Genomic DNA, 56693 nt, shown 5'->3' with positions numbered 1-56693 from the left:
GCGACTTCGACAGGTCGTTCTGCGTGTTGGACAGGTTGCGGTAGGCGTTGAGCGCGCCCACGTTGGTGTTGATCTGCATACCCATGAGGGTTTCCTCCGTGATGTGTTGTGCAGGAGACCATCCGTGGTCTCCTGCCCTCACCTATCGGCGGAGGATGCGGACGCGTTAGGCGGGGGCGGCGGCGCGGAAGACCTCACCGATCCGGACGCCGGCGGCCTCGGCGATGCGGCCGAAGTACGCATCCCGCGCGGCGGGCGAGACGCGGGTGGTGGTCGTGGTCTCTGTGCCGCCCTCGGCGAAGTAGCGGTCCAGGGCGTCGCGGAGCAGGCGCACCGCCTCCGCCCGCTGCTGCGAGACGGCCGAGTGGGTCACGCCCAGCTCCTCGGCGATCTCCTTGACGGGGCGCTCCTCGACGTAGACGGCCACGACGATGCGCCGCATGCGCTCGGGGAGAGCGGTGATGGCGTGCTCGAGCACCTCTCGTCGCTCGCCGACCAGCGCGGACTCCTCGGGGAGAGGGATGTCGGCGACGAGGTCCCGCGTGGCGGGGTCGTCGAGCGGGGCGACGGTGCGCGCGGCGTCGGCGAGGGCCTCCACCACCGCCTCCTTGGGTGAGCCCATGGCGGTGGCGATCTCGGTGGCGGTCGCCGTTCGACCGAGGGCGGCGGTGAGGGTGTCGCGGACGGCGACGGTCTCCTTGATGCGCTTGCGGATGCCGCGGGATGCCCAGTCCATGGCGCGCATCTCGTCGGCGAACGCGCCGAGGATGCGGCGGCGGGCGTACGCGCCGAACGGGACGCCGAGCGCGGGGTCGTAGGCGTCGGCGGCGGTCACGAGGGCGAGCGCGCCGACGGCGGCGAGCTCTTCGCGGGGGATATGGGTAGCCCGAGCATGGGTGTCTGCAGCGAGGTAGCCGACCAGGGGGAGGTTGGCCTCGACGAGGCGGTTGCGCTCAGCGCGCGACGACATGGGGGATGATCCACCTCTCTGGATGCACTCCGGAAGCTCCATGGCGAGGGGTAGATGGTCATATCACAAGGTCCGGGATATGTCCATGGGGAGCACTAACCGCCGCCAGTCCACATAGTAACCTTAGGGGCGCGGTGGCCGATAGAGATTTATGAACCGTTAACAGGCGGGCCGATCGCACCTGCGTGGGGCGGGGGATCGCTGGGGACAAGGGGATCATGGGAGCCAACGAACTATCGATGCAGCTCTGGCGCGAGCGCGAGCTGCTCGAGATGCTGCTTTTCAAGCTCGACGAGCAACAGCTGCTGCTCGCCGCCGGCCGGTCGCACTGGATCCAGTTCGCGGCCAGGGAGATCGATCAGGTGCTCGACCGCCTGCGCGCCGCGAGCCTGGCCAGGGCCGTCGAGGTCGCCGGCGTCGCCGAGGAGTGGGGGGCTCCTCAGGACGCGACGATCGGCCAGCTCATCGAGCACGCCCCGGACGGGGCCTGGGGCGACGTCTTCACCGACCACATGCGCGCGCTCGTGAAGCTGACGGCGGAGGTCGAGCAGATGCGCGACGCCGCCGCGGAGCAGCTCAGCGGAGTACTCCGCGCCACCCAGGAGACCATCGCCGCTCTCGGCCAGGAGAGCGGCGAATACACCACCCGCGGCGACCGCGCCCGCGAGGATGCCGCCCGCATCATCGACACCGAGATGTGACCGAGAGGGATTCATGTCGACTTTCAGTGGACTGACCACCGCCGCCAGCGGCCTCGCCGCCGCGCGGCGGGGCATGGATGTGGTGGGGCAGAACATCGCCAACCAGAAGACCGAGGGGTACACGCGGCAGCGCGTCGAGACCTCCTCCATCGCCGCCGTCGCGCAGACGGGGCGCTTCAGCATGGGCGCGCTCCCCGGACACGGCGTCTCCATCGACGGGGTGTCCCGCCTCGGCGACGCGCTGCTCGACGCCCGGGTCCGCGACACCCTCGGGGCCTCCGGCTACTGGGCCACCCGCGCGCTCGCCGCGACGACCGCCGAGTCGGCGCTCGCGGAACCGACGGACAAGGGCCTCGCGAACCGGCTGACGAACTTCTGGGCGGGGTGGCAGGATCTCGCCAACACCCCCGACTCGGGGGCCGCGGCCGCGAGCATCCTGGAGTCGGCGAAGGAGCTCGCCGCCCACATCTCCGGCGGCTATCGCACCGTCGCCGCGCAGTGGACGGCCGCACGGGGAACGGCCGAGCGCACCGTCAGCCAGGTCAACGCCGCGGCCGACCAGATCGCGGTGCTGAACACCGAGATCCGCGACGCTCTGGCCTCGGGCCGCTCGGCCAACGAGCTCACCGACCGCCGCAATCTGCTCGCCGAGGACGTGGCCCGGCTCGCCGGCGGCACCGCCACCGTGGAGGCGGACGGCACGCTCACGGTCCGCCTCGGCGGCAACGCCCTGGTCTCCGGGGGCGACGCGCGTCACCTCGCCCTGACCGGCGCGGCGACGATCGACGGCGCACCCCGCGTCGGCGTGGTCTGGGAGTCGGTCCCGGATCTTCCCCTCGTGGTCGACGGCGGAGAGCTCGGCGGCTCGCTCGCGGTGCTCGCCCCGGCCGCCGACGGCGGGATGCTGGCACAGCTCGCCGCCACCTACGACCGGGTGGCCACGGCGCTGGCGGAGTCGCTCAACGCGCAGCACCGCGCCGGTGTCACGGCGTCCGGACAGCCCGGGGGCGACTTCTTCACGCTGCCGGCGACCGGCTCCGCCGCGCTCGGGCTGCAGGTGGCCGTCACCTCGGCGGCCGACCTGGCCCTCGCCGCGCCCGGAGCGGGCTCCAAGGACGCGACCAACGCCGACCTCATCTCCCAGATCGGGCAGCGCGCGACCTCTCCGGATGCGCTGTGGACCGACCAGGTGACCCGCTTCGGCGTGTCCACCGCGGCCGATGTGCAGCGTGCGAAGGCGTCGGATGCGGCGGCGGTCGGCGCCGTCGGCGCCCAGCAGTCGGTCGCGGCCGTGGACGGCGACGAGGAGACGATCAGCCTCCTCACGTACCAGACCGCCTATCAGGCGGCGGCCCGCGTGCTCACCGCCGTCGACGAGGCCCTCGACGTCCTCATCAACCGCACGGGCGTCGTCGGACGCTGACCGGAGGAGCCCCATGATCTCTCGCGTGACCCAGACCACGATGACGCAGACGGCGATGCGCCAGCTGCAGTCCAACCTCTCCGAGCTCGCCCGTCTGCAGGAGCAGGCCACGTCGCAGAAGGCGTTCGCCGCGCCCTCGGACGATCCGGCCGCGGCCGCTGCCGCCCTCGCCCTGCACGCCGAGCAGCGCCGCACCGAGCAGTATGCGCGCAACATCGACGACGGCCTGGCGTGGGTGACCGCGGCCGACACGGCGATCACCTCCAGCACCTCGCTGCTCTCGCGGGTGCGGGACCTCACCGCGCAGGGAGCGAACGACGGGGCGCTGGACGCCGCGGCGAAGGAGGCCCTCGCGGTGGAGCTGGAGGGCATCCGCGATGAGCTGCTCTCGCAGGCGAACACCCGGCTGCTCGGGCGGTCCGTGTTCGCGGGTACCTCGGACACGGCGGCCTTCGCCGCCGACTACTCATACAGCGGCGTCGCCGGCTCCGAGGTCACGCGACGTGTGTCCGATGCGGCGGCCGTCCGCGTCGACACCGACGGGGCGGCGGTGTTCGGCACGGGCGACGACTCGGTGTTCGCCCTCGTCGACCGCATCGTCGCCGACCTCCGCTCCGGCACCAACGTCGGACCACGGCTCGCGGAGATCGACGACCGCCGCACGGCGATGCTGGGCGTGCAGGGCGCGGTCGGCACCAGGCAGGCTCAGATCGAACGCGCCAAGGAGGCGGCAGTGCAGAATTCCGTGTCCCTCGAGTCCCGCCGCGCCGCGGTCGAGGACGTCGACTCGGTCGAGGTGCTCATCCGCCTGCAGGCGCAGGAGCTCGTGTACCGCTCGGCGCTCGCGGTGAACGCGCGCGTGCTGCAGCCGTCGCTGATGGACTTCCTGCGATGACCGCCGCGCTCACCTTCACGGCCCCGCCGCCCGGACTGGCACCCCATGTGGACTTCGCCCTCGCACCGGTCGAGGGCGCCGACGGGCTCTTCGCGATGCGGGCGGTCGAGGACGAGGCCCTGCGGCTCTACCTGGTCGACCCGAACACCGTCCTCACGGAGTACGCGCCGACCCTCACGGACGCGCAGGTCGCCGACCTCGCTCTCTCCTCGGCGGACGACGCCTTCGTGCTCGTGGTCGCCCACCCCGCCGCCGAGGGCGTCAGCGTCAACCTGCTGGCACCGGTCGTCGTGAACCGGGCGACGGGAGCGGCGGCGCAGGTCATCCTCGAAGGCCAGGACTACCCCGTGCGGGCGCCGCTGGGCTGACCCGTGCGGGGTCGGATCGCCGGCCGTGACGGGCGGGGTGACGACTACCCTGGAGAGGTGATCCTCGCCGTCGACACCTCCCTTGGCACCGCCGTCGCCCTCATCGACCCGGACGGGACGCGTCGTGCCGAGGCCGGTACCGCCGACCCGCTGGGCCACGCCGAGGTGATCGGCGACCTGGTGCGCGACGTGCTCCGCGAGGGCGGGTCCGACGGCATCACGCACGTCGTGGCGGGAATGGGCCCCGGCCCGTTCACCGGGCTGCGCATCGGCATCGCGACCGCGCGGGCGTTCGCCCTCGGCCGCGGCGTCCCCGTCGTCCCGGTCCCCAGCCACACGGCGGCCGCGCTCACGATCCAGGCCACCGTGACCGGACCGTTCGCCGTCGTCACCGACGCCCGCCGCCGCGAGGTCGCCGTCACCGTGTTCGACGGGCAGGACGAGGACGGGATCCCGCGCACGATCGCCGACACCGTGCTCGTGCGCGCCGCCGACGCCGACGAGCATCTCGCGGGCCTCCGCCGGGTGGACGTGACGACGCTGTCCGCGGTCGACCTCGCCCGGGTGGGGGCGCGGGCGCTCGCCGCCGGCAGGGTCCTCGCCGGCGAGGAGCCGCTCTACCTGCGGCATCCGGACGTCACCCTGCCCGGTGCCCCGAAGAAGGTGGGCGCATGACGCTCCGGGACGCGCGGCCGGACGACCTCGACGCGATCATGGCCATCGAGGAGCGCTCGTTCCCGACCGACGCGTGGAGCCGGGAGACCATCGCGAGCGAGCTGGCGAGCCCGCACGGCCGCTACCTCGTCGACGAGCAGGGCGGGGCGATCGTCGGCTACGGCGGGGTCCGAGCCCTGCAGGGCGGCGCGGACGCCGACATCCAGACCATCGCCCTCCTCGCCGAGGTCCGGGGGCAGGGGCGCGGGCGCGCGCTGCTGCGTGCCCTGCTGCGGACGGCTGCCGCCCGGGGCGCGCACGAGGTGTTCCTCGAGGTGCGCGCCGACAACCCGGCGGCCGAGGGGCTGTATCGCACGGAGGGCTTCGAGGAGATCGGCAGGCGCCCCCGTTACTATCAGCCGGACGACGTCGACGCGATCGTGATGCGTCTGGACCTGCGCCGCCACCCGGCGCCCGCCGATACGCCGGAGGAGGCGACCGCATGAGTGAGCCCCTGGTGCTCGGCATCGAGACGAGCTGCGACGAGACCGGCATCGGCATCGTGCGGGGGCGCACGCTGCTGTCCAACACGATCGCCTCCAGCATGGACGAGCACGCCCGGTACGGCGGCGTCGTGCCGGAGGTCGCCGCCCGCGCGCACCTCGAGGCGCTGCAGCCGGCCATCGACGCCGCCCTGGCCGAGGCCGACGTCCGTCTCGCCGACCTCGATGCGGTGGCGGTGACGAGCGGCCCCGGCCTCGCCGGAGCGCTCATGGTCGGCGTGGGAGCGGCGAAGGGACTCGCCGTCGCCCTCGACAAGCCGCTGTATGCGGTCAACCACCTCGTGGGTCACATCGCGGCCGACATCCTCACCCCGGATGCGGCGCCGCTGGAGTACCCGACGATCGCGCTGCTGGTCTCCGGCGGCCACACCTCCCTGCTCCACGTGCGCGACCTCACGACCGATGTCGAGCTGCTCGGCGAGACCGTGGACGACGCCGCGGGCGAGGCGTTCGACAAGGTCGCCCGGCTGCTGTCCCTGCCGTATCCCGGCGGCCCCGAGATCGACCGGGCCGCGGTCGGCGGAGACCCGGACGCGATCCGCTTCCCGCGCGGGCTCTCGCGTGCCTCGGACCTCGCGAAGCATCGCTACGACTTCTCGTTCTCCGGGCTGAAGACCGCTGTCGCCCGCTGGGTCGAGCGCTTCGAGGCGGAGAACGCCGCCGCGGGCGCCGACGCGCGCGAGCTGCCGATCGCCGACGTCGCCGCGAGCTTCCGGGAGGCCGTCGTCGACGTCCTCGTCACCAAGGCGCTCAACGCCTGCGCCGACCTCGGGGTGCCGCGCCTGCTGCTCGGGGGCGGCGTGATCGCGAATCGCCGGCTCCGCGAGGTCGCGCTGTCGAGGGCCGCCGAGGCCGGGGTCACCGTGCGCATCCCGCCGCTGTCCCTCTGCACGGACAACGGCGCCATGATCGCCGCGCTCGCCGCCGAGCTCATCGCATCGGGGCGTCCCGCCTCGACCCTCGGCTTCGGCGCGGACTCGACGCTGCCGGTCACGGAGATCCAGGTCGCGGAGGCGGTGCCGGCGTGACCGGGCTCGCGCAGGAACCGGAACCGGACGGGGTCGCCCCCGCGCGCGGTCGAGCGCGCGAGCGGGCAGGTCGAGCGCCCGGCCGGGACCGCGCGCCTTCCCGGAGCTCCGCGGGAGGGCTACACGAAGCTCCCCACGGGCCCGGTGGGCATCGAGCCCGTGGTCGTGAGCGGGCCCGACCTCGACCACGGGGAGGAGGACGCCTGGGAGCCGGCGTCCGAGCCCGTGCCCGTGGACGACACGCGGCTGGCGCCGTGGGCGCTGCTTGCGGCGATCGTCGCGCTCGGCGCATCGTTCTTCGTGGGCTGGGGGATCCCGGTCGCGGTCGTCGCCGTGATCGCCGCCATCATGTCGCTGCGCCGCCCCGTCGAGAACCGCGCGATCGCGCGCTGGGCGCTCGTGCTGGGGCTGTGCGCGACCGTGTACAGCCTCGGCTGGCTGGTCTGGGCGGGGATGCAGTTCGAGAGACTCGGCTAGGCGGGATGGCCATGACGGACGACGACGATGTCGAGGAGCGCAGGGCCCTGCAGCGCAAGGCCTTCGGCCCGGGCGGAGGCCTCACGGACGCGGAGGCCGCGCGCCTGCGACAGCTCGACGATGCCCGGCGGCGTCCGTCTCCGGGACCGAGCACGTCGGATCCGATGGCCGGCTCTGTGCAGGAGACCCGGCAGCCCGGTCCTCCGCGGTCCCGGCACTCCCTCGCCACCGTGCCGGACGACGGCGAGACTCCGACAGGAGACGACGCTCCCGTGGTGCTGGACGACGAGAGGGTGGACGACGCCACCCGGACCGACCGCCCCGCCGTTACCGAGGCGCGGCACCGTTCGCGCGGGATGCTCGCGCTCGCCGCGGTCGTCATGGTCCTCCTGGGGCTCGGCATCGGGTGGCTCGCCTTCGGCCGGACCGGCGGTGCCGCGGTCGCGCTCAGCGCCGAGCAGCAGGGGTGGCAGTCCGAACTCATCGCATCCGGGAAGTACGACCCCGGATCGGTGCGCGCCGTCGCGACGGAGGAGGGCGCGGTCGTCTGGATGGCGACACAGAACGGCGGGGCGAGCGTCTGCCTGGTCCTCGGATCGGCGGAGAGCACGACGCCGAGCTGCAACCAGCGGGAAGCCGTCCAGAAGGAAGGACTGTGGGGCGAGGTGACGACGCAGCGGGACGACGAGTACACCCGACAGGTCATGGCGCAGTTGCTCCTCACGCCCGACGGCGAACCGGCGGTGGCCGTCGGCGTCTCGGAGTACGGCTCCGGTGAGGGCAGCGGCATCACCTATGCGAACGAGGAAGAGACCCGCACGGCCGCGCGTCTGGTCGAGGACGGCTTCGACCCCCACTCGATCTGGGTCGTGGGGTACGACCGCGACGTCCCGATCTGGACGGCCTCCGAGGCCGAGACGGGGCGGCAGTGCCTCGTCTACGACGGGGCGACACCGGACGCGCCGAAAGCCTGCGAGACGACGGAGACGCTGCAGGAGCACGACGGTCGGCTGAGGTTGCAGCTGACCGACGCGGAGACCGGCGGCCTGACGACCTACGAGCTGCCGGGCGGTGGCTCCCCGTCCTTCGTGATCATCCGAGAAGGGAGCGACGTCGGTGCGGGAGGAGACTGACCGACCCCAGTCCGGAGACGACGACGCGGAGCGCCGGGCGCTGGAGCGTGCGGCATACGGCCGTGACGGCGGGCTCGACGCTGCCGCAGCCCTCCGGCTGGAGGAGCTCCAGGCGGAGCGCCGCCGCACGGCTCTATCCGCGTCCGAGGAGCCGGCGACGTCCGCACCCCCGGACCCCGGCGGTGCGAAGGAGGTCGCGGACGCTCTCCCGGAGCCGGAGAAAGGGCCGGTCGCGGAAGACGCCGCGCCCGAGGACACGGAGGACATCTCCGCGTCCGAGGCGCCGGCCGCGAACCGCCGCGTTCTCGTGCCGGTGCTCGTGGCGTCGGCGGCTCTCCTCGCGATCGGCGTGGGGGCCGGGTGGGCGCTGTTCGCCCCGCGACCGGACGCGTTCCCCCTGACGGAGGCGCAGGAGGACCGGCGGATCGAACTCGCCGGGGAGGACTACGATCCCGGCTCCGTCCGCCCGGTGGGAGAGGCGGAGGGGGCGCTCGCCTGGTTCGCCACACAGGACGACGGGGCCACCCGGTGCCTGATCCTCGACGTGGGCGCCGACTCCCAGTCGACCTGCCTGGCCGGGGAGGAGGTGGGGACGGGCCTGTACGCCTCGCTCCCCGTGCCGGTCTCCTCCGCGGACGACGAGGAGAGCTCCTTCTCCTTCGACAGCGTGACGGCGGTCATGCTCTTCTCCACCACGGACGAGCCGATGGTGAGCATCCAGCGCTGGGGAGGCAGCTCCACGCTCGTCGCCCAGTTCGGCGAGGCGGAGCGCGCGAGGGCGGAAGAGCTCGTCGGCGACGGCTATGACCTCAACCTCTCCGTCCTCGGGTCGTTCCGCGAGCAGCCGGTCTGGCTCGGCGACCGCAGCACGGAGAGCGGGCCCTCCCAGCGCTGCCTGATCGTCGACGCCGACGGCTCGCGCCAGTGCGCCACGATCGACGAAGCCGTCCAGTCCGGGCTCCGCGTGCAGTTGCTCGACGTCGACCAGGAGACCGGGGAGCTGCTGTCGGCATCCGTCATCGAGGTGGACTTCACGCGCTGGCAGACGCCCTATCTCACCGTGACCTCGGGCCCCGCCGTCGTCGACGCGGCGACGGGCGAGTCCTACCTCGTGACCACCGGCCCGCCCGGGGATCCGATCCGCGTCGACATCCCGGGCCGCGACCCGGAGGGCTGACACGCTCTCAGTCCGCGGCGGGCACCCGGTCGGCGAGGATCGCGCGGCGCTGATCGCCGAACCGGGCGAGGATCAGGGTCGCCTCGGCGTCGCCGCGCAGGGTCAGCTTGCGCCGGAAGGCCGCCGGATCGACGTCCACCCCGCGCTTCTTGATCTCGATGCGGCCGATGCCGTGGGTCTTCAAGGCCGCGTTGATCGTCTTCGGCGTGATCGGCAGCGTCTCCCGGACGCGGAAGGACTGCACGAACGGGCTCGTCAGGGCGGCGTCCGAGGTCAGGTAGGCGATGCGCGGATCGAGCATCCCCGCATCGAGGCTGCGGGCGACGTCGCCGATGAGCCGGGCCCGGATGACGGCCCCGTCCGGCTCGTGGAGGAAGGCCCCGAGCGCACGGACCGGAGCATCCTCGGCATCCGCGGATCCGGTGAGCTCGTGCGAGCGCTCGCCGCGGATGACGAGAGCGGAGCGCCGCACCCCTTCCCTCGCGAGCTCGCGCGACCACACCACGAGCTCGACCACGCTCCCGTCGGCGCTGACCCACTGCGTCTCCGCGTCCGTGGGCAGGCGGTCGCGGTCGTGGGCGGGGCCGAGCTTGATCCCGGTGGGGCGCTGCGCGGCGACGGCGAACGCCCAGTCGAGCGACGGCGAGTAGTCGTCGGCGGAGACGCGCCGGGTCTCGCTGTGCCCGGAGGTGCGGCGGGCGGGGTCCATCCAGATCGCCTGGCCGGGGACCGGTTCTCCGAGGGCCTCCTCCGCGGTCGCGTGGCGTACTGTGGCGTCCTCCCCGAACGGGGCGAGGTTGTAGGCGGCGAAGGCCGCGGTCACCTCGTCGGCGTCCACGGCGTGCACCGCCAGTCCGGCGCCGGCGAACGCGAGGGCGTCGCCGCCGATCCCGCAGCCGAGGTCGGCGACGCTCGTGAGGCCGGCCCGGCGGATCCGCTGGCGTGGCGGGCGGCCACTCCGAGGCGTGTGGCCTGCTCGAGGCCCGCGCGGGTGAAGAGCATGCGGGCGGCGAACGGGCCGAACTTCGCCGTGGCCTTGGCGCGCAGGTGCGCCTGGCCGACGACGGCGGAGACGAGGTCGGGGGAGTGGCCGGCGGCGCGCAGCCGGGAGACGGCTGCGGCCGCCTCGGCGGTGGAGGTGACCGGCCCGAGCGCATCGAGCAGCTCGAGGCCGGCGGGGGTCAGCAGGGCGCGCAGCTCGGACATCTCCACCCTCCCACCCTAGGACCCGGTCGCCGCCGGATCGGGGTTGGCACTCGCATTGCATGAGTGCCAGCCGACCGCCTACACTGGCATTAGCACTCTCGGGTTGAGAGTGCGAACGAGTCTTTCGTGTCAGCGTCAAGAAAGAAGAGGTAGACCGTGTCGGTTTCCATCAAGCCGCTCGAGGACCGCATCGTCATCAAGCAGGTCGAGGCCGAGCAGACCACCGCGAGTGGCCTGGTCATCCCCGACACCGCCAAGGAGAAGCCCCAGGAGGGCGAGGTCGTGGCGGTCGGCCCCGGCCGTATCGACGACAACGGCAACCGCGTTCCGCTCGACGTCGCCGTCGGCGACCGCGTGCTCTACAGCAAGTACGGCGGCACCGAGGTGAAGTTCGGCGCGGACGAGTTCCTCGTCCTGTCGGCTCGCGACGTCCTGGCGGTCGTCGTCCGCTGATCGCACACCCGGTTCCCTCCGCTCGCCGGACGGGAACCCGGTCCGCAGAAGAGGGCCCGGATGCATCGGCATCCGGGCCCTCTTCTGCGTCCCGAACGGCGCGTCGCCCGGCGGCGCAGGCATAGGGTTGTGCGGTGACCGTTGAGACGACCCGCGCCACCCGGACGGCGGGCGTCGCCTACGCCGGGAGCGCCTACCTGCTGTGGGGCGTCCTGCCCCTCTACTTCCTCCTGCTGCAGCCCACCGGTCCGTGGGAGGTCGTCGCCTGGCGGGTGCTGCTCTCCTTCGTCTTCTGTCTCCTGCTGCTCACGGTCACGAGGGGATGGGCCGCCTTCCTCGCGATCGTCCGGAGTCCGCGGCTGCTGGGGTGGACGGCCCTGGCCGGCCTCCTCATCTACGTCAACTGGCAGGTCTTCGTCCTCGGCACGCTGAGCGGGAACGTGGTGGAGACGGCGCTCGGCTATTTCATCAACCCGATCACGACGGTGCTGCTCGGCGTCTTCGTGCTCAAGGAGCGCATCCGCCGGCTGCAGTGGGTGGCCGTCGGTATCGCGGCCATCGCGGTCGTGGTCATCGTCGTGGCGTACGGCCACGTCCCCTGGATCGCCTTGACGCTCACGGCCTCCTTCGGCCTGTACGGGCTCATCAAGAAGAAGATCGGCCCCGCCGTCGACGCGGTCAGCGGGCTGACGCTCGAGTCGTTCTGGCTGATCCCCATCGCGGTGGTGCAGCTCGTGATCGTGGCGACGACGCCGGCCGGCCTCACCATGGGGACCGCGGGCTGGCCGCATGCCGTGCTGCTCGCGTTCGCGGGAGTGGCGACGGCCGTCCCTCTGCTGCTGTTCGCGGCCGGCACGCGTCGTGTCGATCTCGCCGTCATCGGCATGCTGCAGTTCCTCACCCCGATCCTCCAGTTCCTGATCGGGGTCGTCGTGCTGCACGAGCCGATGCCGCCGGAGCGCTGGATCGGGTTCGTCCTGGTGTGGATCGCGATCGCGGTCTTCGTCGTCGATCTGCTCCTCGCCGCACGGCGCGGCCGTCGGGACACCCCCGCCGCGGGGCTCTGATCCCGCCCGCCCACCGGCGGAAACAGCGGTCCTGGATCGTTAACGCACCGAGATACTTGCCCCTCCTGCGCGCGGGGCGCACGCCCTAGTGTTAGAGCACCCGACTGTGGTCACCATCCACGTTCGTTTACGCAAGGGAGCATCATGAACGCACTGAAGGGCTCGCGCAGCGCGAGGATCTTCGCCGGGATCGCGCTGGTCAGCGCCTCCGCCCTCATCATCGCGGGCTGCAGCAGCACGCCGAACGCGGAGCCGTCGGACGGGGGTGGCGACAAGCCCGCCGCCGACCTGACGCTCAAGCTCGGTTCGCTGCTGCCCGCCACCGGTACGCTCGCGTTCCTGGGCGCGCCGATGGAGGCCGGCGTCCAGCTCGCCGTGGACCAGATCAACGAGGCCGACGCCGGCATCACGATCGACCTCAGCACGGCCGACGAGGGCGACCTCGACAACAAGGCCTACGAGACCTCCATCACCAACCTGCGCAACGACGGCATCACCGCCATGATCGGCGCGGCGTCCTCGAGCGTCACCAAGCTCATCCTCGACGGCAACGCGGGTGCCGACATCCTGACGGTGTCCCCGTCCAACACCTCGCCGGACTTCACGGGCATCAACCCGCTGTACTTCCGCACCGCGCCGAGCGACAACCTGCAGGGCGAGGTGCTCGGCAACGAGATCGCCGAGGACGGTCACAAGACGCTGGGCATCATCTACCAGAACGACCCGTACGGCACGGGGCTGTTCGAGGCGATCAAGGCCACCTTCGAGAGCACCGGCGGCGAGGTCGTCGCCGACGCCTCGTACAACCAGGGCGACGGACAGTTCAACGCCCAGGTCTCGGAGATCGCCGCGGCCAAGCCGGATGCGGTCGCCGTCGTCTCCTACGACCAGTTCGCCACGATCGCGCCGCTGCTCGGCAACGCCGGGGTCGACACGGGGTCGCTGTACCTCGTCGACGGCAACCTCAAGGACTGGGGTGCGGACGTGTCGGTCAGCCTCGAGGGCTCGAAGGGCACCCGCGCCGGCGCCGAGCTGCCGCAGGACTTCCTCGACCAGCTGAACGCGGTCTGGACGGCCGAGGGCAACGACCCGATCGACGCCGTGACGTACTCGGCCGAGGCGTACGACGCCGTGGTGCTGATCGCTCTGGCCGCGCTGAAGGCCGGCTCGGTCGAGGGCCCGGACATCGCCGCGGAGATGATCACCGTCTCCGGTGGTGACGGCGACGGCGAGAAGTGCGACAACTACGCCGACTGCGCCGCGATCATCAACGACGGCGGCACGCCGGACTACGACGGCCTCTCCGGTGAGATCACGTTCGACGAGAACAACGACCCGAAGGGCGCTGCCATCGGCGTCTACGAATTCGACTCCGAGAACGTCACCTCGCGCATCAAGTAACGCAGCGACGACGAAGGCCCCGGATGCTTCGGCATCCGGGGCCTTCGTCGTTCCTGGGCCGCGTCTCAGGCCGCGTCGGTCCCGAGGGTGCCGAGGTAGAGGCCGATGACCTTCGGGTCGTTCAGCAGCTCCCGGCCGGTGCCCTCGTAGGCGTCCTTGCCCTGGTCGAGCACATAGCCGCGGTCGCAGATCTGCAGGCACCGGCGGGCGTTCTGCTCGACCATGATCGTCGTGACGCCCGCCTTGTTGATGTCGGAGACGCGGATGAAGGCGTCGTCCTGTCGCACGGGGGAGAGGCCGGCGGACGGCTCGTCCAGCAGCAGCACCGAGGGGTCCATCATGAGCGCGCGCGACATGGCCACCATCTGCCGCTCACCGCCGGAGAGCGAGCCGGCCCGCTGCTTCAGGCGCTTGCCGATCTCGGCGAAGATGCTGCTGACGAACTCGAGCCGCTCCGCGAAGATCTTCGGGTTCTGGTAGAGGCCCATCTCCAGGTTCTCCTGGATGGTGAGCGACGGGAACACGTTGTTCGTCTGCGGCACGAAGGCCACACCGCGGCGCACGAGCTTGTCGGCCTTGAGACCGACGATGCTCTCGCCGTTGACCGTGATGTCGCCCTCGCGGACGTTCACCATGCCGAAGATCGCCTTGAGGAGCGTCGACTTCCCGGCGCCGTTCGGGCCGATGATGCCGATGAGCTCACCCTGGCGGGCGACGAGGTTGGCGCCGTTGAGGATGTTGACTCCCGGCAGGTAGCCGGCGTGCACGTCCTTCAGCTCGACGACCACGTCGTCGGCCCGGGCGGCGCCCTCGGCGGGGGTTGCGGTGCTCATGCCTTGCCCTCCTCGGCGGCGTCCTCGGCCTCGACCTCGGCCTCGACCTCTGTCTCGATCTGCTCGCGGATGCGCTCCGCGTCGGCGTCGGAGATCACCGGGAGACGGCCGGTGACGGCGCCGAGGTCCACGTCCTGGTGGGCGCCGAGGTAGGCGTCCACCACCGCGGGGTCCTCCATGACGGTCTCCGGCGGCCCCTCGGCCACCACGCGCCCCTCGGCCATCACGACCACCCAGTCGGCGATGTGACGGACCATGTGCATGTCGTGCTCCACGAACAGCACGGTCATCCCGAGGTCCTTGAGGTCGAGGATGTGATCGAGGAGCGACTGCGTGAGGGCGGGGTTCACCCCGGCCATCGGCTCGTCGAGCATCACCAGGCTCGGGTCGCTCATGAGGGCCCTGGCCATCTCCAGCAGCTTGCGCTGCCCGCCGGAGAGCGACGCCGCGAAGTCCTGCTCCTTGGCGTCGAGCTTGAAGCGCACGAGGAGCTCGTGGGCGCGCTGCTCGATCTCCTGCTCCTGCTTGCGCCAGAGGAAGGGGAACAGCCCTGCCCAGAAGCCCTCGCCGCGCTGGTCCTTCGCGCCGAGCTTCATGTTCTCCAGCACGGTCAGCAGCGACAGCGACTTGGTGAGCTGGAAGGTGCGCACCTGTCCCATCCGGGCGACCTTGAACGACGGGATGCCGGACAGGTTCTTGCCGTCGTAGGACCACGTGCCGCTGTTGGGCTTGTCGAAGCCGCACAGGAGATTGAACAGCGTGGTCTTGCCGGCGCCGTTGGGGCCGATGAGCGCCGTGATGGCGCCGCGCGGGATCTCAAGGTGGTCGACGTCGACCGCCGTGAGGCCGCCGAAGCGCCGCTGCACGGCGTCCACGACGAGGATCGGGTCGACCTTCTTGACTCCGGGGGCGACGGGACCCGCGGCGAGGCCGGTGGTCTTGGCGCGGGGAGCGCTCTTCGCGGGCGTGACGGCCGCGTCGTTCTCACTTGACAAAGGTCATCTCCCTCTTGTTCCCCAGGATGCCCTGCGGGCGGAACACGACGATGAGCATCAGCACGATGCCGATGAGGATGTAGCGCACCACGTCGGCCTGAGCGCTCGTCATGGGCAGGTAGCCGGCCGTGGCCATCGCGGGGAGGAGCGCGCCGAGGAAGGCGAACACCACCCAGAACAGGACGGCGCCGAGCGTCGGGCCGAACACCGTGGCCGCGCCGCCGAGGAGCAGGATCGTCCACAGGAAGAACGTCAGCGACGTCGAGTAGCTGCCGGGGATGACCGCCGACGGCAGGACGAAGACGATGCCGCCGAGCGCACCGATCACACCGCCCACCACGAGCGCCTGCATCTTGTAGGCGAAGACGTTCTTGCCGAGCGAGCGCACGGCGTCCTCGTCCTCGCGGATGCCCTTGAGCACCCGGCCCCACGGGCTGCGCATGAGCGCCCAGACCACGAGGATCGTCAGAGCGAGCGTGAGCAGACCGAACACCCGCACCCAGAGGTCGTTGGCGTTGTACGTCCACGGGCCGAAGCCATAGGTCCCCGGGGGGAACGGGTTGGCGTCGCGGAAGCTCTGGTGGTACCCGGACAGACCGCCCGCGGAGTTCGTCCAGTCCTTGAAGAGCTCGGTGACGAACATCAGGCGGACGACCTCGGCGGCCGCGATGGTCGCGATGGCGAGGTAGTCGGCGCGCAGCCGCAGGGTCGGGATGCCCAGCAGCAGGGCGAAGAGCGCGCCGCCGGTGATGCCGACGAGCACGCCCAGCCACCACGGGAATCCGAAGGTGAGGATCGAGATCGCGTAGCCGTAGCCGCCGATCGCCATGAACGCCGCCATGCCGAAGTTGAGCAGACCCGTGTACCCGAAGTGCACCGCGAGGCCGGTGGCCGCGAGCGCGTAGGCGATCGTCGTCGGGCTGAACAGGTAGGAGGCGGTGTTGCCGAAGATGCTTCCGAAGTCCATGCGTCAGCCCAACCTTTCCTTGCGTCCGAGGATGCCCTGCGGTCGCACGAGCAGGATGATGATCAGCGCGACGAGGGCGCTGGCGTACTTGAGGTCGGTCGGCACTCCGAGGAGCGTGGAGACCTCGACGGCGAGGCCGACGATGATCGAGCCGATCAGGGCGCCGATCGCGGAGCCGAGGCCGCCGAGCGTGATGGCGCAGAACATCAGCAGCAGCATCTGCATGCCCATGTCCCACTTCACGCCGGGGCGGAAGTACGCCCAGAGGATGCCGGAGATCGCGGCCAGGGTACCGGCGAGGATCCAGACGACGCGGATGACCTTGTCCACGTCGATGCCGGAGGCGGCGGCGAGCTGCGGGTTGTCCGAGATCGCCCTCGTCGCCTTCCCGGTGCGGGTGCGGGTGAGGAAGAACGCGACGCCGAGGATCACGATGATGCTCGTGGCCATGCCGATCATGTCGATGTACGACAGGGAGATCGGACCGAGGCGGATCGGCTCCGGACTCGCGCCGGGCAGCTGGTAGGTGTTGCCGCCGATGATGTACTGCAGGCCGTAGCGCAGGGCCAGGGAGAGGCCGATGCTGACGATCATGAGCTGGACGACGCCCAGACCACGGCGCCGCAGCGGCTTCCAGATGCCGGCGTCCAGCGCCCAGCCGAGCGCCGCGCCGCCGATGACCGCGGCGATGATGCCGGCCCACAGCGGGAGCTGCCAGAAGGAGGTGACGACGAGGGTGATCACCGCGCCCCACGTCACCATCTCGCCGTGCGCGAAGTTCGACAGCCGGGTCGTGCCGTAGATGAGTGCGGCGCCCATCGAGGCGAGCCCCAGCAGGAGCCCGAAGTTCAGACCGCCCACCAGGCGCGACAGGAGCTGATCGAGGAAGGAGACGGTCACCCGCTCGCCCTCGCCGAGGAAGAGGTTGACGATCTTCGTCCCGGTGAGACCGAACTCCAGCTCGAACGAGGCGGTGGTGCCGGCGACGGGCTGGATGCCCTCGGGAAGCTGCGTCGCGTCGACGATCACGCCGTCCGGAAGCGTGGACTCGTCCACCGTGAGGGTGTACGTCTCCTTCTCCGGCACGTAGAGGCGCCACTTGCCCTCGGCGTCCGTCTCGGTCTCGGCGTCGAAGCCGTTGCCCTCGATCGTCATGACGACGCCTTCGACGGGCTCGTCGCCGTTGGTGACGACGCCGGCGAAGTAGAAGTCGGTGACCTCCTGCCCGTCGTCCGTGGTCTCGGCGGAGGCCGCTGAGGGAGGGAGCAGGAGCGATGCCGCGAGCGCCATCAGGATTCCGAAGAAGGCGAAGGCCCAAGGGCGCTTTCGCGGTCCGGCGAGTGCTGTGGGTCCCACGCAACCTCCACTGTGAGTGCTGTCTCCGCGGGCTCGGGTCGAACCGCGGGGATGGACGACGCACTTGAGCGTAATGGGCGATCGGCGAATCACCTATCGTCCCGGCCAACGGTCCGGTAACGACAGGGCCCTGGGAATGTTCTCGGGCGTGTCTCGCTTAGAATCTCCATACGGGTCACGCCCGCGCACCGGCCGACGTCGACCCCCCATTCGCACCCGGATCCGCGCCACTCGCGCAGGAGGAGATTCCATGGACCAGCACGATCCCTTCGGCTTCGTCGGACTGACCTACGATGACGTGCTGCTGCTCCCCGGGCACACCGACGTCATCCCCAGTGAGGCCGACACGTCGTCCCGGATCACCCGACGGATCTCCGTCGCGACGCCGCTGCTCTCCAGCGCGATGGACACGGTGACCGAATCCCGCATGGCGATCGCCATGGCCCGGGAGGGCGGCATCGGCATCCTGCACCGCAACCTCTCGATCGCCGACCAGGCCGCGCACGTCGACCGCGTGAAGCGCAGCGAGTCCGGCATGATCACCGACCCGATCACCACGACGCAGGACGCGACGGTGGAGGAGGTCGACGCGCTGTGCGCCAAGTACCGGATCTCCGGCCTCCCGGTCGTGGACGACGAGGGTCGCCTGGTGGGCATCATCACGAACCGCGACATGCGCTTCGTCTCCGGCTTCGAGCGTCAGAGCACGTTCGTCAAGGACGTCATGACGAGGGAGAACCTCGTCACCGCCCCCGTCGGCGTCGCCGCGGGCGAGGTCATCGCGCTGTTCGCGAAGCACCGCGTCGAGAAGCTGCCCCTCATCGACGAGGACGGCAAGCTCGCCGGCCTCATCACCATCAAGGACTTCGACAAGAGCGAGAAGTACCCGCTCGCCACCAAGGACGACCAGGGCCGCCTGCGGGTGGGCGCGGCGATCGGCTTCTTCGGCGACGCGTGGGAGCGCGCCGAGGCCCTCCGCGACGCCGGGGTGGACGTGCTCGTCGTGGACACCGCCAACGGGCAGTCGCAGGGCGTGATCGACCTCGTCAAGCGCCTCAAGGCCGACGAGTCGTTCGCCCACATCGACGTGATCGGCGGCAACGTCGCCACCCGCGAGGGCGCGCAGGCGCTCGTGGACGCGGGCGTCGACGCGGTCAAGGTGGGCGTGGGCCCCGGCTCGATCTGCACCACCCGCGTGGTCGCCGGTGTCGGCGTGCCGCAGGTCACCGCCGTCTACGAGGCCTCGCTCGCGGCGCGCCCCGCCGGCGTCCCGGTGATCGCCGACGGCGGCCTGCAGTACTCGGGCGACATCGCGAAGGCGCTCGTCGCCGGTGCCGACGCCGTGATGCTCGGCTCGCTCCTGGCCGGCACGGACGAGTCGCCGGGCGAGATCGTCTTCCAGTCGGGCAAGCAGTTCAAGCAGTACCGCGGCATGGGCTCGCTCGGTGCCATGCAGACGCGCGGCAAGCAGACGTCCTACTCGAAGGACCGCTACTTCCAGGCCGACGTGCCCAGCGACGACAAGCTGATCCCGGAGGGCATCGAGGGCCAGGTCCCCTACCGCGGCCCGCTCTCGGCCGTCGCCTACCAGCTCGTCGGCGGCCTGCGGCAGTCGATGTTCTACGTCGGCGCCCGCACCATCGAGGAGCTCAAGCAGCGCGGCAAGTTCGTGCGCATCACCTCGGCCGGGCTCAAGGAGTCGCACCCGCACGACGTGCAGATCGTCGTCGAGGCGCCGAACTACAAGAAGTGACCGCGACCCCCGCAGGGGGACGCACGAGGGGCCGGATGCGCTGCATCCGGCCCCTCGCCGTTCGCGGTGCGGTCAGCCGCAGCGGTAGGTGACGCCGCCGACGTCCCAGACCCCGGGGCCCAGCTCGGCGCACGTCCCGATCACGCCGGCCAGCACGGTCGCCAGCAGGATGATGCCGATGATCGCGAAGATCGTCAGGACGGCGCCGACGATGATGCCGGCGATCGCGATGCCCTTGGGAGCCTTCGCTTTGCCGAGCTGCACGGCGGCGATGATGCTGAGGATGAGGCCGACCGGCGGCAGCAGGAACGCCAGCACGAGGCCGATGATCGACAGCACCCGCCCCGGGGGCGACGTCGGCACGTCCTGCGCGGAGGCGGTGCCGGGCGGGGGAGCGGAGGCGGCGGGATACGGCGAGGGCGTGCTGCTGGGCGGCGGCGGGTTGTAGGGCGGCGGGGCGTCGGGCGGCGGTGCGTCGGTCATGATCTCTCCTCGGTTCCGGTCGTAGCCCAGAGCGTAGCGACGGCGGGACGGGCATGCCATCCCCCTTTCGCGGCCCGTGAGCCGCGCGTACGGTGCCGGTATGTGCCGAAACATCGTGCCTCTGAACAACCTCGAGCCCGCGGCCACCGACGAGGAGTGCCGCGAGGCTGCGCTCCAGTTCGTCCGCAAGATCTCCGGGACGACGGCGCCGTCGCGGGCGAACCGTGAGGTCTTCGATCGCGCGGTGGCCGAGATCGCCGTGGCCACGCGGCGGCTGCTCGATGATCTCGTGACCTCGGCGCCGCCCAAGAACCGCGAGGAGCAGGCGGCGAAGAGGCGGGCGCGATCGGCGGAGCGGTACGAGGCGATCCGGCTCTACCAGGAGGAGAAGCGGGCGGCGCGCGCGGGCTGAAGCGCTGCGGGCCGGGGGTGGAGCCCTGTGCCAGAATCGACGTACCCCGCTCGACTTTCCCTGCGGCCCGGTGATGAAGGCACCGCGGTCGCACCGCCGAATCCCCTCGGCAGGGAATCTCCCCAAGGAGAGCTGTACATGGCTGAGGTCCCCCCTCGCATCCTCGTCGTCGACGACGACCACGACGTCGCCCTGCTCGTGAAGACCGTCCTGGAAAGGCGTGCGGGCTGCGTCGTCGATCTCGCGGACGACGGCCGGTCGGCGCTCGAGAAAGCTGCGGCGGTGAAACCCGACGTCGTCGTCACCGACATCGAGATGCCGGGACTCAGCGGCCTGGAGCTCCTCGCGGAGCTGCGCCGCCTCATGCCCACCGTGCCGGTCATCGTCATGACGGCGCACGTCTCGGTCGAGTACGCCGTCTCCGCGCTCCGGGCGCAGGCCGACGAGTTCCTCACCAAGCCGCTCGACAACGCCCGGCTCGTGGAGTCGGTCACCCGGCTCGTCGAGGAGTCCCGGCGCCGGACAGCGGAGGCGAAGACCGGTGAGGTCGTCCTCGCGATCGGAGCGCACCCGGACGACGTCGAGATCGGTGTCGGCGGCATCCTCGCAGCCCATGCGGCCGCCGGCGATCGCATCACCATCCTCACGCTCTCCCGCGGTGCGCGCGGCGGTGATGCGGACAGCCGCCAGCACGAGTCCCTCGCCGCCGCCGAGCAGGTGGGCGCCCGGCTGTTCGTGAAAGACCTGGTCGACACCGAGATCTCCGGTGGCGGGTCGACCGTCCGCCTCATCGAGGAGGTCGTGCAGGAGATCCAGCCGACCATCGTCTACACGCACTCGCACCATGACCGCCACCAGGATCACCGCGCGGTGAACGAGGCGACGATCGTCGCGACGCGCCGCGTCGGCACGGTCGCGTGCTACCAGAGCCCTTCCGCGACCATCGACTACCGGCCCACGCGCTTCGTCCGCATCGACCGCTTCCTCGACGACAAGCTGCGGCTGCTGGAGTGCTTCCAGTCCCAGGCCGCCGCGAACCGGGAGTACCTCGCGCCGGAGTTCGTCACGGCCACCGCCCGCTACTGGTCGCGGTTCGGCGGCGGCGTGGCCGTCGAGCCGCTGGAGGTCGTGCGCGAGACCGCCGAGTTCATCGGCGCCCATGAACTGACCCGACGGGAGAGCTGATGACGAAGCGCGTACTGGTCACCGGAGCCGGGGGCCCCGCCGGAGTCGCGGTGATCCGCTCCCTGCTGCGCCGGTCCGATCTGACGGTCTTCGCGGCCGACATGGACGGCTGGGCGAGCGGCATCTACCTCGTCCCGCCGGCGCAGCGTCGTCTGGTTCCCCCGGGGCGGGACGCGGACTTCGTGCCGGCGATCGCGCGGATGGTCGCCGAGGACGGTCTCGACCTCGTGGTCTCCACCGTCGACGTGGAGCTGATCGCGCTCGCGGACCGCCGGGACGAGCTGGCCCCCGCGGTCCTCGCCGCGCCGCCCGCCGACACGCTGCACACCGCCCTCGACAAGCTCGCCCTCGCGGCGCGCTGCGCGCCGACCGGTCGTGTGCCGCGCACCGTGCTCGCCGGCCCGGATGCCGCGGAGGTCGCGTGGGAGTTCCCCGTGTTCGCCAAGCCCCGGCAGGGGGCGGGCAGCCGCGGCGTGCGCCTCGTCCCCGACGCGGAGGCGCTCGCCGCCCTCCCCACGGATGAGGGGCTGATCGTGCAGGACTTCCTCCCCGGCGAGGAGTACTCGGTCGATGTGATCGCCGACGCCTCCGGTGGCGTGGTCGCGGCGGTGCCGCGCACCCGTGCCCGGGTGGACTCCGGGGTCGCGATCGCCGGCCGCACCCTCCGCGACCCCGAGCTCGAGGAGACCGCCGCCGCCATCGCGCGGGCGATCGGCCTCGTCGGCGTCGCCAACGTGCAGCTCCGCCGCGACCGGGACGGGCGGGCCGTGCTGCTCGAGGTCAACCCGCGCTTCCCCGGGGCGCTCCCGCTGACGATCGCCGCCGGGGTCGACATCCCGTCGCTCGTCGCCGATCTCTTCCTCGGCCGGGAGATCCCGGTGCAGGTGCCCTTCCGTGAGGTCGCCTCCGTGCGCTTCCTGGAGGACGTGATCGTCGAGGTCGACGACGTGCTCGTGTCGGCGCACGCCGGTCACCAGGAGGAGCTGTGAGTCATCCCGCCCTGCGCGGAGACCACCACGTCCACTCCACGTTCTCCGACGACGCGGTCTCCACCCTGGAGGAGAACGTCGCCGCGGCTGCGGCCGTCGGTCTCGACACCGTCCGTCTCGTCGACCACGTGCGGCAGGGCACGACCTGGGTGCCGGAGTACCTCGCCGCCGTCCGCGGCCTGTCCGTCCCGGACGGGCTGACCGTGCTCACCGGAGTGGAGGCGAAGATCCTCGACGCCTCGGGCGCGCTCGACATCCCGGCGCTTCCGGCGGGCATCGACCGGATCCTCATCGCCGATCATCAGTTCCCCGGCGTGGACGGGCCGCTCGGACCCACCGCGGTCCGCGAGCGCATCGCCGCGGGCTGGGCGCCGGCCGACGTCCTCGACCAGTTCGTGGACGCCGTCATCGCCACCATGCGCCGCCATCCGGGCAACCAGCTCGCGCACTGCTTCTCGATCCTGCCGAAGATCGGCCTCGCGGAGGAGGAGCTCGGGGGCGAGCGCCTCGACGCGTGGGCGCGAGCCGCCGCCGAGACGGACACGCTCGTCGAGGTCAACGAGAAATGGGTGTGCCCCGGGGCGGAGGCGCTGAACGCCCTGGAGCGCGCGGGCGCCGGCATCGTGGCCTCCACCGACAGCCACGTGGCCGCAGACGTCGGCCGGTATTCCCGCATCGTCCCGCTGCTCACCGGGACGGAAGGACGCTGATGCCCGAACTGACCTGGATCGAGACGGTCGTCGTCGTCATCCTCCTCCTCTGCGTGCTGATCGGCACGCTGCCGGTCGTCAACACCGGTCTGCAGTTCCTCATGCTGCCGCTGCACGCCTTCCGCAATCACTACGGCAAGGCCGCCCCGTACCACCCGAACGTGGCCGTGGTCATCCCGGCATGGAACGAGGGCCTCGTCATCGGCCCCGCGATCGAGCGGCTGCTCCAGCTCGAGTACCCCGCCGAGCGCCTCCGTGTCTTCGTCGTCGACGACGCCTCCACGGACGACACCCCGGCCATCGTGCAGCAGAAGGCGGCGACCTATCCGGGGCGGGTCGTCCACCTGCGACGCGAGAAGGGTGGCGAAGGCAAGGCGCACACGCTGAACCACGGCCTCGACGTCGTGCTCGCCGACCCGTGGACCGAGGCGGTGCTCATCATGGACGCCGACGTGATCTTCGCGCGCAACTCCCTGCGCAAGCTCACCCGGCACCTCGCGGACGAGGAGGTCGGGGCCGTCACGGCCTACATCGCGGAGGGCAGCAGGGACCGCAACTACCTCACCCGGTTCATCGCGATCGAGTACGTCATCGGCCAGCTCTCGGCACGGCGCACGCAGAACGTCGGGGGAGCGATCGCCTGCCTCGCCGGGGGCGCCCAGCTGCATTCCCGCGCGAACCTCGAGGCGATCGGCGGACGCATCCCGACGGGCACGCTCGCCGAGGACACCATGACGACCTTCGAGAGTCAGCTCCACGGCCGCCGGATGGTGTTCGAACCGCACGCCGTGGTGCTCGCCGAGGAGCCGCGGACGATCGACAGTCTCTGGAAGCAGCGGCTGCGCTGGGCGCGCGGCAACGTGCAGCTCACCTCGATCTACAAGAAGCTCTGGTTCCGTCCGAGTCGCGACCACAACCTGGGCAGCATCCCCTTCGGGCTGGCCTGGTTCACGATCCTGCTGATGCCGGCGCTCCTGCTCCTCGCCGCCACCGCGATGATCGTCCTCCTGCTCCTGCACAGCGACGTCGCGGAGTTCGTGTTCCGGTTCATGTGGATCGCCGCGGCGGCCATCTACATCTTCTCGATGCTCTACTCCGTCCAGCTCGATCCGCGCATCGGGCGGCAGTCCTGGCGCGAGGCGATCATGTTCCCAGGGCTCGGGGCGCTGATCCTCATGGCCCTGGCGCTGTTCCCCTGGGCCCTGGACGGTCTGATCGGCGCGGCGGGGCAGGAGTCGACGGAGCAGACGCGGGTGCTGTGGCTGATGGCGTTCGCCCTCTGGGGGCCGGTGTCGATGCTCGGCATCTGGCTCGCGCGGGCGGTCGAGCCGCTTCCGGCCGGACGCTTCTTCGCGGGCCTGCTGCTCTACGTCTGCGGGTACGGATCGCTGCTGTGCGCGATCACCGCCGACTCGTACCTCAAGGAGTGGCGTCGCGCGGACGCCTCCTGGATCAAGACCGAGAAGATCGGACGGGTCGACTCATGACCGACGCACCATCGCACGACGCCGAGGTGGAGGAGATCGCGGCCGACGCCCGGAAGGAGCGCCGCCTCATCCCACAGGCGCTCATCTCCCTCGCCGTCGTGGTCGTGATCGTCGTCGTCCGAGAGCTGCTCCTGCGATGACCGGACGGCCGCTCGCCCTGGTCGTCGAGGACGCTCCGGATCAGGCGACCCTCCTGGGGCGGTACCTCGACCGGGAGGGCTTCGACGTGTTCGTCGCGCCCGATGCGGAGTCTGCCATCGCCGCCTTCCCGGACATCGACCCCCAGGTCGCCGTCCTGGACCTGCTGCTGCCCGGCATCTCCGGGCAGGCCTGCTGCCGCCTGATCCACGAACGCTATCCGGAGTGCTTCCTCATCGTCAGCTCGGTGCTGGATGTCGCGGAGTACCCGCCGGCGGACGCGGCCCTGCCGAAGCCGATCACCGGGGCCGACCTCCATCGCGCCGTGGAACGGGTTCCGCGATGAGGGCGACACCGCTGGAGCGCGCCGAGAACCGCTGGTACCGGGTCGTCGACAACCCGAACCCGATCATCAAGCAGGTCCCGACGCTCGTCGCCGCGGTGATCGCGGGCGTGATGACCTGGGCCATCCCCAGCCTGCCGTTCACCGATCTCACCCTCGCCCTCGCCGGCCTCGCGATCGTCCTCGTCGCGACGCTCCACGCCGGAGTGCTCAGCGCGTTGCACATCCGGGAGGGCTGGATCGTGCTCCTGGTCCCGATGGTCGACATCCTGGGACTGGGGCTCTTCCGCGCGGGGACGGGAGGGGCGGCCTCGCTCTTCAGCGCGCTCGTGCTGCTCCCCGTGATCTGGATCGCGGCGGCGCCCGGCATCCGCTGGGTCTTCGTCGTCGGCGCGTTCACGTCGCTCGCGCTCCTGATCCCCTACGTCATCGAACCGCCGACGAACGCGGTCGTGTGGCTCCGCGGCGTCGTCGGTCCTCTCGTCTTCGCGGCCGTCGCGGCCGTGGTGAACGAGCTCTCCCGGCAACAGCGCCTGCGGGTGCAGCAGGCGGAGGAGCTGGTCACTGAGCGGACCAAGGCGCTGTCCGAGAACGTCTCGATGATCGTGCAGCTGCGACAGAAGGAGCACGAGTACCGCGTGCTGCTCGACTCGTTCGAGGGCCTGTGGGCGTCGATCACCGCGCAGGCCGTGATCGGCACCGATCGCGACGGCCGCGTCACGGCCTGGAACCCCGGGGCCGTCCGCCTGCTCGGGCTCTCTCACGACGAGGCTCTCGACGACGTACGTGTCGATCGCTTCTTCTCGTCGTCGGCGTTGACCATGCTGGCCGAGGACACCGCCGCACGCGAGGGGGTCGCGCGCGCACCGCGCGTGCCCGGTGCGCCCGACGAGCGCGCGGACGTGCCGGAGGGCCTCTGCGAGCTCTTCGCCCAGGCGGACGCGGGGAACACGGTCGACGGCGACATCGAGGTCAAGACCGCGGGCGGCACGACGGTACCCGCCCGGGTGACCGTGACGCCGCACAAGGATCCGTCCGGCGCGCAGCAGGGCTACCTGTTCGTGCTCACCGATGAGACGAGAGCCGTCGAGGTCGCGCGCATGAAGGACGAGTTCGTGGGGATGATCTCCCATGAGCTGCGGACGCCGCTGAGCGCGATCATCGGCTTCCTCGACCTGCTGCAGAACGATCCGGGTCAGCCGCTGACGGAGGACCAGCAGGAGTTCGTCGGCATCATCGAGCGCAACGCGAAACGCCTGCTGAACCTCGTCGGCGACCTGCTCTTCACGGCGCAGGTGGAGTCGGGGCGCTTCCCCTTGGAACGGGACGAGGCGGACGTCGCGGCGCTCGTGCGTACGGCCGTGGCCTCGGCGGGACCGCACGCGCAGCGCGAGGGGATCGAGCTGGACCTGCAGGTCGGGGACGAGCCGATCCCGCTGCTCGTCGATCCCGGACGCCTCGGGCAGGCGGTGGACAACCTCCTCTCGAACGCCATCAAGTTCACCCGCGCGGGGTCGGGTGACGGCCGCCGTGCGTCGCCTCGACGGCGGGGTGCAGGTGGCCATCGCCGACACCGGGGTCGGGATCCCACAGGACGAGCAGCGCATGCTCTTCACCCGGTTCTTCCGGGCCTCGACGGCCACCCGCAATGCCGTGCCGGGGGTGGGGCTGGGGCTCACTATCACGCGGGCGATCGTGCTGGCCCACGGCGGGTCCATGGACGTGACCAGCGAGGAGGGGGTGGGTACCGAGTTCCGGTTCTTCCTCCCGGCGGCTCCCAAGACCGAGGTGCTGCAGACCCTCAGCCGCGCGGACTGACCACGCGAGGACGGGCAGTGGTATCGTGGGTTGATGGATACCACCTTCGTCGCTCCGATGGGAGACCGCGGCCGTCTGGTGATTCCGGCTGAGCTGCGCGCGCGGCAGCACTGGGATCAGGGCGTTCCCCTCCTGATGATCGAAGCGGAGGGTGGCGTCGTCCTCCTCACTCGCGAACAGGCGAAGGCGCTCATCCGCAGTCAGCTCGAGGGGCAGAGCGTCCTGGAGGCTCTGCTCGCCGAGCGCCGCGCGGCCGCTGCGCAGGACGACGCGGCGTGACGGTCCTCGACGCGTCGGCTGTGCTGGCATTCCTTCAGGACGAGCCCGGTGCCGCCCGCGTGGAGCAGGCTCTCGATGGCGGCGTCATCGGTGCGGCGAACTGGTCGGAGGTGGCCCAGAAGGTGCGCGCCGCCGGGGCCGACTGGGGCATCGCCTCCGGACTCCTCCTCAGCTATCGTCTGACGATCGAGCCCGTCTCGCATCGCGACGCGGAAAGGGCGGCAGCGCTCTGGGCCCGGGGCACCGGGCTCTCTCTCGGAGACCGGTTGTGCCTGGCGCTCGCCGAACGGATGGACGCGGCGGTGCTGACCGCGGACCGGGCATGGGGCGACGGCGGGCGCATCGAGCAGCTACGACCGTAGCTCGTCCCGGTCGTCGCGGAGCCCCGCGGACTGATAGCCTGGTCGGCTCGCTGTCCGCGGGCGGAAGGACGGCCACGCCTGTGGGGTACATCGACGCATCCGGAGTCTCGCTGACGCTTCCCGATGGCAGACCGCTTCTCGACGAGGTGTCGTTCCGTGTCGGGGCGGGCTCGACGAGCGCTCTCATCGGGCCGAACGGGGCGGGGAAGACGACGCTGCTGCGGATCATCCGCGGCGAGCAGCCGGCCGACGACGGGGTCGTGACCATCGACGGCGGACTCGGCGTCATGGACCAGTTCGTCGGACACGGCGAGCCGGGCCAGACCGTGCACGAGCTGCTCGTGCGGGTGGCTCCCACCCGCCTCCGTGCCGCCGCGGAGGCGCTGGAGGCCGCGGAGAACGCCCTCATCGACCGCGACGAGCACGACACCCAGATGGCCTACGCCTCCGCGATCGCCGAGTACGCGGACGCCGGCGGCTACGAGCACGAGACCGTGTGGGACCAGTGCACCGTGGCGGCGCTCGGCGTGCCGTTCGAGCGGGCGCGCTACCGCGAGCTCACCTCCCTCTCCGGCGGCGAGCAGAAGCGGCTCGCCCTGGAAGCGCTGCTGCGCGGCCCGGACGAGGTGCTCCTGCTCGACGAGCCGGACAACTACCTCGACGTGCCGACCAAGCGGTGGCTCGAGGAGCGGCTGCGCGCCACCGACAAGACCGTGCTGCTGGTCTCGCACGACCGCGAGCTCCTCGCCAGGGCCGCCGATCGGCTGATCACGCTGGAGCCCGGCGCGGCGGGGTCGACCGCCTGGGTGCACGGCGGGAGCTTCGCCACCTATCACCAGGCGCGCACCGACCGGATGGATCGGCTCGATGAGCTGCGCCGGCGGTGGGACGAGCAGCACGAGAAGCTCCGCGTCCTCGTCGCGAACCTCAAGGTCAAGGCGGCCGCGAACGACGGCTTCGCGTCCCGCTACCAGGCGGCGCAGACGCGGCTGCGGAAGTTCGAGGAGGCGGGCCCGCCCGAGGAGCGGCCCCCGGCGCAGGAGTTCGACATGCGCCTCCGCGGCGCCAGGACCGGCAAGCGGGCCGTCGTCGCGGAGCGGCTGGAGCTGACCGGCCTCATGCGTCCGTTCGACACCGAGATCTGGTACGGCGACCGCGTCGGCGTGCTCGGCTCCAACGGCTCGGGCAAGTCGCACTTCCTGCGGCTGCTGGCCCGCGGTGGCACCGACCCGGACCCGTCCCTCGGGCACGTGACCGCGGCCGCGGAGGAGCTCCGTCCCGTCGCGCACACGGGGCGTGCGGTGCTGGGCGCCCGCGTGGTGCCGGGGCTCTTCGCGCAGACCCACGCGCACCCGGAGTTCGTCGGTCGCACCCTGCTCGAGATCCTGCACCGGGGAGACGACCTCCGTGACGGGATGCCCCGCGACGCGGCGAGTTCGGCTCTGGACAGATACGGCCTCGTCCGCCAGGCCCAGCAGCCGTTCGAATCGCTCTCCGGCGGACAGCAGGCGCGGTTCCAGGTGCTCCTGCTCGAGCTCTCCGGCGCGACCCTGCTCCTCCTCGACGAGCCCACCGACAACCTCGACCTGGAGTCGGCCGAGGCGCTGGAGGAGGCGCTCGGACGCTTCGAGGGCACCGTGGTGGCGGTCACGCACGACCGGTGGTTCGCGCGCTCCTTCGACCGGTTCCTCGTGTTCGGCACGGACGGCGAGGTCTACGAGTCCGACGAGCCGGTGTGGGACGAGCGGCGGGTGGCGCGTGCGCGCTGACCGCCGCGGAGGCCGCCGGGTGCCGGGTAGGCTGGACGGGTGACCATGGAGATCGAGCTCGGCCGAGGAAAGCGCGCGCGTCGCGCGTACACGTTCGACGACATCGCGGTGGTGCCCTCGCGGCGCACGCGCAACCCGGAGGACGTGTCCACCGCGTGGACGATCGACGCCTTCGGCTTCGAGATCCCGGTGCTCGGTGCGCCGATGGACTCGGTCGTCAGCCCGCGCACCGCGATCATGCTCGGGCAGCTCGGCGGTCTGGGAGTGCTCGACCTGGAGGGGCTCTGGACCCGCTACGAGGACCCAGAGCCGCTGCTCGCCGAGATCGCGGGCCTCGCGGAGGACCGGGCGACCGTGCGCATGCAGGAGCTCTACTCCGAGCCCATCAAGCCCGAGCTCATCACCCGCCGCCTCGCCGAGATCCGGGAGGCGGGCGTCACCGTCGCCGGCTCCCTCACTCCGCAGCGCACGCAGGAGTTCTACGACACCGTCGCCGCGGCCGGGGTCGACCTGTTCGTCATCCGCGGCACGACCGTCTCCGCGGAGCACGTGTCGAGCGTGGCGGAGCCGCTGAACCTCAAGAAGTTCATCTACGACCTCGACGTTCCGGTGATCGTGGGCGGAGCGGCGACCTACACCGCGGCGCTCCACCTCATGCGCACCGGCGCGGCCGGCGTGCTCGTGGGCTTCGGCGGCGGTGCGGCGTCCACCACCCGTGCCACCCTCGGCATCCACGCCCCCATGGCGACCGCGGTGTCGGACGTGGCGGCCGCGCGTCGGGACTACCTCGACGAGTCCGGCGGGCGCTACGTGCACGTGATCGCCGACGGCGGCGTCGGCACCTCGGGCGACATCGTGAAGGCGCTCGCCATGGGCGCCGACGCGGTCATGCTCGGTGTCGCCCTGGCCCGTGCCACGGACGCCCCCGGCCAGGGGTTCCACTGGGGTCCCGAGGCACACCACCCCAAGCTCCCGCGCGGACGACGCGTCGAGGTGGGCGGCATCGGCACGCTGGAGGAGATCCTCTACGGCCCCGCTCCGGTCGCCGACGGCACCGCGAACCTCATCGGCGCGCTGCGCAAGTCGATGGCCACCACCGGATACTCCGACCTCAAGGAGTTCCAGCGGGTGGAGGTCGTGCTGGCTCCGTACGAGGCCTGAGGTCTCCGCATCACCGTGACCGCACCTGCTCCCTTCCCGCCGACCCTCCGTGAGGTCATGCTGCGGGGACGCTGGGTCGCGATGCTGCTGCTGTGCCTGGTCGTCGCCGGCGTGTTCGCCTGGCTCGGCCAGTGGCAGCTGGAGCGGGCGATCGAGACCGATCCTCCGGCGCCGGGGGCGACCGAGCAGGTCCGACCGCTCGACGAGGTCGTGGAGCCGGGGGAGTACCTGCCCGAGCCCCTCGTCGGACAGCGCGTGGAGACCGAGGGTGTCTGGATCCCCGGAGACTTCCTCGTCGTGGGCAGCCGCTTCAACGACGGCGCCGAGGGGTACTGGGTCACCGGTCAGCTCCGCGTCGACGAGCGCGTCTCGCTGGCGGTGGCGATCGGCTGGGCGCCGGATCGCGAGGCCGCCGATGCCGCGGTGGAGCGCCTCGAAGCCGAGGCGGACGGCGGCGTGGTCCCCGTCGCGGGGCGCATCATCTCGGATGAGGGGCCGGCGGTGCCTCCGCGCTCGGATCCGGAGCAGATGGACCGGATGTCGCCGGCCGCTCTCCTGAGCCGCTGGCACGACACCGAGCAGCTCGACGTCTACCGTCCCTACCTGGCCGCCACGACCGCGACCGCGGGACTCGTGGACATCGCCTCCCCGGCGCCCGACGAGCAGTCGCCGGTCAACTGGCTCAACGTGTTCTACGCCGCCGAGTGGGTCATCTTCGCCGGCTTCGCGTTCTACCTCTGGTACCGCCTGGCGAAGGACGCCTGGGAGCGCGAGGTGGAGGAGTTCGACGAGGCGCAGGGCTCCGCGGCTCCCTGACACCCGCTGCGCATCCGCGCGTCGGATGCTGCGCTTCTGCGCGTCGGGTCGGCCCGGTGTGAACCTTCGTCAGGGGGTGTCGCGGCCATTCGGTGAGCGCTCGGTGACCAATGGGAAAACTCCGTTGAGGATGTCTGAACCGCTCCGTATGCTCGCTCCATGTGCGCACGCTGGGAGTTCCCGATGTGTGCGATGACAGCGTCCTGAGCAGCGCCGGAACACGATCGAGGAGACAGCACCGATGATGTCCGCTCCTGAGCACGGGGAGACCCTGACCCCCGTCTCGCACCGCAGAATCCGAGGGCGCGTGGGCGCTCTCGCCGCGACGTGCGTCGCCGCCCTGAGCCTCGGCTCGCTGGTGGCCGCGCCCGCGTCGGCGAACACCGACGGCACCGGGGTGGTGATCAACGAGGCGTATCTGTCCGGCGGCAGCGCCGGGGCGGCGTTCACGAACAAGTTCGTGGAGCTGTACAACCCGACGACGGCGCCCGTCACCCTGGACGGCCTGTCCCTGCAGTACCGCTCCGCGACCGGGACCGGCGCCTTCAACGGCGTCGCACCGCTGAAGGGGACGATCCCCGCGGGCGGCTACTTCCTCGTGCAGGGGAACAGCAACGGCACCAACGGCGCCGCCCTCCCGACCCCCGACGCCACGACGACGCTGAGCCCGAGCGGCACCAACGGCACGCTGGCCCTCGTCGAGGGCACCGCGGCGGTCACCCTGACTCCCGGCTCGACGGTCGGCGTCGACGGCGTGATCGACCTCCTCGGCTACGGCACCTCGAACACCTTCGAGACGGCGGCCGCCGCCGCCCCCACGAGCAACACCGACGTCCGGTCGCTGAACCGCACGGACGGCGCGGACGCGGACGACAACAAGACGGACTTCGCGCTGTCGGCGACCATCACCCCGCAGAACTCCGGCGGCACCGATCCCGGCACCGACCCGGGCGAGGAGCCGGGGACGGAGCCCACGACCGCCACGATCGCCGAGGTCCAGGGCACCGGCGACGTCTCGCCGCTGGCCGGACAGCGCGTCCGCGTCGAGGGCGTCGTCACCGCCGATCACCGGACGGGCGGCTACAAGGGCATCGTGATCCAGACGCAGGGTTCGGGCGGCGAGACCGACGCGACTCCCGGCGCCTCGGATGGCGTCTTCGTCTTCCTGAACGCGCTCGCCCCCACGCTCGAGATCGGCGACCTCGTCTCGGTGACCGGCACCGTGAGCGAGTACTACGGCCAGACCCAGATCGCTCCCGCCGCGGTGGCCGACGTCTCCGTCGTCACCGCCGGTGTGGGCGTGCCGGCCCTCACGCCGCTCCCGGACACCGTGCGCGGTGCCGACCGCGAGCAGTACGAGAACATGTACGTCGCCCCGACCGGCACCTACCGGCTCGCGTCGAGCCACCAGCTGTACAACTACGGGGCGCTGTGGCTGAACGCCGGCGACGACCTCAACGTCAAGAGCACCGAGACCACGCGTCCCGGGGCCGACGCGGCCGCCATCGCGGCCGAGAACCGCGCCAACCGCATCCTGCTCGACGACGCCTGGTCCATCCAGGTGACCAACAACGGCCACCCGGGCCAGCAGCCGTACTTCACGGAGGACACGGTGGTCCGCAACGGCGACACCGTCGACTTCGGGTCCAACGGCTACGTGCTCCAGTGGGGCTTCGACGACTGGCGCCTGCAGCCGGTCGTCCCGATCGACGACGCCTCCCCGGCGGAGCGCAAGGTCACCTTCGAGCCGACGAACCCGCGCCCCGAGAAGGCCCCCGAGGTGGGCGGCGACGCGCAGGTGGCGTCGTTCAACGTCTACAACTACTTCACGACGCTGAAGAGCGAGAACGCGGACGCCCGCGGTGCGGCGAACGCCGCCCAGTTCGCGATCCAGAAGTCCAAGATCGTCTCGGCCATCAATGGCCTCGACGCGGAGATCGTGGCGCTGATGGAGATCGAGAACTCGGTCAAGCTCGGCAAACCCGTCGACACCGCCCTGAAGGACCTCGTCGCCGGCCTCAACGCCGACGCGGGCGCGGACGTCTGGGACTACGTGCGCACGCCGAAGGCGCTGCAGGACCCGGCGACGACGGACTACATCACCAACGCGATCATCTTCAAGAAGGACGCCGTCAGCACCGTGGGCGATAGCGCCACCGTCACCGACGAGTCGGTGTGGGGCAACGCCCGCGAGCCGATCGCGCAGGCGTTCGACATCGACGGCCGCGTCGTCACCGTCGTCGCCAACCACCTGAAGTCGAAGTCCCCGCCGCAGGGTGCCGGCGCGGAGCCGGCCGACGGCCAGGGGTTCTTCAACGCCGACCGGGTGAAGCAGGCGCAGGCCATCCTCGCCTTCACGGATGAGCTGGCCGAGAGCAGCGGCAGCAGCGACATGCTGCTGATCGGCGACTTCAACGCCTATGGGCAGGAAGACCCGATCGACGTGTTCACCTCGCAGGGGTGGAGCGACGTGGCCGCCGACAAGGCCGCAGGGCAGTACACGTACACGTTCGACGGGGAGCTCGGCTCGCTCGACCACGTGATCGCCTCGCCGTCGCTCGTCTCCTCGATCACGGGCGCCGGTGTGTGGGGCATCAACTCGCCGGAGTGGAGCGACCGCGGCTACGCGTTCGGCGCCACCGACGAGGGCACCCCGTACCGGTCCAGCGACCACGACCCGATCCTCGTCGGCGTCTCCTCGGAGATCCCGCCAGTGAACATCGACGTCGTGACGGTGAACGACTTCCACGGCCGTATCGAGGCCGACGGGGCTGCGGCCGGCGCCGCCGTGCTCGCGGGGGCGGTGCAGCAGTTCCGTGCAGCGAACCCGAACACGATCTTCGCCGGAGCCGGCGACCTCATCGGTGCGTCGACGTTCACCTCCTTCATCAACGACGACAACCCGACGATCGACGCGCTCAACGCCGCCGGCCTGGACGTGAGCGCCGCGGGCAACCACGAGTTCGATCAGGGCTGGGAAGACCTGCGCGACCGGGTGCAGGAGCGCGCGGACTGGGAGTACATCTCCTCGAACGTGTTCCTCACGGAGACCGGTGAGCCCGCGCTCGCCCCGGCGTGGGTCAAGGAGCTCGACGGCGTGCGCGTCGGCTTCGTGGGCGCCGTCACGGAGGATCTCGACTCGCTCGTCTCGCCCGAGGGCATCGCGGATCTCGAGGTGCGCAGCATCGCCGACTCGGTGAACGCCGTGGCCGACGACCTGCGTGACGGGGATCCGGCCAACGGCGAAGCGGACGTCGTGATCCTGCTCGTGCACGAGGGTGCGGAGAGCACCGCGCTGTCCGCGATCACCGAGGACTCGCCGCTGGGCGAGATCGTCTACGGAGTCGACGACGACGTGGACGCGATCGTCTCGGCGCACACGCACCTCGCCTACAACCACGTCATCGACGGCCGACCGGTCGTCTCGGCGGGGCAGTACGGCGAGAACCTCGGCCTCATGAACATCCAGGTCGACCCGAAGACGAAGGAGCTGCTCTCGATCACCAACGAGATCAAGCCCCTCACGTCCGCGGGCAAGCCGCTGTACCCGGCGGTGCCGGAGGTGCAGGCCATCGTCGACAAGGCGAAGGCGGAGGCCGACGTGCTGGGAGCGGTGAAGGTGGGCGACATCACCGCCGACTTCAACCGCGCGCGGCAGACCAACGGCTCGGAGAACCGCGGTGGCGAGTCCACCATCGGCAACTTCGTCGCCGACGTGCAGAAGTGGTCCACGGGTGCGGACATCGCTCTCATGAACCCCGGTGGCATCCGTGCCAACCTCACCTACGCGTCGAGCAACCCCGAGGACCCCGACGGCAACGTCACCTATCGGGAGGCAGCGACCGTCCAGCCGTTCGCCAACACGCTCGTGACGCTGACCCTCACCGGCACGCAGCTGAAGGGTGTGCTGGAGGAGCAGTGGCAGCCGGCCGGATCGGCCCGACCGTTCCTCAAGCTCGGCGTCTCCGAGGGTCTGGTCTACACGTACGACCCGACGGCGGCCGCGGGTTCGCGGATCACCTCGATCAAGCTGAACGGCACCGCGATCGACCCGAACGGGGAGTACACGGTGGCGGCGAACTCCTTCCTCGCGGCGGGCGGCGACAACTTCGCCACCTTCAAGGAGGGGGCGGGCAAGCGGGACACCGGCAAGATCGACCTCCAGTCGATGGTCGACTGGTTCGACGCGAACAAGACGGCCTCGCCGGACCTCGCCCAGCGTGCGGTCGGTGTGACCGTCAGTCCGGCGGACGCCGACGGCTACCGCGCCGGCGACCAGGTGACGGTCTCGCTCTCCTCACTGGCGTTCAGCGGTGGCGAGGCGGCGCCGGGAGCGGTCACGCTGTCGCTCGGCGACACCCAGCTCGCGGCCGGCACGGTCGACCCGACCATCGTGGACACCACCGACGAGGGCGGCCGCGCCACCCTCACCTTCACGGTGCCGTCCGGGGTGTTCGGTGAGCAGCAGCTCACGGTCGAGGTCCCGGCGACGGGCACGACGGTGCAGGTGCCGTTCACGATCGCCGGCGAGGAGGAGTTCGCGGGGACCATCGCGCTCGGCTCCTCGAAGGTGGCCGCGGGCAAGAAGCTCGACGTCACCGGCGAGGGCTACCAGCCCGGCGAGACCGTCACGGTGGAGCTCCGGCCGAAGAAGGGCCAGGGCGTCCAGGTGGGCACGGTGCAGGTCCGGGAGGACGGCACGTTCAGCACCTCGGTGACGGTGCCGAAGAACGCCCAGCCCGGCAAGTACACCGTCGCGGTGGCGCAGGCCGACGGGGACGAGGCCACGGCCACCGTCACCGTCAACCGCGCCGGCGGCATCGGCGGGATCATCAAGGACATCGTCGACTGGCTGTGGGACCTCCTGACCGGATGGTTCTGATGCCGATCGGCGGATGACGAGGCGGAGGCCGTCGGGGCGACCCGGCGGCCTCCGTCGTTCCCGCTTGTGTGCTCCGCGGCATGCTTGAGAGGTGTGTTTAAACACACACCGTGAAGTGTTACTTTTATGACACAGATGGGCTAGTGTGTTTAAACACACACGTGGAGGTGTCATGGAGAGTCAGCCATTCCACTCGCCGCGACAGCTTGGCGCCGTCCTGAGGGCCGCGCGTTTGCGCCGAGGGTGGAGTCAGACCGAACTCGCCGAGCGGGCGGCTGTCGACAGGCTGTGGTTGGTGAAGCTGGAGACCGGGCATCTCGACAACCCGACGCTTCGCCGTGTTCTGCAGGTTGTCGAGTCTCTCGGGCTGCAGTTGAGTGTTCAGGAGTCTGTGCGAGGCGACTCCGCGTTCGACTTGAGTACGTTACGGAACCAGAAGGACGACGGGCGATGAAAGCTACTTCTGCCCAGGTCGATCTCGTCGCTTTCGTCGACGGTCAGCGCACGGGCGTGTTCTCTCAGAACGCGCAGGGCGCGATCAGCTTCACGTACGACGATGGACTGTCGCCCGTGGCGACGCCCCTCTCGATCTCGATGCCCCTCGTACCCGGTGCGGTGTACGGTAACCGAGTAGCGAGGCCCTTCCTGCAAGGGTTGTTGAGTGACAACCCTGCGACGCTGGAAGCCATCGCTGCTGCGCATCATACGAGTCCCCGCAACCCGATGGCGCTCCTCCGACACGTCGGACGCGATACAGCCGGTGCGCTCCAGCTGCTGGCTCCGGGCGAAGCATCCGACGATGCTCAAGTGCGTACGGGCGACGTGCATTTCGTCGAAGACCTCGGCGAACTCGTCGCGTCCGTCGTCGATTCCGCGGGGGACTGGTCCGAGAGGTACGACGAGTTTCGTTGGAGCCTCGCCGGAGCCCAGCCCAAGCTTGCGCTGTACCGCTCAGACGAAGGCCAATGGGGCTTTCCGCGTGATTCGACGCCGACCACGCACATTCTCAAACCTGCAGCGCGTGGTGGCCGTCACGACGTCAACGAGTTCTTGACCATGCGGGCAGGGCGTCATCTGGGGCTTCAGGTCGCTGACCACGGGCTCCTGGTCACGGACCGCGGTGACTTCGTCTTCGTGGCGGAGCGCTATGACCGTTTCCGGACCGGCGACCGGCTCCACCGGCTCCATCAGGAAGATTTCGCGCAGGCACTCAGCGTCGATCCCGCACTCAAGTACCAATCCGACGGCGGTCCCGGGCTGGAGAAGTTCGCCCGCGTGTTGCGGGCGTTCGCGCCGTCAGAGCAGCGCCGCGCGGCGAACGAGCTGTTCGAAGCGCTCGTGTTCACGTGCGCTGCGGCGAATACCGATGCGCACGCCAAGAACTACTCGGTCATCCACTTCGGGACGCAGATGCGGCTGGCGCCCCTTTATGACCTCGGAAGCAACGCGCTCTACAGGGGAGATCAACCGATGCCCTCCGCGGTGTCCATCGGTGGCGAGCGGGTGATGGCACGTATCGGGATGACGCACTGGTTGAAAGCGGCCAAAACGCTCGGAGTCGATGCGCGGACGGCCCGGGAGGCCGTCGAACGCATCCGAGGTGGGGTCGCCGACGCCTTCGTGGCCGCGCGTGCCGACCTCCTGGCCGACGACGACGGCCTCACCTACGCGGATCGACTCGTCGACGCTGTCGGGGAACGCGCTCACCATCATGGGTGGTGAATTCGTCCGGTCAGGCGGTGACCGCCGGTGAGGGGCGGATTCGGGAGGATTGCGCGCCGACTAGACTGGGGGCATGCCCGAACCGAAAGTCGCCAGCTTTCCGGCGATCCGCGGTGCGCTGAAGTTCTACCAGATCGCGTCGATCATCACGGGAGTCATGCTGCTCCTGCTGCTCGCCGAGATGGTGCTGAAGTACACGCCGATCCACCTCGAGCTCTTCGCCGGAGGATCGGGCGGCCCGCTCTGGTTCGCTGGCGTCATCGCGGGGCCGGACTGCCAGTGGTGGTCGCTGTTCGCGCCGTGGACGAACTCGTGCGAGATGACCTCCCTCGGGGACGGCTTCAACATCTCGCTGTTCATCCTCGTCGCCCACGGCTGGTTCTATGTCGTCTACCTCTTCGCGTGCTTCCGCATGTGGAGCCTGATGCGCTGGCCGTTCCGCCGGTTCATCCTCCTCGCCCTCGGCGGCGTCATCCCGCTGCTGTCGTTCTTCATGGAGGCGATCGTCGCCCGTGAAGTCAAGACCTATCTCGCCACCCGGGAGGCCGCCGAGGCCTCCGCGATCGCCCCGGAAGGTGTCCGTTGACCGAACAGTCCGAGACCCAGCAGCGCCCCGCGCTCGTCGTCGACTTCGGCGCCCAGTACGCGCAGCTCATCGCCCGCCGCGTCCGCGAGGCCGGCGTCTACAGCGAGATCGTGCCGCACACCGCCACGGCCGAGGAGATCGCCGCCAAGAACCCCGTCGCGATCATCCTCTCCGGCGGACCTTCGTCGGTGTACGAGGAGGGCGCGCCGAAGCTCGACCCGTCGGTCTTCGACCTCGGCGTCCCCACGCTCGGCATCTGCTACGGCTTCCAGTACATGGCCCAGACCCTCGGCGGCGAGGTCGCGCACACCGGCCTCCGCGAGTACGGCGCCACGGATGCCGTCATCTCCGGTGACGGCGGCACGCTGCTCAGCGGGCAGCCGACCGAGCAGAACGTGTGGATGAGCCATGGCGACCAGGTCGCGAAGGCACCGGAGGGCTTCGAGGTGCTCGCGACGACGGAGGCCACGAAGGTCGCCGCCTTCGCGAACGAGGAGCGCGGCTTCTACGGCGTGCAGTGGCACCCGGAGGTCAAGCACTCCGACCACGGTCAGCGCGTGCTCGAGAACTTCCTCCACAAGGGTGCGGGCCTCGCGTCCGACTGGAACCCCGACAACGTGATCGCCGAGCAGATCGAGCGCATCCGTGAGCAGGTCGGCGACGCCCGGGTCATCTCCGCGCTGTCCGGCGGCGTGGACTCCGCCGTCTCGACCGCTCTCGTGCACAAGGCCATCGGCGACCAGCTCACGGCCGTCTTCGTCGACCACGGTCTCCTCCGCAAGGGGGAGCGCGAGCAGGTCGAGAAGGACTACGTCGAGTCCACCGGTGTGCGGCTCATCACGGTCGACGCCGCGGAGACCTTCCTCGGTCACCTCCAGGGCGTGACCGACCCCGAGGAGAAGCGCAAGATCATCGGCCGCGAGTTCATCCGCGCGTTCGAGAAGGTGCAGCTCGACCTCGTGGAGGAGGCGAAGGCCGACGGCGGCGCGCCGGTGAAGTTCCTCGTGCAGGGCACGCTCTACCCGGACGTGGTGGAGTCGGGCGGCGGTGCGGGCACCGCCAACATCAAGTCGCACCACAACGTGGGCGGTCTTCCGGACGACCTCGACTTCGAGCTCATCGAGCCGCTGCGGGCCCTGTTCAAGGACGAGGTCCGCGCGATCGGCCGCGAGCTCGGCATCCCCGAGGCGATCGTCGGGCGTCAGCCGTTTCCGGGGCCCGGTCTCGGCATCCGGATCATCGGTGAGGTCACCGCTGACCGTCTCGAGATCCTGCGTGAGGCCGACGCCATCGCCCGCGAGGAGCTGACCAAGGCCGGCCTCGACCAGGAGATCTGGCAGTGCCCGGTCGTGCTCCTCGCCGACGTGCGCTCGGTGGGCGTGCAGGGCGACGGCCGCACCTACGGCCACCCGATCGTGCTGCGTCCGGTCTCCAGCGAGGACGCGATGACCGCCGACTGGACCCGTCTGCCGTACGACGTGCTCTCGAAGATCTCGAACCGGATCACCAACGGCGTCCGCGACGTCAACCGGGTGGTGCTGGACGTCACGTCGAAGCCGCCGGGGACGATCGAGTGGGAGTAGGGGGCGCGATGCCCCCGGTCTCGGCACCGGTCCTCCCGGACGCCGAGTACCTGGTGCTGTCCAGCCGTCTGATCCCCGGGCTGGACGGCGGGTACACGATCGCGACACTCGCGCGAGCCCGGCTGCTCGCCGGAGCGGGCGCCGGCGAGGGCCGGGGTCCGCAGCTGCTGACCTTCGATCCGGGAACGCGCGCGGATCACGCCGAGCATCGCCGCGTGTTCGCCGACCGCGGCGCGCTTGCGGACCCGGATCGTCTGCGGAACCTCTTCGACGAGGCCGTCGCCCCGGAGGGCGGAGCCGCCGCCTGGCTGCGGGACGCGGCTGATGACGCGGTGACGGCCGACCCCGATGTGGAGTACCGGGTGCTCGCGGACCCGGAGGGTCGTCCCTTCGTGGCCCTCCCGGTGATCCCCGGCGACCCGGACTGGCACCTCACGGACGAGCCCGTCCTCGTCCACGACGAGAGCGGTGCGGTCGTCGGGGCGCTGCACGGCTTCCGCGGGCTCTACGGTGCCTGGCTCGACCACGTCACGGCGGCGCTGGGCGACCGGCCGATCGTCGTGATCTGCGAATCGCGTCAGCTCGGCGAACTGGTCGCCGACTGGGGCGACCCGCGCGTGCGCATCCTGCACCCCATCCACACCATGCACGTCGAGGCTCCCTACACGCCGGACGCACCCATGAACACGCTCTGGACGCGGTGGTTCCGCCTGGCCGACCGCTTCGACGCGGTGATCTGGCCGACGGCCACGCAGCGCGACGACGTGGTGGCGCGATTCGGCTCCTCCGCGAACCACGTCGTGGTGCCGAACCCCATCGAGCCCGTGGAACGTCGGGAGAGTCTGCGCGAGGACGGCCTCGTCGTCGTGCTGGGCCGACTCGCGGCGGGCAAGCGCGTCGACCACGCGATCCGCGCCTTCCTGGCGGCGGACGTGCCGGGCACCCGGATGGAGATCTGGGGCACGGGTGCGGAGGAGCAGCGGCTGGCGGCGCTGATCGCCGAGCTCGACGGCGCCGACCGCGTGCGGCTCTGCGGGTACACCGCCGATCCGGCGACCGTGCTCGATCGTGCGTCCGTCCTGGTGACCTCGACCGCGTTCGAGGGACAGCCGCTCGGCGTGGTCGAGGCGCTGCTGCACGGCACCCCTGTGGTGTCGTACGACGTGCGGTACGGCATCCGCGATGTGCTCGGCGCCGGCGGAGGTGTGCTCGTGCCCGCCGGTGACGTCACGGCGCTGGGGGAGGCGCTGCGGGACCTCCTGACCGATCCGGACCGGCTCGCGGCGCTCCGCGCGGAGGCGCCGCTCGTCGCGGCGGCGTGGAGCCCTGCACGCTCCGTGGAGGCGCTGACCGCGACGATCGCCGCGGCCGTCCGCGCTCCCTCGCGGCGCTGACCGTCCGCGACCCGGTCGACCGCCGGAGAGTCGCGGACGACGCCCCGGCGGTCGACGGTCCTATCGCGTGCGCCGCCGGAAGGCGGTCACTCCGACCGTGACGGCGCCGGCGGTCAGCAGCAGTCCGCCCAGGAGCAGCGCCATCATCGGGACATCGCCGCCGGTCGCGGCGAGGTCGCCGCGGTCGCCGCGCGACGCGCCGCCGACGGGAGAGGCGGCGGCGTCATCGTCACCCCCGGAGTCCGGGTCCTCCGGCGTGCCGGGATCGGTGGGATCCGTCGGAGTTCCCGGATCGGTGGGATCCACCGGCTCGTCCACCGCGACAGCCACCGGCGCGCTCTCGACGGCGGCCGCGTCCAGCGCGGTCACCACCCAGGTCTCCGTCGCGGCGCGCGCGGCGGCCGGGGCCTCGTCAGCGGGGAGGGGGAAGCGGAACGACGCCGCACCGCCTGCCCAGACCGTGTCGACCAGCGCGCCCGGGGTGGTGACGATCTGCGCCGGATCGCCGGTACCGCGATAGATCGCATACTGGCGGGCCTCCCGCGCGTCGCCGGCCTGCCAGCGGAGCTCGCCGTCGACGACCTCGGGGGCCACCGGGGCGGCCACCTGTCCGTCCGAGAGCCAGGGCTTGGCCGGAACGAGCGTGGGGTGGGCGAAGGCCTCGCCCTCGAGGAGCTCGATCGCGGTGTTCTTCGCCTCGTGCTTGGGCTGCTGATCCGCGGGCAGAGCGGCCAGGTCGCTCGGCTTCATGTCGTTGTAGCTGAACAGGACGCTGCCCTCGATGCCGTCGAGCTTCTGGTTGTACCGGATCTGATTCGGCACCTCTTCCGGATTCATCCAGGCCTGCTCCCAGCCGCCGTTGTTGACGTGCTTGTAGAGCGCATGCCCCACGTAGACCTGGGTGCGGCTGCCGGCGGCCACGTCGCTCCACCACTGCGCCAGCTCCCCGTACGGGGCGGCCGCCTGATCGAAGCTCCAGTAGATCTGCGGCACGATGTAGTCGATCAGCTCGTCCTGCACCCACCCGCGGGTGTCGGCGAAGACCGCCTGACTGTACGTCTGCGACGAGCTCGTCGGCGTGTGGGATCCGGCCGGGTCGAGCGCCTCGTGCTCCCAGATCCCGAACGGGCTGATACCGAGCTGCACGGCGGTGCCGCGGGCCGCGTTGCCGGCGTCGATCGCGTCGCCGACGAGGGTGATCAGACCCGTGATGTTGTCGCGCCGCCACGCCTCGATGCCGGCGACGGTGTCGGGATAGCCCGCCGTGAGGCCGAACTCCTCGAACGTCGCCCGGTCCTCGCCCTGCGCGCCGAAGAACACGTTCTGACCGTCGACGGTGATCCGGTACGGGTAGAAGTAGTCGTCGAAGTGGATGGCGTCGACGTCGTAGTTCTCCGTGATCTCGGCGACGGTGGCCGCGACGTACGCGGGGACCTCGGGCTGGCCGGGGTCGAGGAACAGCTTCTCCTCGAAAGACAGGACCCAGTCGGGGTGCTGCACGGCGAAGTTGTCGTCGGCGAGGATGCCGGCGTCGTTCAGTGCCGCGATGTACTGCGGGATGGAGAGTGCCTTCACCTGGTCCGCGGTGAGGCCGAGGGCGGTGAGGATCCCCGGCGAGGTCATCTTCGCGTTGGTCACGCGATAGGGGTTCAGCCACGCGTGGAACTCCATGCCGCGGGCATGGGTGGCCTCGACCATGCGCTGCAGCGGGTCATAGCCGGGATCGGCGCCCTGGGCGCCGGTGAGGAACTCGGACCACGGGTTGAGCGCCGACGGGTAGTAGGCGTCCAGCAGCGGACGCACCTGGAAGATCACGGCGTTCATGTTCCAGGAGGCGAAGTCGTCGAGCACCGTCGCGTAGCGGGCGTCGAAGTCCGCCGCGTCGGCGGGTTTGCCGAAGTTCAGGTTGCCGATCGTCCCGACCCAGGCGCTGGAGAAGCGGCGGTTCTCCGGCGTCAGCGTCGTGGGGATGGCGACCTGCTCGCCGGATCCCGGATAGGTGTGCACGGGCTCCGTGCCGTAGCCGTAGGTGCCGGAGGCGTCCTTGACGTACCGGGTCAGCGGCTCCTCGTCGGGGGCCGCTCCGGCGGTCGTGGGGAGCGCCAGCAGGAGCAGGGCGGCCGCGGCGGTGGCGGCGATGCGTCTCTTCATCGAGTCCTCGTTCGATCTGGAAAAGAATTTCCACTGAAAGGGGTTGAACTGAAACTCTATGCCGATGTGGCTCTCGGCAGAAGACCGGGAGGAATTTTCGCCCCGATGTCGATCTCCGCCGTTCCCGTTCGACGTCTGTGATGAGAGGGTCGAGGAACGGCCCTTCGGAACAAGGAGAACATCATGAAGTTCATGCTCATCATGCGCGCGACCGACGACGCGGTGGCGGCCTATCAGGAGATGCCCTTCGAGCAGGTCATCGAGGCCATGGGCCGCTACAACGAGTCGATGATGAAGGCGGGCGTCCTCGTCGCCGGGGAAGGCCTGACCGACGCGGCGGAGGGCTTCGTCGTCGACTTCAGCGCCGAGAAGCCGCTCATCACGGACGGCCCCTACGGGGAGACGAAGGAGCTCTTCAACGGCTTCTGGATCATCGAGGTCTCCTCGCGTGAGGAGGCCGCGGAATGGGCGAGCCGGGCGCCGCTCGGACCGGGATCGTTCCTCGAGGTGCGCCGGGTGACCGGCCCGGAGGACTTCCCGGCCGACAACGAGTGGATCGAGAAGGAGGCGGGCTGGCGCGAGGAGCAGGCCCGCCGCGCCGAGCAGGCGTGACCCCCGTCCGCTGATGGACCGCTTCCCGGGCCCCGCGACGACTTCGGCCGCCTCTGCGCAGGAGGCGGCCGAGCGCGCGGTCGCGGCCGTGTGGCGCATCGAGTCCGCGCGCATCGTCGGCGCACTCACGCGGATGGTCGGCGACTTCGGCCTGGCAGAAGATCTCGCGCAGGAGGCCCTGGTCGCCGCGCTGCGGCAATGGCCCGCCGAGGGCGTGCCGCAGAATCCCGCCGCGTGGCTGACGGCCGTGGCGAAGCGGAAGGCGGTGGACGGATGGCGCCGCCGCGAGCGGCTGGACGACCGTCTGGCGCTGATCGCGCACGACCTGGAACAGGAGCAGGCGCAGGGGCACGAGCTGCCGTGGGACCCGGATGCCGTGGACGACGATGTGCTGCGCCTCCTCTTCATCGCGTGCCACCCGGTCCTCTCCCGGGAGGCGCAGGTCGCGCTCACGCTGCGGGTCGTGGGCGGTCTGACGAGTGAGGAGATCGCCCGCGCCTTCCTCGTCCCCACGGCGACCGTGCAACAGCGGATCGTGCGCGCGAAGAAGACGCTGGCGGCCGCGCACGCGCCGTTCGAGGTGCCACCGCGGGAGGAGCATGCGGCGCGGCTCGGCGCGGTCCTCGGGGTGCTCTATCTCATCTTCAACGAAGCGCACGCGGCCAGCAGCGGTCCGGAGTGGATGCGGCCGGAGCTGAGCGACGAGGCCATCCGGCTCGCCAGGGTGCTCGCCGCGCTGCAGCCCCGGGAACCGGAGGTGCACGGCCTGCTCGCGCTCCTGGAGCTCACGGCCGCACGTTTCCCGGCGCGGACCGACCGGAACGGCGACCCGGTGCTGCTCGCCGATCAGGACCGTCGGCGGTGGGACCGCAGCCGCATCGCGCGGGGGAGAGCAGCCCTGGCGCGGGCGGACGGACTCGGCCGCGGACGCGGGCCTTACAGTCTGCAGGCCGCCATCGCCGAATGCCATGCCGTCGCGCCGTCCGTGGAGGAGACCGACTGGGACCGCATCGTCGTCCTCTACGAGGCGCTGGGCCGGCTCACCCCGTCCCCGGTGGTGGAGCTGAATCGCGCGGCCGCCGTGGCCATGGCCACCGGGCCCGCCTCCGCCCTGCGGCTGCTCGACGACCTGGCCGGGTCCGGCGCGCTGCGCGGGTACCACCTGCTCCCCGCGACCCGGGGCGAGCTGCTGCGCCTACTCGGCCGGGAGAGCGAGGCGCGCGGCGAGTTCGCGACCGCCGCGGCACTGGCGGGCAACGACCGCGAGCGCGAGCTCCTGGAGCGCAAGGCGCGCGGTGCCGAGCGCTGACCGTCTGCGGCACGAAAAGACCCGCCCCTCACGGATGCTCTCGCAGCCGTGAGGGACGGGCGTGGGTGACGCGGAGCGCGTCGAGTGGGGTCTGCGTCAGTCGTTGACCCGCTGGCCGCGGCCGGCGATGAGACCGTAGATCAGCAGCACGATGATCGAACCGCCGATGGCGAGGAGCCAGGTGCCGAGGTCCCAGAACTCGGTGAGCGGACGGTTGAGGATCAGGCTGCCGAGCCAGCCGCCGAGCAGGGCGCCGACGACGCCGAGCAGCAGGGTGATGAACCATCCGCCGCCCTGCTTGCCGGGCAGGATCAGCTTCGCGATGGCTCCGGCGATGAGGCCGAGAAGAAGAAAGCCGAGAAAACTCATGGTCAGCTCCTTGGGTCAGGAGCCCCGGGGTGCCGGGGCCTCGTGACACCTACTGTGCCCGGCTCCGGAATCGCGTGCCAACCCCTTGCGCGCGGCCTCCCGGATATGGCAAGAGGCCCGCCTCCCCAGGGAGACGGGCCTCTCGTCGCGACGGATCGCGTCAGTTGTTGCCGCGGGCGATCGCGATGATCCGGAGGATCTCGACGTACAGCCAGACGACGGTGACCATGATGCCGAAGCCGCCGAGCCAGCCGTACTTGCGGGGAGCGCCGTTGCGCACGCCCTGCTGGATCTGGTCGAAGTCGAGCACCAGCGAGTACGCCGCCATGATCACGACGAGGACGCCGATGATGAGGCCGAGCGGGATGCCCATGATCTCCTGGCTGAACAGCCCGAAGGCGTTGGTGTTGACACCCGTCCACATGAGGACGAGGTTCAGGAGCGAGAAGACCAGGTAGCCGATCATCGCGATCATGAAGATCTTGGTCGCCTTCTTCGAGGCGCGGATCTTGCCGCTCGCGAAGAGGGCGAGGGTCACGCCGACGACCGAGACGGTGGCGAGCGTCGCCTGGAAGACGATGCCGGGCCAACGGACCTCGAAGAACGCCGAGATGCCGCCGATGAAGAGACCCTCGAAGGCCGCGTAGGCGAAGATCAGCGCGGGGCGGACCTTCTTGCGCGAGGTGAAGGTGATGACCATCGCCAGCACGAAGCCGCCGAGCGCCCCGAGGGCCCAGGGCAGCACGTTGACGGCAGCGGGGTTGTACGGGTCGTAGCGCGGCACGTCGAGGCCGCCGAGCGTCAGCACCCAGCCGACGACGGCGGTGACGAGGAGGATGCCGAAGAGGCCGGCGGTCTTCCACACGGTGTCCTCGACGGACATCCGGTCGGTCTCGAGGGCGCCTGCGGCGGGAGCGGCGTACATGCCCTCGAGCTGCGCGTTGGCGGCGGCATCCATCGCGCCGTGCTGGAGCGACGCGGCCTGCGCGCCCTGAGCGCCCTGGGGCGCACCCGGGTAGGTCGCGACGTTGCGCGGGTCCTGCTGCTGGAAAGCAGGATTGTTGAAAGCGAAGTTGCTCATCAGGTGGGCCTCACTCCAAAAGGGGGGTCGTAGGTCGCTTTCCTCCACGATACCCGTGAGGCGACACTCCCGGGGTGCCTTACGCTGTGAGCGTGCCCAGCAAATCTCCGCTCGTCATCGGGCATCGCGGTGCCCCGGGTCACCGACCGGAGCACACCCGTTCGTCTTACGAGCTCGCTCTCGCGATGGGGGTCGACGCGGTCGAGCCGGACGTGGTCGCCACCCAAGACGGTGTCCTGGTCGTGCGGCACGAGAACGAGATCTCCGGCACCACGGACGTCGCCGATCACCCGGAGTTCGCGGATCGCCGCACGACGAGGCGCGTGGACGGTGCCGCACTGACCGGCTGGTTCACGGAGGACTTCACCTGGGCGGAGCTGTCCACGCTGCGCTGCCGGGAACGGCTGCCGAAGCTCCGGGCGTCCAGCGCCTCCTTCGACGGCACGGAACCCATCCTGCGCCTGCGCGACGTCCTCGACCTCGTGCGGGCGGCCGCGCAGGAGCAGAGTCGGCCGATCGGCGTCGTGCTCGAGGTGAAGCACGCCACGCATTTCGCGAGCATCGGACTCGACCTCGCGCCCCTCATCGCGCGGGAGTTGCGCGACGCCGGATGGGCGGCGGGGGAGCTGCCGCTGATCGTGGAGAGCTTCGAGTCGACCGTGCTCGGGCAGCTCCGCGCCGCGGGCGTCGACGCGAGCTTCGTGTACCTGATCGAGGCGGCGGGACAGCCGTACGACCTGCTCGTCGCCGAGGGATCGAAGGCCTTGAGCTACCCGGAGACCGTGACCCCCGGGAATCTGGATCGCCTCGTCGGTCAGGTCGACGGGATCAGCGTCGACAAGAAGATGCTCCCGGCGCCGGGCACGACGCTGGTCGCCGATGCCCATGCCCGCGGCCTGACCGTCTTCACCTGGACCTGCCGTCCGGAGAACGCCTTCCTCGCGGCGCCCTACCGCGGTCCGGGAGGCAAGAGCGCTTTCGGGCACTACGAGGCCGAGTGGGGCGTGATCGCCCGGCAGGGCGTGGACGGCGTCTTCGTCGACCACCCCGATCTCGGCGTGGCGTTCTTCCGCAGTTGACCCGTCGGGGTCAGAGCGTGCGGTCGAACGCGCCCTGACGGGTGGAGACGATCTCCTTGCCGAGCGGCATGAGCGACACCGGGACCATCTTGAAGTCGGCGATGCCCATCGGGATGCCGATGATGGTGATGCACAGCGCCAGTCCCGACACGATGTGGCCGAGCGCGAGCCACCACCCCGCGAGGATGACCCAGAGCACGTTCCCGAGGAACGAGCCGACGCCGGCCGTCGGCTTGCTGACGACCTCGCGGCCGAACGGCCAGATGGCGTAGGCGGCGATGCGGAAGGACGCGATGGCCCACGGGATCGTGATGATCGGGATGCACAGCAGCAGGCCGGCCAGCACGTAGCCGAGGAAGAGCGCCCAGCCCGCGAGGATGACCCAGATGATGTTGAGGATCGTGCGCATACAGCGATTGTGTCACCCGCGGGGCGGCGCGGCTGGGCATCAGCCCGGAGGTCCCCGGCGCTCGCGCCCAGCGATGCCAGACTGACCGCATGACCGGAATAGTGGTGGACGACGTCAGCAGGGCGTTCGGGGACGTGCAGGCCGTGCGAGGGGCCACGCTGCGCGCAGAGGCGGGAAGGGTGACGGGCCTGGTGGGCCCGAACGGCGCGGGCAAGACGACGCTGCTCCTGATGCTCGCCTCGTTGCTCGCCCCCGACAGCGGCTCGATCCGCATCGGCGGCATCGACCCCGAAGCCGATCCGCTCGCGGCGCGTCGCGTGCTGGGGTGGATGCCGGACGCCCTCGGCGCCTGGCCCTCCCTCACAGCCCGCGAGACCATCGTGACCACGGCCCGCCTCTACGGGATCGACCGCGCGGACGCGGAGCGGCGGGCGCAGCACCTCCTCGGTCTCGTCGGCCTGGGAGAACTCGCGGACTCCGCCGCGAAGGTGCTCTCCCGGGGGCAGAAGCAGAAGCTCGGCCTGGCCCGCGCTCTCGTCCACGACCCGCAGGTGCTGCTTCTCGACGAGCCGGCGTCGGGCCTCGATCCCGAGGCCCGCGTGCAGCTGCGGGTGCTGCTGCGCCGCTTCGCGGCCGAAGGGCGCACGGTCCTCATCTCCAGCCACGTGCTGTCCGAGCTGGAAGAGGTCGTCGACGATGCCGTCTTCCTCGTCGGCGGGGCCGTGGTGGATGCCGCTCCGGCGCAGAGCACGGTCCGCGCCTGGCGGGTGCGGCTCGCCGGTGCCACCGCGGAGCGCCTGAACGCGGACACGTGGCAGGTCGCGTCGACTCTCGGACTGGCACCTGAGTCCCTCGCCGTGGACCGCGGCGCCGTCCTCGTCGGCTTCCCCGGGGAGGACGCCGCCGCCCGGTCGCTGCGTCTCCTCGTGGAGGCGGGGCTGCCGGTCGCGGAGTTCGCACCCGCGCAGAGCGATCTGGAGCACACGTTCCTCGCGCTCCGGCACCCGCAGCCGCTCGCGGCGACGACCCCGCCGCCCCCGCCGCCTGCGGCACCCCACGGAACGGAGGCGGGAGCATGAGCCTGGCGAACATCGGCGTCATCGCGCGCCTGGAACTGACCCAGCGGCTGCGGAGCATCGGCTGGTACGTGCTTCTCGGCGTCTTCGCGCTGGTGCTCCTCGGCGTCACCGGTCTGTCGTTCGCCGTGTACTCCTGGGGGGAGGACGTCGGGGCGGGCGTGTCGTCCATCGTCGTCAACGTGGTCCTGCTGCTCGTCGTGCTCGTCTCGCCGACGCTCAGCGGCAACGCGATCAACGGCGACCGGGAGGCGGCCACGCTCGCGCCGATCCAGGTCACCGCGGCGTCGACCGGCGACATCATGCTGGGCAAGCTGCTCGCGGCGATCGCGACGGGCGGCGCGTTCCTCCTGGTGGCGGTTCCCTTCCTCGCGGCGTCGCTGCTGGCGGGCGGGACCGATCCGATCGTGCTGTTCGTGGCGCTGCTCATCCTCGCCGTCGAGATCGTCATCGTCGCCGCGATCGGCGTCGGCCTGAGCGGCCTCATCGCCCGCCCGCTGTTTTCCGTCGCGTCCACCTACCTCGTGGTCTCCGCACTCGTCATCGGCACGATCATCGTCTTCGCGCTCGGCGGCCTGGCCGTGCGCAGCGAGGCGACGAGCTACAGCCGCCCCTACGACAACAACGGCAACGTGGACTGCGAGAGCTGGGAGAGCTACACGTACGAGGCGCCGCGGTTCGACCTCGTGTGGTGGGCGCTCGCCGCCAACCCGTTCGTCGTGCTCGCCGACGCGACCCCCACCGAGTTCAGCAAGGACGGCTATCCGGTCGATCTGTACGGGCAGATCAAGTGGGGCGTCCGCAGCGCGCAGCTCTCGCCGCTGGAGCAGCGCTGGGACGACTGCGATCCGGAGAGCGGCTCTCAGACCGCCGAGGAGGTGATCGACGAGACCGTGCCGAGCTGGTTCGTCGGGCTCGGCGTGCAGGTCGTGCTCGCGGGGGCGCTGTTCGCGGGAGCATGGGCCCGCACCCGGACGCCCGCGCGGCGGCTGCCGCCGGGCACCCGCATCGCCTGAGCGTCGGGGCCGAGGAAGACGCCACCGACCGTTCACCGGCCGTCCACCGACGGGTCGACGGACGGCCATGCGGCAGCGGTGGTCTGGACGGGTACCCGTCTGCGCTCAGTCGAGCCTTCTTCCAGGAGCCCCCATGCCCCGACTGCACTCCGTGGCCGCCGTCACGGCGGCGTGCGCGCTGAGCGCCGCCGCCCTGATCTCCGCCCCCGTCGCCGCCTCCGGTGCCATCCCTCCCGGCGAGCCCGCGCCGACCGGCGAAGCAGGGCTCGTCCTCAACGAGATCGTGTACGACGACGCGCCGACCGGGCTCGCCGACCAGATCGAGATCTACAACGCGGGCTCGGCGAGCGTCGACCTGACCGGCTGGCGGGTCTCGGACGAGAAGCGCGACAGCTTCGGCGCGGCACCGGCCGGGACGGTGCTCGCACCGGGCGCGTTCCTCGTCCTGGTGAAGGACGTGGACTTCGCCTTCGGCCTGGGCAAGGGGGACGAGGTCGTCCTCCACGACCCGGAGGGGGTCGAGGTCGATTCCTACGCCTACGCGAACACCGCGCCGCTGGCGGTCTGGGCGCGCTGCGCCGACGGGACGGGCGCCTGGGCGCATGCCATGGCGGCGACACCGGGCGCGCCCAACGACTGCCGGGTCGCGCCGGTCGCGGGGTCGATCCGCATCAACGAGGTCGACTCGCAGCCGGCCGACTGGGTCGAGTTCCACAACTCGGGGACGGAGGCGCTCGATGTCTCCGGATACGAGATCCGCGACAACTCCGATGACCACCGGTGGCGCTTCCTGCCGGGCGCCACGATCGAACCAGGAGCGTTCCTCGTCGTCGATGAGGGCACGATCGGGCTCGTCGACGGCGTGGAGGCGGCGTTCCGCGACTCCATCGGGATCGGCAGCGCCGACCGCATCCGCCTCTTCGACACCGCGGGCACGCTCGTCGACGACACGCAGCCCTGGGAGGGACACGCCGCCATCGACGGGGACTTCGCCGCCGCCACGCTCGCGCGCTGCCCGGACGGTGCCGGCGCCTTCGTGCTCGCCCACGCGACCCCGGGAGCGGCGAACTCCTGCGTCCTCCCGGACGTCGCGATCAACGAGATCGAGTCCAACGGCGACGCGACCGACTGGGTGGAGGTCGTGAACACCGGCAGCGCCACGGTCGACCTGTCCGGCTGGACCGTCATGGACGGCGATCCGGTCGGACACGCCTCGGAGACGACGCCGCTGCCGGCGGGGACGCTGCTGCCCCCGGGCGGATACCGGGTCTTCGATCAGCCCACCGACTTCGTCTTCGGGCTGGGCAACGGCGACACCGTGACGCTGCGGGACGCGAACGGACTCACCATCGACGAGCACGTCTACTCCGCGCATGCCGACGGCGTCTGGGCGCGCTGCGCCGACGGGACGGGCACGTTCATCGACGCGCCGGCAGCGACGAAGGGGCAGCGCAACGCCTGCGGGAACCCGGTGCGGATCAACGAGGTCGAGTCCGACGGTGGGGCGCCGGACGACTGGATCGAGCTCGTCAACCCGACCGGCGCCTCGCTCGACATCGGTGGCGCCGTCGTGAAGGACGACGACGACGCCCACGCCTACACCGTTCCCGTCGGCACGACGATCCCGGCCGGAGGCTTCTTCGTCATCGAGCGTTCGGCCCTCGGCTTCGGGCTGGGCGCGGGCGACGCCGTCCGCCTCTTCGACGGTGAGCTGCTCATCGACGAGACCGCCTGGGGCGAGGGCCACGCGGCGACCTCCTGGGGCCGCTGCCCTGACACCACGGGAGCCTTCGCGGCGACCGCGACGCCGACGAAGGGCGCGCCGAACGTGTGCGCGGGCGAGGTCGCCGTCGGCACCTGGCCGGGGTCGGCCGAGGTGCGGGTGCTCGACGACGTGCCGACGTTCCTCGAGGACAGTTCCGGCCTCGACGTGCAGGAGACCGCGGACGGGGCATTCCTCTGGGCCGTGGACAACGGCGAGGGGCGCATCTGGAAGCTCGAGGCCCACGCGGACGGCTCGGTGGAGAAGGCCGCGGGCTGGGACGAGGGCAAGCGCGTGCGCTTCGCCAAGGACGCCGGGAACCCGGGCGCCGCAGGGCCGGACACCGAAGGCATCACGGTCGACGGGAGGGGCCTGGTCTACGTGGCGTCCGAGCGCGACAACAGCGCCAAGGGTGTGAACCAGAACGTGCTGCTGCAGGTCGATCCGGACGCGGCGGCCGGCGATCTCGTGGCGCAGCGGGAATGGGATCTCACGGCGATGCTCCCGGCGGTCGGCGCGAACCTCGGCATCGAGGCCGTGCAGTGGGTGCCGGACAGTGCGCTGAACGGAAAGCTCTTCGACGACACCACCGGGACGGCCTACGACCCGGCCGTGCATCCGGGACACGGCGACGGTCTCTTCTTCGTCGCGGTGGAGGACAATGGGCACGTCTACGCCTTCGCGCTCGCCGGGGACGGCACGGCCACGCTCGTCTCCGAGATCTCCCCCGGGCTCACCGGTGTCATGGCGCTCGACTGGGATGCCGTCCGCGGCACCCTGTGGGCGGTGTGCGACGACGGCTGCCAGGGCCGCTCCGCCGAGCTCAGCCTGAACGGGACCGCCCAGCCCGGGATCGCCCACTACGCACGGCCCGCGGGCATGCCCGACATCAACAACGAGGGCTTCACCACGGCTCCCGCATCGCTCGCGGTCGACGGACAGCGTCCGGTGTGGTGGTTCGCCGATGGCTTCGCCTCGGAGGCGCTGCGCACCGGCACGCTGCCGGGCGGCACAGGCGCCGAGAACCCCGGCGGCGAGAACCCTGGTGGGGAGAACCCGCCGCTTCCCGGCTCGGAGCTCGTGGACGGCAACCGCCACGGCGTCACCGTCGATCCGGCGGTGGCCGCACGGGGGCAGCGGGTCACCGTCACGGTCGGCGCGGATGCCGTCGGAGCGCGGGCGCAGGTCTGGATGTACTCCGACCCGGTCCGCTTGGCTGCGGGGACGCTTTCGGCGACGGGTGCCCTCGCGGTCACCGTTCCGATGGACGCGCCGCTGGGCGCGCACCGCATCGCCGTCTACGCGGCGGATGGGACGCTCCTCGGCTGGGCCGACCTGCGCGTCACCGCCGCGGGCGAGGGGCTGGCCGCGACCGGAGCGGACCTGCCGGTGGCCGCCACCGCGCTCGCGCTGATGCTCCTCGCGACCGGGGTCCTCGCGCTGCGCCGTCGGAAGCGCACCGCCTGACCGGGGGAGGGGTGCGGGCGGTCGCCTGCATCCCTCCCCGGCGGGGACCTCGATGTCGGTGCCGCCGCCTAGACTCGAGAGGTCATGACCGAAGCCCCTCTCATCGTCCCCGGATCCGTCGGCCCGCAGTCCTCCGGCGCCCCCGCGCAGGACGACCTCCTCGCCGGCCTCAACCCCCAGCAGCTCGAGGCCGTCACGTATCGCGGCCCCGCGCTGCTCATCGTCGCCGGTGCCGGCTCGGGCAAGACGAGCGTGCTCACGCGCCGCATCGCCTCGCTCCTGCGCAGCCGCGAGGCGTGGCCGAGCCAGATCCTCGCCATCACCTTCACCAACAAGGCCGCCGGCGAGATGCGCGAGCGCGTCGAGGGGCTCATCGGCGACGCCGCGCGCGGCATGTGGATCTCCACGTTCCACTCCGCGTGCGTGCGCATCCTCCGCCGCGAGGCGCAGCAGTTCGGGTTCACCAAGAACTTCACCATCTACGACTCCGGAGACTCCCGCGCCCTCCTCAAGCGGCTGGTCAAGGAGCACGAGGCCGACGCCTACGGGCTCACCCCGGCGGCGGTCCAGGGGCGCATCTCCAAGCTCAAGAACGAACTCTCCGATGCCGAGTCCTACGCGCGACAGGCCAACATGAGCGACCCGGCCGAGCGCGTCTTCGTCGAGGTCTTCGCCGACTACCAGCGCCAGCTCCAGAAGGCCAACGCCTTCGACTTCGACGACCTCATCGGGCAGACGGTCTACCTGTTCCGGGCGTTCCCCCAGGTCGCCGACACCTACCGCCGCCGCTTCCGGCACATCCTCGTCGACGAGTACCAGGATACCAACCACGCGCAGTACGCGCTCATCCACGAGCTCACCCGTCCGGTGTCCGGCGTCGGCGCGACCCCCGAGCCCTACGCCTCCAACGGCATGATGATCTTCGAGCCCGACCCCTCGCCGGCGCCGGGCGCCGGCGAGGCCGGGGCGTCGCTGACGGTGGTCGGCGACTCGGATCAGTCGATCTACGCCTTCCGCGGCGCGGACATCCGCAACATCAGCGAGTTCGAGCGCGACTTCCCGGGCGCGAAGGTCGTGCTCCTCGAGCAGAACTACCGCTCGACGCAGAACATCCTCTCCGCGGCGAACGCCGTCATCGGCAACAACTTCGACCGCAAGGACAAGAAGCTCTGGAGCGACCGCGGCGAGGGCGACAAGATCATCGGCTTCACCGGCTACTCGCAGCACGACGAGGCCCAGTTCGTCGCCGACGAGATCGAGGCCCTGCACCGCAAGGGCATGCCGTACTCGGAGATGGCCGTCTTCTACCGCACGAACTCGCAGTCCCGCGCGCTGGAGGAGATCTTCATCCGCTCGGCCGTGCCCTACAAGATCATGGGCGGCACGAAGTTCTACGAGCGCGCCGAGATCAAGGACGCGCTGGCCTATCTCGTGGCGGTCGCCAACCCCGCCGATGAGATGGCGGTGCGCCGCATCCTCAACAAGCCGCGGCGCGGCATCGGCGACGTCACCGAGACCGCCATCGCCCGCTTCGCCGAGGAGCACGGCATCTCCTTCCGCGATGCCTTGTCGCTGCCGGGCCAGCTCGGCGTCGGGCCGAAGATCCAGGCCGCCATCGCCCAGCTCGACGCCGTGCTCGCCGAGGCGACCGCGATCATGCTGCCGCCGACGGGCGAGGTGCCGCCGCCCACCTCCGTGGCGGACGGGCTCAGCCTGCTGCTCTCCAAGAGCGGCTACCTCGACGCGCTGCGCGCCAGCCGCGATCCGCAGGACGAGGCCCGCGTGGAGAACCTCGACGAGTTCGTGGCCGTGACCCGCGACTTCGCGCGCAACAACCCCGAGGGCACCATCACCGACTTCCTCACCGAGGTCGCGCTGGTCTCCGACGCGGACGACCTCGACGACGAGTCCGGATCGGTCTCGCTCATGACGATGCACACCGCCAAGGGCCTGGAGTACGACGCGGTCTTCGTCACCGGCGTGGAGGAAGACCTCATCCCGCACCGCATCTCGGCGGGGGAGCCCGGGGGACCGCAGGAGGAGCGACGCCTGTTCTACGTGGGCATCACCCGCGCCCGCAAGCGCCTGCACCTGTCCCTGGCGATGACCCGCGCGCAGTTCGGCGAGGTGACGGTCGCCATGCCCAGCCGGTTCCTGCAGGAGATCCCGGCCTCCCTCATCGACTGGAGGCAGTCCCCGGGCGACGTGAACTCCCGCGGGGGCATGCAGTCGCGTGCGCTGAACGCCCGTCGCTCCGGTGGGTCCGGCGACCGCTTCGGCGTGAAGGCCCTGCCCCGCGAGTCCCTCAAGCCGCTCTCCACGGCGATGGACAAGATCCCCAACCGCGTCACCGCCAAGATGCGCGACAACGGCGACCTCGAGCTCGCTGCCGGTGACCGCATCCGGCACGACGACTTCGGCGAGGGGAGGGTCGACGCCGTCACGGGCGAAGGCGCCAAGCGCATCGCCCATGTCCGGTTCGACACGGCAGGGCAGAAGAAGCTGCTCATCAAGGTCGCCCCGATCCAGAAGCTCTGACGTCGCGGCGGAGAGGGCGGGGAGACACGGTTAGGCTGGCTCCCATGGCCCTCTTCTCCCGCCGCAAGAAGTCCGGCGACGACGCCGTCGCTCCCGCCCCCTCCGCCGCTCCGGCCACCGAGAGCGAGGAGGACGCGAGCACGGCGACCGAGGAGTCGGAGGCGTCGACGGCCGAGGCCTCGCCCACCGTCGGCATCTCGGTGCAGGCGTTCCGCGGTGTCGGCGCCGAAGCCGGGCCCGAGGTCGCGCTTCCGGATCCGGACGGCCCGCGGCGGCAGCCGCGGC

General features: G+C 70.9%; 51 protein-coding genes and 3 pseudogenes (1 of these 54 running past the window's edge). 42 read left to right on the top strand and 12 right to left on the bottom strand.

Going from position 1 to position 56693, the window contains the following annotated elements; genetic code table 11:
• Positions 1-85, bottom strand: the start of a protein-coding gene (locus AC2W7E_RS14580; RefSeq protein ID WP_025104343.1) for a flagellin N-terminal helical domain-containing protein. It extends 746 nt beyond the left edge of the window; 85 of the gene's 831 nt are visible here — the first part of the coding sequence; it begins with the start codon at positions 83-85; its stop codon lies off the left edge, out of view.
• Between the two features lie 81 nt (positions 86-166).
• Positions 167-970, bottom strand: a complete 804-nt coding sequence (locus AC2W7E_RS14575; RefSeq protein ID WP_025104342.1) for a sigma-70 family RNA polymerase sigma factor — start codon at positions 968-970, stop codon at positions 167-169.
• A gap of 218 nt (positions 971-1188) precedes the next feature.
• Here AC2W7E_RS14575 and flgN point away from each other — a divergent pair, with 218 nt between their 5' ends.
• The 10 genes from flgN (at position 1189) to AC2W7E_RS14525 (ending at position 9389) form a co-directional block, all read left to right on the top strand.
• The gene (gene flgN / locus AC2W7E_RS14570) at positions 1189-1671 is read left to right on the top strand and encodes a flagellar export chaperone FlgN (RefSeq protein WP_025104341.1); all 483 of its coding nucleotides are present in this window, start codon (positions 1189-1191) and stop codon (positions 1669-1671) included.
• A 13-nt stretch (positions 1672-1684) separates the two neighbouring features.
• Positions 1685-3094, top strand: a complete 1410-nt coding sequence (gene flgK / locus AC2W7E_RS14565; RefSeq protein WP_085605847.1) for a flagellar hook-associated protein FlgK — start codon at positions 1685-1687, stop codon at positions 3092-3094.
• Between the two features lie 13 nt (positions 3095-3107).
• Positions 3108-3989, top strand: a complete 882-nt coding sequence (gene flgL / locus AC2W7E_RS14560) for a flagellar hook-associated protein FlgL (RefSeq protein ID WP_060923324.1) — start codon at positions 3108-3110, stop codon at positions 3987-3989.
• A complete protein-coding gene (locus tag AC2W7E_RS14555) occupies positions 3986-4357 on the top strand; it encodes a flagellar assembly protein FliW (protein WP_085605846.1) in 372 nt (123 codons plus the stop codon). The genes flgL and AC2W7E_RS14555 overlap by 4 nt, the downstream gene beginning before the upstream one ends.
• Positions 4358-4414: 57 nt before the next feature.
• The gene (gene tsaB, locus AC2W7E_RS14550) at positions 4415-5032 is read left to right on the top strand and encodes a tRNA (adenosine(37)-N6)-threonylcarbamoyltransferase complex dimerization subunit type 1 TsaB (RefSeq protein ID WP_025104337.1); all 618 of its coding nucleotides are present in this window, start codon (positions 4415-4417) and stop codon (positions 5030-5032) included.
• Positions 5029-5517 carry a ribosomal protein S18-alanine N-acetyltransferase gene (gene rimI, locus AC2W7E_RS14545; protein WP_485989382.1) on the top strand — a complete coding sequence of 163 codons (489 nt, stop codon included), beginning with the start codon at positions 5029-5031 and terminating at the stop codon, positions 5515-5517. Before tsaB ends, rimI begins: the two co-directional genes overlap by 4 nt.
• A complete protein-coding gene (tsaD, locus tag AC2W7E_RS14540; protein WP_025104335.1) occupies positions 5514-6602 on the top strand; it encodes a tRNA (adenosine(37)-N6)-threonylcarbamoyltransferase complex transferase subunit TsaD in 1089 nt (362 codons plus the stop codon). Before rimI ends, tsaD begins: the two co-directional genes overlap by 4 nt.
• A 165-nt stretch (positions 6603-6767) precedes the next feature.
• Positions 6768-7079: a hypothetical protein gene (locus AC2W7E_RS14535; RefSeq protein WP_485989381.1), complete on the top strand. Its 312-nt coding sequence runs from the start codon at positions 6768-6770 to the stop codon at positions 7077-7079.
• Between the two features lie 11 nt (positions 7080-7090).
• Positions 7091-8212: a hypothetical protein gene (locus AC2W7E_RS14530; RefSeq protein ID WP_485989380.1), complete on the top strand. Its 1122-nt coding sequence runs from the start codon at positions 7091-7093 to the stop codon at positions 8210-8212.
• The gene (locus tag AC2W7E_RS14525; RefSeq protein ID WP_485989379.1) at positions 8196-9389 is read left to right on the top strand and encodes a hypothetical protein; all 1194 of its coding nucleotides are present in this window, start codon (positions 8196-8198) and stop codon (positions 9387-9389) included. The genes AC2W7E_RS14530 and AC2W7E_RS14525 overlap by 17 nt, the downstream gene beginning before the upstream one ends.
• A gap of 7 nt (positions 9390-9396) precedes the next feature.
• On the opposite strand, the pseudogene AC2W7E_RS14520 reads toward AC2W7E_RS14525, so the two are convergent.
• Positions 9397-10601: pseudogene (locus AC2W7E_RS14520) on the bottom strand (class I SAM-dependent methyltransferase).
• A gap of 150 nt (positions 10602-10751) precedes the next feature.
• Between AC2W7E_RS14520 and groES the strand changes: the two are divergent.
• The 3 genes from groES (at position 10752) to AC2W7E_RS14505 (ending at position 13516) form a co-directional block, all read left to right on the top strand.
• Positions 10752-11048 (top strand): co-chaperone GroES, encoded by a 297-nt coding sequence (gene groES, locus AC2W7E_RS14515; RefSeq protein WP_017203655.1) that lies wholly within the window; start codon positions 10752-10754, stop codon positions 11046-11048.
• 134 nt (positions 11049-11182) lie between these two features.
• Entirely contained in the window at positions 11183-12115 is a 933-nt protein-coding gene (gene rarD, locus AC2W7E_RS14510; protein WP_126894305.1) for an EamA family transporter RarD, read from the top strand.
• A 144-nt stretch (positions 12116-12259) separates the two neighbouring features.
• Positions 12260-13516 carry an ABC transporter substrate-binding protein gene (locus tag AC2W7E_RS14505; RefSeq protein WP_025103729.1) on the top strand — a complete coding sequence of 419 codons (1257 nt, stop codon included), beginning with the start codon at positions 12260-12262 and terminating at the stop codon, positions 13514-13516.
• A 65-nt stretch (positions 13517-13581) separates the two neighbouring features.
• Here the strand turns inward: AC2W7E_RS14505 and AC2W7E_RS14500 are convergent, their stop codons facing one another.
• The 4 genes from AC2W7E_RS14500 to AC2W7E_RS14485 are packed head-to-tail and all read right to left on the bottom strand — an operon-like array spanning position 13582 to position 17601.
• Positions 13582-14349 carry an ABC transporter ATP-binding protein gene (locus AC2W7E_RS14500; protein WP_485989378.1) on the bottom strand — a complete coding sequence of 256 codons (768 nt, stop codon included), beginning with the start codon at positions 14347-14349 and terminating at the stop codon, positions 13582-13584.
• Complete coding sequence (locus AC2W7E_RS14495) at positions 14346-15344, bottom strand: ABC transporter ATP-binding protein (protein WP_485989376.1); 999 nt, start codon at positions 15342-15344, stop codon at positions 14346-14348. The genes AC2W7E_RS14500 and AC2W7E_RS14495 overlap by 4 nt, the downstream gene beginning before the upstream one ends.
• The gene (locus AC2W7E_RS14490) at positions 15334-16311 is read right to left on the bottom strand and encodes a branched-chain amino acid ABC transporter permease (RefSeq protein ID WP_025103732.1); all 978 of its coding nucleotides are present in this window, start codon (positions 16309-16311) and stop codon (positions 15334-15336) included. The genes AC2W7E_RS14495 and AC2W7E_RS14490 overlap by 11 nt, the downstream gene beginning before the upstream one ends.
• A gap of 3 nt (positions 16312-16314) precedes the next feature.
• On the bottom strand, positions 16315-17601 hold the full coding sequence (locus AC2W7E_RS14485) for a branched-chain amino acid ABC transporter permease (protein ID WP_085605837.1): 1287 nt from the start codon (positions 17599-17601) through the stop codon (positions 16315-16317).
• A 316-nt stretch (positions 17602-17917) separates the two neighbouring features.
• Here AC2W7E_RS14485 and guaB point away from each other — a divergent pair, with 316 nt between their 5' ends.
• Positions 17918-19420 (top strand): IMP dehydrogenase, encoded by a 1503-nt coding sequence (guaB, locus tag AC2W7E_RS14480; RefSeq protein WP_025103734.1) that lies wholly within the window; start codon positions 17918-17920, stop codon positions 19418-19420.
• Positions 19421-19492: 72 nt separating this feature from the next.
• On the opposite strand, the gene AC2W7E_RS14475 is transcribed toward guaB, so the two are convergent.
• Positions 19493-19903, bottom strand: a complete 411-nt coding sequence (locus AC2W7E_RS14475; protein ID WP_085605835.1) for a hypothetical protein — start codon at positions 19901-19903, stop codon at positions 19493-19495.
• 100 nt (positions 19904-20003) lie between these two features.
• Here AC2W7E_RS14475 and AC2W7E_RS14470 point away from each other — a divergent pair, with 100 nt between their 5' ends.
• The 20 genes and pseudogenes from AC2W7E_RS14470 to AC2W7E_RS14375 all read left to right on the top strand — a co-directional run bounded on the left by AC2W7E_RS14470 (position 20004) and on the right by AC2W7E_RS14375 (position 41539).
• Positions 20004-20315 carry a DUF2277 domain-containing protein gene (locus AC2W7E_RS14470; RefSeq protein ID WP_025103736.1) on the top strand — a complete coding sequence of 104 codons (312 nt, stop codon included), beginning with the start codon at positions 20004-20006 and terminating at the stop codon, positions 20313-20315.
• 138 nt (positions 20316-20453) lie between these two features.
• Complete coding sequence (locus tag AC2W7E_RS14465; protein ID WP_025103737.1) at positions 20454-21500, top strand: response regulator; 1047 nt, start codon at positions 20454-20456, stop codon at positions 21498-21500.
• The gene (locus tag AC2W7E_RS14460; RefSeq protein WP_085606880.1) at positions 21500-22489 is read left to right on the top strand and encodes an ATP-grasp domain-containing protein; all 990 of its coding nucleotides are present in this window, start codon (positions 21500-21502) and stop codon (positions 22487-22489) included. Before AC2W7E_RS14465 ends, AC2W7E_RS14460 begins: the two co-directional genes overlap by 1 nt.
• Positions 22486-23199, top strand: coding sequence for a PHP domain-containing protein (locus AC2W7E_RS14455; RefSeq protein ID WP_025103739.1), 714 nt, complete (start codon positions 22486-22488; stop codon positions 23197-23199). The genes AC2W7E_RS14460 and AC2W7E_RS14455 overlap by 4 nt, the downstream gene beginning before the upstream one ends.
• Positions 23199-24686 carry a glycosyltransferase family 2 protein gene (locus tag AC2W7E_RS14450; RefSeq protein WP_025103740.1) on the top strand — a complete coding sequence of 496 codons (1488 nt, stop codon included), beginning with the start codon at positions 23199-23201 and terminating at the stop codon, positions 24684-24686. Before AC2W7E_RS14455 ends, AC2W7E_RS14450 begins: the two co-directional genes overlap by 1 nt.
• A complete protein-coding gene (locus AC2W7E_RS14445) occupies positions 24683-24826 on the top strand; it encodes a hypothetical protein (RefSeq protein ID WP_157524008.1) in 144 nt (47 codons plus the stop codon). The genes AC2W7E_RS14450 and AC2W7E_RS14445 overlap by 4 nt, the downstream gene beginning before the upstream one ends.
• On the top strand, positions 24823-25170 hold the full coding sequence (locus AC2W7E_RS14440) for a response regulator (protein ID WP_025103741.1): 348 nt from the start codon (positions 24823-24825) through the stop codon (positions 25168-25170). Before AC2W7E_RS14445 ends, AC2W7E_RS14440 begins: the two co-directional genes overlap by 4 nt.
• Positions 25167-26414: pseudogene (locus AC2W7E_RS14435) on the top strand (histidine kinase dimerization/phospho-acceptor domain-containing protein); the annotation flags it as partial. The gene AC2W7E_RS14440 and the pseudogene AC2W7E_RS14435, both read left to right, overlap by 4 nt.
• A 271-nt stretch (positions 26415-26685) precedes the next feature.
• Complete coding sequence (locus AC2W7E_RS14430) at positions 26686-26985, top strand: sensor histidine kinase (protein WP_485989392.1); 300 nt, start codon at positions 26686-26688, stop codon at positions 26983-26985.
• 33 nt (positions 26986-27018) lie between these two features.
• Positions 27019-27264, top strand: coding sequence for an AbrB/MazE/SpoVT family DNA-binding domain-containing protein (locus tag AC2W7E_RS14425; RefSeq protein WP_025103743.1), 246 nt, complete (start codon positions 27019-27021; stop codon positions 27262-27264).
• Positions 27261-27626 carry a type II toxin-antitoxin system VapC family toxin gene (locus AC2W7E_RS14420; RefSeq protein ID WP_025103744.1) on the top strand — a complete coding sequence of 122 codons (366 nt, stop codon included), beginning with the start codon at positions 27261-27263 and terminating at the stop codon, positions 27624-27626. The genes AC2W7E_RS14425 and AC2W7E_RS14420 overlap by 4 nt, the downstream gene beginning before the upstream one ends.
• An 80-nt stretch (positions 27627-27706) precedes the next feature.
• Positions 27707-29395 (top strand): ABC-F family ATP-binding cassette domain-containing protein, encoded by a 1689-nt coding sequence (locus tag AC2W7E_RS14415; RefSeq protein WP_485989375.1) that lies wholly within the window; start codon positions 27707-27709, stop codon positions 29393-29395.
• A gap of 45 nt (positions 29396-29440) precedes the next feature.
• Positions 29441-30556, top strand: coding sequence for a GuaB3 family IMP dehydrogenase-related protein (locus AC2W7E_RS14410; protein ID WP_025103746.1), 1116 nt, complete (start codon positions 29441-29443; stop codon positions 30554-30556).
• Between the two features lie 57 nt (positions 30557-30613).
• Complete coding sequence (locus tag AC2W7E_RS14405; RefSeq protein ID WP_315108779.1) at positions 30614-31372, top strand: SURF1 family protein; 759 nt, start codon at positions 30614-30616, stop codon at positions 31370-31372.
• A gap of 241 nt (positions 31373-31613) precedes the next feature.
• Entirely contained in the window at positions 31614-36254 is a 4641-nt protein-coding gene (locus tag AC2W7E_RS14400; protein ID WP_485989374.1) for an ExeM/NucH family extracellular endonuclease, read from the top strand.
• Positions 36255-36426: 172 nt separating this feature from the next.
• Entirely contained in the window at positions 36427-36708 is a 282-nt protein-coding gene (locus AC2W7E_RS14395; RefSeq protein ID WP_485989373.1) for a helix-turn-helix domain-containing protein, read from the top strand.
• A complete protein-coding gene (locus AC2W7E_RS14390) occupies positions 36705-37976 on the top strand; it encodes a HipA domain-containing protein (RefSeq protein WP_485989372.1) in 1272 nt (423 codons plus the stop codon). The genes AC2W7E_RS14395 and AC2W7E_RS14390 overlap by 4 nt, the downstream gene beginning before the upstream one ends.
• 73 nt (positions 37977-38049) lie before the next feature.
• Positions 38050-38562 (top strand): DUF3817 domain-containing protein, encoded by a 513-nt coding sequence (locus tag AC2W7E_RS14385; RefSeq protein WP_062635876.1) that lies wholly within the window; start codon positions 38050-38052, stop codon positions 38560-38562.
• Positions 38559-40145: a glutamine-hydrolyzing GMP synthase gene (gene guaA / locus AC2W7E_RS14380; protein ID WP_062635878.1), complete on the top strand. Its 1587-nt coding sequence runs from the start codon at positions 38559-38561 to the stop codon at positions 40143-40145. The genes AC2W7E_RS14385 and guaA overlap by 4 nt, the downstream gene beginning before the upstream one ends.
• Positions 40146-40153: 8 nt before the next feature.
• Positions 40154-41539, top strand: coding sequence for a glycosyltransferase (locus tag AC2W7E_RS14375; protein WP_338565557.1), 1386 nt, complete (start codon positions 40154-40156; stop codon positions 41537-41539).
• 60 nt (positions 41540-41599) lie between these two features.
• Here AC2W7E_RS14375 and AC2W7E_RS14370 read toward each other — a convergent pair whose 3' ends face one another.
• A complete protein-coding gene (locus AC2W7E_RS14370) occupies positions 41600-43690 on the bottom strand; it encodes a glycoside hydrolase family 10-like protein (protein ID WP_085606870.1) in 2091 nt (696 codons plus the stop codon).
• A 183-nt stretch (positions 43691-43873) separates the two neighbouring features.
• Between AC2W7E_RS14370 and AC2W7E_RS14365 the strand changes: the two genes are divergently transcribed.
• Both AC2W7E_RS14365 and AC2W7E_RS14360 read left to right on the top strand, forming a co-directional pair.
• Positions 43874-44302, top strand: a complete 429-nt coding sequence (locus AC2W7E_RS14365) for a YciI family protein (RefSeq protein ID WP_025103753.1) — start codon at positions 43874-43876, stop codon at positions 44300-44302.
• A gap of 13 nt (positions 44303-44315) precedes the next feature.
• The gene (locus tag AC2W7E_RS14360) at positions 44316-45611 is read left to right on the top strand and encodes an RNA polymerase sigma factor (protein WP_485989371.1); all 1296 of its coding nucleotides are present in this window, start codon (positions 44316-44318) and stop codon (positions 45609-45611) included.
• A gap of 96 nt (positions 45612-45707) precedes the next feature.
• Here the strand turns inward: AC2W7E_RS14360 and AC2W7E_RS14355 are convergent, their stop codons facing one another.
• Both AC2W7E_RS14355 and AC2W7E_RS14350 read right to left on the bottom strand, forming a co-directional pair.
• Positions 45708-45980: a GlsB/YeaQ/YmgE family stress response membrane protein gene (locus tag AC2W7E_RS14355; protein ID WP_025103755.1), complete on the bottom strand. Its 273-nt coding sequence runs from the start codon at positions 45978-45980 to the stop codon at positions 45708-45710.
• A 160-nt stretch (positions 45981-46140) separates the two neighbouring features.
• The gene (locus AC2W7E_RS14350) at positions 46141-47061 is read right to left on the bottom strand and encodes a Bax inhibitor-1/YccA family protein (protein ID WP_025103756.1); all 921 of its coding nucleotides are present in this window, start codon (positions 47059-47061) and stop codon (positions 46141-46143) included.
• 92 nt (positions 47062-47153) lie between these two features.
• Between AC2W7E_RS14350 and AC2W7E_RS14345 the strand changes: the two genes are divergently transcribed.
• Positions 47154-48140: a glycerophosphodiester phosphodiesterase family protein gene (locus AC2W7E_RS14345; RefSeq protein ID WP_485989370.1), complete on the top strand. Its 987-nt coding sequence runs from the start codon at positions 47154-47156 to the stop codon at positions 48138-48140.
• A 10-nt stretch (positions 48141-48150) separates the two neighbouring features.
• Here the strand turns inward: AC2W7E_RS14345 and AC2W7E_RS14340 are convergent, their stop codons facing one another.
• On the bottom strand, positions 48151-48549 hold the full coding sequence (locus AC2W7E_RS14340; RefSeq protein WP_060922036.1) for a YccF domain-containing protein: 399 nt from the start codon (positions 48547-48549) through the stop codon (positions 48151-48153).
• A gap of 89 nt (positions 48550-48638) precedes the next feature.
• Between AC2W7E_RS14340 and AC2W7E_RS14335 the strand changes: the two genes are divergently transcribed.
• The 5 genes and pseudogenes from AC2W7E_RS14335 to AC2W7E_RS14315 form a co-directional block, all read left to right on the top strand.
• On the top strand, positions 48639-49628 hold the full coding sequence (locus AC2W7E_RS14335; RefSeq protein ID WP_085606864.1) for an ABC transporter ATP-binding protein: 990 nt from the start codon (positions 48639-48641) through the stop codon (positions 49626-49628).
• Positions 49625-50641, top strand: a complete 1017-nt coding sequence (locus tag AC2W7E_RS14330; protein ID WP_126894123.1) for an ABC transporter permease — start codon at positions 49625-49627, stop codon at positions 50639-50641. Before AC2W7E_RS14335 ends, AC2W7E_RS14330 begins: the two co-directional genes overlap by 4 nt.
• A gap of 133 nt (positions 50642-50774) precedes the next feature.
• Complete coding sequence (locus AC2W7E_RS14325) at positions 50775-53870, top strand: lamin tail domain-containing protein (protein ID WP_485989369.1); 3096 nt, start codon at positions 50775-50777, stop codon at positions 53868-53870.
• 84 nt (positions 53871-53954) lie between these two features.
• Positions 53955-56408: an ATP-dependent helicase gene (locus tag AC2W7E_RS14320; protein WP_485989368.1), complete on the top strand. Its 2454-nt coding sequence runs from the start codon at positions 53955-53957 to the stop codon at positions 56406-56408.
• A 44-nt stretch (positions 56409-56452) separates the two neighbouring features.
• Positions 56453-56693, top strand: a pseudogene (locus AC2W7E_RS14315) (hypothetical protein); the annotation flags it as partial.

This window comes from Microbacterium sp. CFSPD4_SD4, from assembly GCF_057364585.1.
The sequence above is the reverse complement of the archived record's forward strand: the minus strand, read 5'-3'. Positions and strand labels throughout refer to the sequence as shown.

What these genes read in the sequence shown, in the direction of transcription:
- AC2W7E_RS14575 (WP_025104342.1), bottom strand. Translation starts at nt 970, where the DNA reads ATGTCGTCGCGCGCTGAGCGCAACCGCCTCGTCGAGGCCAACCTCCCC.
- flgN (WP_025104341.1), top strand. Translation starts at nt 1,189, where the DNA reads ATGGGAGCCAACGAACTATCGATGCAGCTCTGGCGCGAGCGCGAGCTG.
- flgK (WP_085605847.1), top strand. Translation starts at nt 1,685, where the DNA reads ATGTCGACTTTCAGTGGACTGACCACCGCCGCCAGCGGCCTCGCCGCC.
- flgL (WP_060923324.1), top strand. Translation starts at nt 3,108, where the DNA reads ATGATCTCTCGCGTGACCCAGACCACGATGACGCAGACGGCGATGCGC.
- AC2W7E_RS14555 (WP_085605846.1), top strand. Translation starts at nt 3,986, where the DNA reads ATGACCGCCGCGCTCACCTTCACGGCCCCGCCGCCCGGACTGGCACCC.
- rimI (WP_485989382.1), top strand. Translation starts at nt 5,029, where the DNA reads ATGACGCTCCGGGACGCGCGGCCGGACGACCTCGACGCGATCATGGCC.
- tsaD (WP_025104335.1), top strand. Translation starts at nt 5,514, where the DNA reads ATGAGTGAGCCCCTGGTGCTCGGCATCGAGACGAGCTGCGACGAGACC.
- AC2W7E_RS14530 (WP_485989380.1), top strand. Translation starts at nt 7,091, where the DNA reads ATGACGGACGACGACGATGTCGAGGAGCGCAGGGCCCTGCAGCGCAAG.
- AC2W7E_RS14505 (WP_025103729.1), top strand. Translation starts at nt 12,260, where the DNA reads ATGAACGCACTGAAGGGCTCGCGCAGCGCGAGGATCTTCGCCGGGATC.
- AC2W7E_RS14500 (WP_485989378.1), bottom strand. Translation starts at nt 14,349, where the DNA reads ATGAGCACCGCAACCCCCGCCGAGGGCGCCGCCCGGGCCGACGACGTG.
- AC2W7E_RS14490 (WP_025103732.1), bottom strand. Translation starts at nt 16,311, where the DNA reads ATGGACTTCGGAAGCATCTTCGGCAACACCGCCTCCTACCTGTTCAGC.
- AC2W7E_RS14485 (WP_085605837.1), bottom strand. Translation starts at nt 17,601, where the DNA reads ATGGCGCTCGCGGCATCGCTCCTGCTCCCTCCCTCAGCGGCCTCCGCC.
- guaB (WP_025103734.1), top strand. Translation starts at nt 17,918, where the DNA reads ATGGACCAGCACGATCCCTTCGGCTTCGTCGGACTGACCTACGATGAC.
- AC2W7E_RS14475 (WP_085605835.1), bottom strand. Translation starts at nt 19,903, where the DNA reads ATGACCGACGCACCGCCGCCCGACGCCCCGCCGCCCTACAACCCGCCG.
- AC2W7E_RS14470 (WP_025103736.1), top strand. Translation starts at nt 20,004, where the DNA reads ATGTGCCGAAACATCGTGCCTCTGAACAACCTCGAGCCCGCGGCCACC.
- AC2W7E_RS14465 (WP_025103737.1), top strand. Translation starts at nt 20,454, where the DNA reads ATGGCTGAGGTCCCCCCTCGCATCCTCGTCGTCGACGACGACCACGAC.
- AC2W7E_RS14460 (WP_085606880.1), top strand. Translation starts at nt 21,500, where the DNA reads ATGACGAAGCGCGTACTGGTCACCGGAGCCGGGGGCCCCGCCGGAGTC.
- AC2W7E_RS14450 (WP_025103740.1), top strand. Translation starts at nt 23,199, where the DNA reads ATGCCCGAACTGACCTGGATCGAGACGGTCGTCGTCGTCATCCTCCTC.
- AC2W7E_RS14445 (WP_157524008.1), top strand. Translation starts at nt 24,683, where the DNA reads ATGACCGACGCACCATCGCACGACGCCGAGGTGGAGGAGATCGCGGCC.
- AC2W7E_RS14440 (WP_025103741.1), top strand. Translation starts at nt 24,823, where the DNA reads ATGACCGGACGGCCGCTCGCCCTGGTCGTCGAGGACGCTCCGGATCAG.
- AC2W7E_RS14425 (WP_025103743.1), top strand. Translation starts at nt 27,019, where the DNA reads ATGGATACCACCTTCGTCGCTCCGATGGGAGACCGCGGCCGTCTGGTG.
- AC2W7E_RS14410 (WP_025103746.1), top strand. Translation starts at nt 29,441, where the DNA reads ATGGAGATCGAGCTCGGCCGAGGAAAGCGCGCGCGTCGCGCGTACACG.
- AC2W7E_RS14405 (WP_315108779.1), top strand. Translation starts at nt 30,614, where the DNA reads ATGCTGCGGGGACGCTGGGTCGCGATGCTGCTGCTGTGCCTGGTCGTC.
- AC2W7E_RS14400 (WP_485989374.1), top strand. Translation starts at nt 31,614, where the DNA reads ATGATGTCCGCTCCTGAGCACGGGGAGACCCTGACCCCCGTCTCGCAC.
- AC2W7E_RS14395 (WP_485989373.1), top strand. Translation starts at nt 36,427, where the DNA reads ATGGAGAGTCAGCCATTCCACTCGCCGCGACAGCTTGGCGCCGTCCTG.
- AC2W7E_RS14390 (WP_485989372.1), top strand. Translation starts at nt 36,705, where the DNA reads ATGAAAGCTACTTCTGCCCAGGTCGATCTCGTCGCTTTCGTCGACGGT.
- AC2W7E_RS14385 (WP_062635876.1), top strand. Translation starts at nt 38,050, where the DNA reads ATGCCCGAACCGAAAGTCGCCAGCTTTCCGGCGATCCGCGGTGCGCTG.
- AC2W7E_RS14375 (WP_338565557.1), top strand. Translation starts at nt 40,154, where the DNA reads ATGCCCCCGGTCTCGGCACCGGTCCTCCCGGACGCCGAGTACCTGGTG.
- AC2W7E_RS14370 (WP_085606870.1), bottom strand. Translation starts at nt 43,690, where the DNA reads ATGAAGAGACGCATCGCCGCCACCGCCGCGGCCGCCCTGCTCCTGCTG.
- AC2W7E_RS14365 (WP_025103753.1), top strand. Translation starts at nt 43,874, where the DNA reads ATGAAGTTCATGCTCATCATGCGCGCGACCGACGACGCGGTGGCGGCC.
- AC2W7E_RS14360 (WP_485989371.1), top strand. Translation starts at nt 44,316, where the DNA reads ATGGACCGCTTCCCGGGCCCCGCGACGACTTCGGCCGCCTCTGCGCAG.
- AC2W7E_RS14355 (WP_025103755.1), bottom strand. Translation starts at nt 45,980, where the DNA reads ATGAGTTTTCTCGGCTTTCTTCTTCTCGGCCTCATCGCCGGAGCCATC.
- AC2W7E_RS14350 (WP_025103756.1), bottom strand. Translation starts at nt 47,061, where the DNA reads ATGAGCAACTTCGCTTTCAACAATCCTGCTTTCCAGCAGCAGGACCCG.
- AC2W7E_RS14340 (WP_060922036.1), bottom strand. Translation starts at nt 48,549, where the DNA reads ATGCGCACGATCCTCAACATCATCTGGGTCATCCTCGCGGGCTGGGCG.
- AC2W7E_RS14335 (WP_085606864.1), top strand. Translation starts at nt 48,639, where the DNA reads ATGACCGGAATAGTGGTGGACGACGTCAGCAGGGCGTTCGGGGACGTG.
- AC2W7E_RS14330 (WP_126894123.1), top strand. Translation starts at nt 49,625, where the DNA reads ATGAGCCTGGCGAACATCGGCGTCATCGCGCGCCTGGAACTGACCCAG.
- AC2W7E_RS14325 (WP_485989369.1), top strand. Translation starts at nt 50,775, where the DNA reads ATGCCCCGACTGCACTCCGTGGCCGCCGTCACGGCGGCGTGCGCGCTG.
- AC2W7E_RS14320 (WP_485989368.1), top strand. Translation starts at nt 53,955, where the DNA reads ATGACCGAAGCCCCTCTCATCGTCCCCGGATCCGTCGGCCCGCAGTCC.